The sequence below is a fragment of the Roseivirga sp. YIW32 genome (assembly GCF_057219245.1).
Map to the genome: position 1 here is coordinate 1,379,284 of NZ_JBXVVG010000001.1, position 57,671 is coordinate 1,436,954.

55 protein-coding genes (2 of these 55 only partly in view) are annotated in these 57,671 nt (G+C 43.5%); 34 read left to right on the forward strand and 21 right to left on the reverse strand.

Features of this window, described 5'->3' with window-relative positions:
- Nucleotides 1–1,455, forward strand: partial view of a phosphoenolpyruvate carboxykinase (ATP) gene (gene pckA, locus AC2D6U_RS06625; RefSeq protein WP_484720166.1) — the 3' portion only. The gene continues 165 nt to the left of window position 1, outside the view; the window shows 1,455 of its 1,620 coding nt (coding positions 166–1,620); the start codon falls outside the window, past its left edge; its stop codon occupies nucleotides 1,453–1,455.
- Between the two features lie 115 nt (nucleotides 1,456–1,570).
- Here pckA and AC2D6U_RS06630 read toward each other — a convergent pair whose 3' ends face one another.
- A complete protein-coding gene (locus AC2D6U_RS06630) occupies nucleotides 1,571–2,182 on the reverse strand; it encodes a hypothetical protein (protein WP_484720167.1) in 612 nt (203 codons plus the stop codon).
- Nucleotides 2,183–2,395: 213 nt separating this feature from the next.
- Here AC2D6U_RS06630 and AC2D6U_RS06635 point away from each other — a divergent pair, with 213 nt between their 5' ends.
- Nucleotides 2,396–3,928: a beta-N-acetylhexosaminidase gene (locus tag AC2D6U_RS06635; protein WP_484720168.1), complete on the forward strand. Its 1,533-nt coding sequence runs from the start codon at nucleotides 2,396–2,398 to the stop codon at nucleotides 3,926–3,928.
- A gap of 71 nt (nucleotides 3,929–3,999) precedes the next feature.
- Here AC2D6U_RS06635 and AC2D6U_RS06640 read toward each other — a convergent pair whose 3' ends face one another.
- The 5 genes from AC2D6U_RS06640 to AC2D6U_RS06660 form a co-directional block, all read right to left on the reverse strand.
- Nucleotides 4,000–4,452: a DUF1569 domain-containing protein gene (locus tag AC2D6U_RS06640; protein WP_484720169.1), complete on the reverse strand. Its 453-nt coding sequence runs from the start codon at nucleotides 4,450–4,452 to the stop codon at nucleotides 4,000–4,002.
- A 289-nt stretch (nucleotides 4,453–4,741) separates the two neighbouring features.
- Complete coding sequence (locus tag AC2D6U_RS06645) at nucleotides 4,742–6,049, reverse strand: NupC/NupG family nucleoside CNT transporter (RefSeq protein ID WP_484720170.1); 1,308 nt, start codon at nucleotides 6,047–6,049, stop codon at nucleotides 4,742–4,744.
- Nucleotides 6,050–6,095: 46 nt separating this feature from the next.
- A complete protein-coding gene (locus AC2D6U_RS06650; RefSeq protein WP_484720171.1) occupies nucleotides 6,096–6,683 on the reverse strand; it encodes a bifunctional nuclease family protein in 588 nt (195 codons plus the stop codon).
- A gap of 17 nt (nucleotides 6,684–6,700) precedes the next feature.
- On the reverse strand, nucleotides 6,701–7,648 hold the full coding sequence (locus AC2D6U_RS06655; RefSeq protein ID WP_484720172.1) for an electron transfer flavoprotein subunit alpha/FixB family protein: 948 nt from the start codon (nucleotides 7,646–7,648) through the stop codon (nucleotides 6,701–6,703).
- A gap of 20 nt (nucleotides 7,649–7,668) precedes the next feature.
- Nucleotides 7,669–8,406, reverse strand: a complete 738-nt coding sequence (locus tag AC2D6U_RS06660) for an electron transfer flavoprotein subunit beta/FixA family protein (RefSeq protein WP_484720173.1) — start codon at nucleotides 8,404–8,406, stop codon at nucleotides 7,669–7,671.
- A gap of 153 nt (nucleotides 8,407–8,559) precedes the next feature.
- Here AC2D6U_RS06660 and AC2D6U_RS06665 point away from each other — a divergent pair, with 153 nt between their 5' ends.
- The 9 genes from AC2D6U_RS06665 (at nucleotide 8,560) to AC2D6U_RS06705 (ending at nucleotide 19,000) form a co-directional block, all read left to right on the forward strand.
- Nucleotides 8,560–8,880, forward strand: a complete 321-nt coding sequence (locus tag AC2D6U_RS06665) for a tetratricopeptide repeat protein (RefSeq protein WP_484720174.1) — start codon at nucleotides 8,560–8,562, stop codon at nucleotides 8,878–8,880.
- A gap of 995 nt (nucleotides 8,881–9,875) precedes the next feature.
- Nucleotides 9,876–11,375 (forward strand): hypothetical protein, encoded by a 1,500-nt coding sequence (locus AC2D6U_RS06670; protein ID WP_484720175.1) that lies wholly within the window; start codon nucleotides 9,876–9,878, stop codon nucleotides 11,373–11,375.
- Entirely contained in the window at nucleotides 11,341–11,865 is a 525-nt protein-coding gene (locus AC2D6U_RS06675; RefSeq protein WP_484720176.1) for a hypothetical protein, read from the forward strand. The genes AC2D6U_RS06670 and AC2D6U_RS06675 overlap by 35 nt, the downstream gene beginning before the upstream one ends.
- A gap of 627 nt (nucleotides 11,866–12,492) precedes the next feature.
- Nucleotides 12,493–13,074, forward strand: a complete 582-nt coding sequence (locus tag AC2D6U_RS06680) for a hypothetical protein (RefSeq protein ID WP_484720177.1) — start codon at nucleotides 12,493–12,495, stop codon at nucleotides 13,072–13,074.
- Nucleotides 13,075–13,448: 374 nt separating this feature from the next.
- Nucleotides 13,449–14,972 carry a hypothetical protein gene (locus AC2D6U_RS06685; protein ID WP_484720178.1) on the forward strand — a complete coding sequence of 508 codons (1,524 nt, stop codon included), beginning with the start codon at nucleotides 13,449–13,451 and terminating at the stop codon, nucleotides 14,970–14,972.
- Nucleotides 14,956–15,411 carry a hypothetical protein gene (locus AC2D6U_RS06690; protein ID WP_484720179.1) on the forward strand — a complete coding sequence of 152 codons (456 nt, stop codon included), beginning with the start codon at nucleotides 14,956–14,958 and terminating at the stop codon, nucleotides 15,409–15,411. Before AC2D6U_RS06685 ends, AC2D6U_RS06690 begins: the two co-directional genes overlap by 17 nt.
- 835 nt (nucleotides 15,412–16,246) lie before the next feature.
- Nucleotides 16,247–17,437, forward strand: coding sequence for a DUF6973 domain-containing protein (locus tag AC2D6U_RS06695; RefSeq protein ID WP_484720180.1), 1,191 nt, complete (start codon nucleotides 16,247–16,249; stop codon nucleotides 17,435–17,437).
- Nucleotides 17,421–17,774, forward strand: a complete 354-nt coding sequence (locus tag AC2D6U_RS06700; RefSeq protein WP_484720181.1) for a hypothetical protein — start codon at nucleotides 17,421–17,423, stop codon at nucleotides 17,772–17,774. The genes AC2D6U_RS06695 and AC2D6U_RS06700 overlap by 17 nt, the downstream gene beginning before the upstream one ends.
- A gap of 365 nt (nucleotides 17,775–18,139) precedes the next feature.
- Entirely contained in the window at nucleotides 18,140–19,000 is an 861-nt protein-coding gene (locus AC2D6U_RS06705; RefSeq protein WP_484720182.1) for a type 2 periplasmic-binding domain-containing protein, read from the forward strand.
- 113 nt (nucleotides 19,001–19,113) lie between these two features.
- On the opposite strand, the gene AC2D6U_RS06710 is transcribed toward AC2D6U_RS06705, so the two are convergent.
- Nucleotides 19,114–20,853 (reverse strand): M14 family metallopeptidase, encoded by a 1,740-nt coding sequence (locus AC2D6U_RS06710; RefSeq protein ID WP_484720183.1) that lies wholly within the window; start codon nucleotides 20,851–20,853, stop codon nucleotides 19,114–19,116.
- A gap of 8 nt (nucleotides 20,854–20,861) precedes the next feature.
- Nucleotides 20,862–22,484, reverse strand: coding sequence for a M14 family metallopeptidase (locus tag AC2D6U_RS06715; protein WP_484720184.1), 1,623 nt, complete (start codon nucleotides 22,482–22,484; stop codon nucleotides 20,862–20,864).
- Between the two features lie 191 nt (nucleotides 22,485–22,675).
- Between AC2D6U_RS06715 and AC2D6U_RS06720 the strand changes: the two genes are divergently transcribed.
- Entirely contained in the window at nucleotides 22,676–22,870 is a 195-nt protein-coding gene (locus AC2D6U_RS06720; protein WP_484720185.1) for a hypothetical protein, read from the forward strand.
- Here AC2D6U_RS06720 and AC2D6U_RS06725 read toward each other — a convergent pair.
- Together AC2D6U_RS06725 and dnaB are read right to left on the reverse strand one after the other, a co-directional pair.
- A complete protein-coding gene (locus tag AC2D6U_RS06725) occupies nucleotides 22,854–23,852 on the reverse strand; it encodes a quinone oxidoreductase family protein (RefSeq protein WP_484720186.1) in 999 nt (332 codons plus the stop codon). The two genes, AC2D6U_RS06720 and AC2D6U_RS06725, sit on opposite strands and share 17 nt — an antisense overlap.
- Before the next feature lie 106 nt (nucleotides 23,853–23,958).
- Nucleotides 23,959–25,521: a replicative DNA helicase gene (gene dnaB, locus AC2D6U_RS06730; RefSeq protein WP_484720187.1), complete on the reverse strand. Its 1,563-nt coding sequence runs from the start codon at nucleotides 25,519–25,521 to the stop codon at nucleotides 23,959–23,961.
- 441 nt (nucleotides 25,522–25,962) lie between these two features.
- On the opposite strand from dnaB, the gene AC2D6U_RS06735 reads away from it, so the two are divergent.
- The 7 genes from AC2D6U_RS06735 (at nucleotide 25,963) to AC2D6U_RS06765 (ending at nucleotide 35,392) form a co-directional block, all read left to right on the forward strand.
- Complete coding sequence (locus AC2D6U_RS06735) at nucleotides 25,963–26,772, forward strand: exonuclease domain-containing protein (RefSeq protein WP_484720188.1); 810 nt, start codon at nucleotides 25,963–25,965, stop codon at nucleotides 26,770–26,772.
- A gap of 150 nt (nucleotides 26,773–26,922) precedes the next feature.
- Nucleotides 26,923–27,303 carry a hypothetical protein gene (locus tag AC2D6U_RS06740; RefSeq protein ID WP_484720189.1) on the forward strand — a complete coding sequence of 127 codons (381 nt, stop codon included), beginning with the start codon at nucleotides 26,923–26,925 and terminating at the stop codon, nucleotides 27,301–27,303.
- A 55-nt stretch (nucleotides 27,304–27,358) separates the two neighbouring features.
- On the forward strand, nucleotides 27,359–31,627 hold the full coding sequence (locus tag AC2D6U_RS06745; protein ID WP_484720190.1) for a CusA/CzcA family heavy metal efflux RND transporter: 4,269 nt from the start codon (nucleotides 27,359–27,361) through the stop codon (nucleotides 31,625–31,627).
- A gap of 9 nt (nucleotides 31,628–31,636) precedes the next feature.
- On the forward strand, nucleotides 31,637–32,710 hold the full coding sequence (locus tag AC2D6U_RS06750) for an efflux RND transporter periplasmic adaptor subunit (protein ID WP_484720191.1): 1,074 nt from the start codon (nucleotides 31,637–31,639) through the stop codon (nucleotides 32,708–32,710).
- Between the two features lie 131 nt (nucleotides 32,711–32,841).
- Entirely contained in the window at nucleotides 32,842–33,660 is an 819-nt protein-coding gene (locus AC2D6U_RS06755) for an enoyl-ACP reductase FabI (protein ID WP_484720192.1), read from the forward strand.
- 105 nt (nucleotides 33,661–33,765) lie between these two features.
- Nucleotides 33,766–34,578: a 4-(cytidine 5'-diphospho)-2-C-methyl-D-erythritol kinase gene (gene ispE / locus AC2D6U_RS06760; RefSeq protein WP_484720193.1), complete on the forward strand. Its 813-nt coding sequence runs from the start codon at nucleotides 33,766–33,768 to the stop codon at nucleotides 34,576–34,578.
- Nucleotides 34,579–34,609: 31 nt separating this feature from the next.
- Nucleotides 34,610–35,392 (forward strand): M23 family metallopeptidase, encoded by a 783-nt coding sequence (locus AC2D6U_RS06765; RefSeq protein ID WP_484720194.1) that lies wholly within the window; start codon nucleotides 34,610–34,612, stop codon nucleotides 35,390–35,392.
- Here the strand turns inward: AC2D6U_RS06765 and AC2D6U_RS06770 are convergent.
- From AC2D6U_RS06770 to tgt, 3 genes are read right to left on the reverse strand one after another with little or no spacing between them, the layout of a single operon-like run.
- On the reverse strand, nucleotides 35,378–36,301 hold the full coding sequence (locus AC2D6U_RS06770; RefSeq protein WP_484720195.1) for a DMT family transporter: 924 nt from the start codon (nucleotides 36,299–36,301) through the stop codon (nucleotides 35,378–35,380). The genes AC2D6U_RS06765 and AC2D6U_RS06770 overlap by 15 nt on opposite strands.
- Nucleotides 36,301–37,383: an LptF/LptG family permease gene (locus tag AC2D6U_RS06775; protein WP_484720196.1), complete on the reverse strand. Its 1,083-nt coding sequence runs from the start codon at nucleotides 37,381–37,383 to the stop codon at nucleotides 36,301–36,303. The genes AC2D6U_RS06770 and AC2D6U_RS06775 overlap by 1 nt, the downstream gene beginning before the upstream one ends.
- Nucleotides 37,380–38,513 (reverse strand): tRNA guanosine(34) transglycosylase Tgt, encoded by a 1,134-nt coding sequence (gene tgt / locus AC2D6U_RS06780; protein ID WP_484720197.1) that lies wholly within the window; start codon nucleotides 38,511–38,513, stop codon nucleotides 37,380–37,382. Before tgt ends, AC2D6U_RS06775 begins: the two co-directional genes overlap by 4 nt.
- A 79-nt stretch (nucleotides 38,514–38,592) precedes the next feature.
- On the opposite strand from tgt, the gene AC2D6U_RS06785 reads away from it, so the two are divergent.
- Genes AC2D6U_RS06785 through rsmG form a run of 4 tightly spaced genes read left to right on the forward strand, consistent with a single transcriptional unit; the run spans nucleotide 38,593 to nucleotide 40,937 of the window.
- A complete protein-coding gene (locus tag AC2D6U_RS06785) occupies nucleotides 38,593–39,180 on the forward strand; it encodes a glycosyltransferase (RefSeq protein ID WP_484720198.1) in 588 nt (195 codons plus the stop codon).
- Nucleotides 39,181–39,210: 30 nt separating this feature from the next.
- On the forward strand, nucleotides 39,211–39,699 hold the full coding sequence (locus AC2D6U_RS06790) for a hypothetical protein (RefSeq protein WP_484720199.1): 489 nt from the start codon (nucleotides 39,211–39,213) through the stop codon (nucleotides 39,697–39,699).
- Nucleotides 39,663–40,271, forward strand: coding sequence for an RNA polymerase sigma factor (locus AC2D6U_RS06795; RefSeq protein WP_484720200.1), 609 nt, complete (start codon nucleotides 39,663–39,665; stop codon nucleotides 40,269–40,271). The genes AC2D6U_RS06790 and AC2D6U_RS06795 overlap by 37 nt, the downstream gene beginning before the upstream one ends.
- 36 nt (nucleotides 40,272–40,307) lie before the next feature.
- Nucleotides 40,308–40,937 carry a 16S rRNA (guanine(527)-N(7))-methyltransferase RsmG gene (gene rsmG, locus AC2D6U_RS06800; protein WP_484720201.1) on the forward strand — a complete coding sequence of 210 codons (630 nt, stop codon included), beginning with the start codon at nucleotides 40,308–40,310 and terminating at the stop codon, nucleotides 40,935–40,937.
- A 1-nt stretch (nucleotide 40,938) separates the two neighbouring features.
- Here rsmG and AC2D6U_RS06805 read toward each other — a convergent pair whose 3' ends face one another.
- Both AC2D6U_RS06805 and AC2D6U_RS06810 read right to left on the reverse strand, forming a co-directional pair.
- On the reverse strand, nucleotides 40,939–41,313 hold the full coding sequence (locus AC2D6U_RS06805) for a hypothetical protein (protein ID WP_484720202.1): 375 nt from the start codon (nucleotides 41,311–41,313) through the stop codon (nucleotides 40,939–40,941).
- A 78-nt stretch (nucleotides 41,314–41,391) separates the two neighbouring features.
- On the reverse strand, nucleotides 41,392–42,627 hold the full coding sequence (locus tag AC2D6U_RS06810; RefSeq protein ID WP_484720203.1) for an ABC transporter permease: 1,236 nt from the start codon (nucleotides 42,625–42,627) through the stop codon (nucleotides 41,392–41,394).
- Between the two features lie 113 nt (nucleotides 42,628–42,740).
- Here AC2D6U_RS06810 and AC2D6U_RS06815 point away from each other — a divergent pair, with 113 nt between their 5' ends.
- Nucleotides 42,741–44,006, forward strand: a complete 1,266-nt coding sequence (locus AC2D6U_RS06815) for an asparagine synthetase B (protein WP_484720204.1) — start codon at nucleotides 42,741–42,743, stop codon at nucleotides 44,004–44,006.
- On the opposite strand, the gene AC2D6U_RS06820 is transcribed toward AC2D6U_RS06815, so the two are convergent.
- On the reverse strand, nucleotides 44,003–44,605 hold the full coding sequence (locus tag AC2D6U_RS06820) for a MiaE family protein (RefSeq protein ID WP_484720205.1): 603 nt from the start codon (nucleotides 44,603–44,605) through the stop codon (nucleotides 44,003–44,005). The two genes, AC2D6U_RS06815 and AC2D6U_RS06820, sit on opposite strands and share 4 nt — an antisense overlap.
- Before the next feature lie 85 nt (nucleotides 44,606–44,690).
- On the opposite strand from AC2D6U_RS06820, the gene AC2D6U_RS06825 reads away from it, so the two are divergent.
- Nucleotides 44,691–45,638 (forward strand): DUF3078 domain-containing protein, encoded by a 948-nt coding sequence (locus AC2D6U_RS06825; protein ID WP_484720206.1) that lies wholly within the window; start codon nucleotides 44,691–44,693, stop codon nucleotides 45,636–45,638.
- 2 nt (nucleotides 45,639–45,640) lie between these two features.
- Here the strand turns inward: AC2D6U_RS06825 and AC2D6U_RS06830 are convergent, their stop codons facing one another.
- Both AC2D6U_RS06830 and lpxK read right to left on the reverse strand, forming a co-directional pair.
- Nucleotides 45,641–47,566, reverse strand: a complete 1,926-nt coding sequence (locus tag AC2D6U_RS06830) for a putative porin (RefSeq protein WP_484720207.1) — start codon at nucleotides 47,564–47,566, stop codon at nucleotides 45,641–45,643.
- A gap of 37 nt (nucleotides 47,567–47,603) precedes the next feature.
- Nucleotides 47,604–48,623: a tetraacyldisaccharide 4'-kinase gene (lpxK, locus tag AC2D6U_RS06835; protein ID WP_484720208.1), complete on the reverse strand. Its 1,020-nt coding sequence runs from the start codon at nucleotides 48,621–48,623 to the stop codon at nucleotides 47,604–47,606.
- 42 nt (nucleotides 48,624–48,665) lie between these two features.
- Here lpxK and AC2D6U_RS06840 point away from each other — a divergent pair, with 42 nt between their 5' ends.
- Nucleotides 48,666–49,763 carry a Nif3-like dinuclear metal center hexameric protein gene (locus tag AC2D6U_RS06840; RefSeq protein WP_484720209.1) on the forward strand — a complete coding sequence of 366 codons (1,098 nt, stop codon included), beginning with the start codon at nucleotides 48,666–48,668 and terminating at the stop codon, nucleotides 49,761–49,763.
- A 10-nt stretch (nucleotides 49,764–49,773) separates the two neighbouring features.
- Nucleotides 49,774–50,565 carry a zinc ribbon domain-containing protein gene (locus AC2D6U_RS06845; RefSeq protein WP_484720210.1) on the forward strand — a complete coding sequence of 264 codons (792 nt, stop codon included), beginning with the start codon at nucleotides 49,774–49,776 and terminating at the stop codon, nucleotides 50,563–50,565.
- A 46-nt stretch (nucleotides 50,566–50,611) separates the two neighbouring features.
- Here AC2D6U_RS06845 and AC2D6U_RS06850 read toward each other — a convergent pair whose 3' ends face one another.
- Complete coding sequence (locus tag AC2D6U_RS06850) at nucleotides 50,612–50,737, reverse strand: hypothetical protein (RefSeq protein WP_484720211.1); 126 nt, start codon at nucleotides 50,735–50,737, stop codon at nucleotides 50,612–50,614.
- Here AC2D6U_RS06850 and AC2D6U_RS06855 point away from each other — a divergent pair.
- From AC2D6U_RS06855 to AC2D6U_RS06865, 3 genes are all read left to right on the forward strand, one after another.
- Nucleotides 50,732–51,415, forward strand: a complete 684-nt coding sequence (locus AC2D6U_RS06855) for a hypothetical protein (protein ID WP_484720212.1) — start codon at nucleotides 50,732–50,734, stop codon at nucleotides 51,413–51,415. The two genes, AC2D6U_RS06850 and AC2D6U_RS06855, sit on opposite strands and share 6 nt — an antisense overlap.
- An 18-nt stretch (nucleotides 51,416–51,433) precedes the next feature.
- Nucleotides 51,434–51,655 (forward strand): hypothetical protein, encoded by a 222-nt coding sequence (locus tag AC2D6U_RS06860; RefSeq protein WP_484720213.1) that lies wholly within the window; start codon nucleotides 51,434–51,436, stop codon nucleotides 51,653–51,655.
- A 90-nt stretch (nucleotides 51,656–51,745) separates the two neighbouring features.
- Nucleotides 51,746–52,006, forward strand: a complete 261-nt coding sequence (locus AC2D6U_RS06865; RefSeq protein WP_484720214.1) for a hypothetical protein — start codon at nucleotides 51,746–51,748, stop codon at nucleotides 52,004–52,006.
- Here the strand turns inward: AC2D6U_RS06865 and AC2D6U_RS06870 are convergent.
- Nucleotides 51,969–52,592, reverse strand: coding sequence for a histidine phosphatase family protein (locus tag AC2D6U_RS06870; protein WP_484720215.1), 624 nt, complete (start codon nucleotides 52,590–52,592; stop codon nucleotides 51,969–51,971). The two genes, AC2D6U_RS06865 and AC2D6U_RS06870, sit on opposite strands and share 38 nt — an antisense overlap.
- 58 nt (nucleotides 52,593–52,650) lie before the next feature.
- Between AC2D6U_RS06870 and AC2D6U_RS06875 the strand changes: the two genes are divergently transcribed.
- From AC2D6U_RS06875 to menD, 3 genes are read left to right on the forward strand one after another with little or no spacing between them, the layout of a single operon-like run.
- Nucleotides 52,651–53,073, forward strand: coding sequence for a hotdog fold thioesterase (locus AC2D6U_RS06875; protein WP_484720216.1), 423 nt, complete (start codon nucleotides 52,651–52,653; stop codon nucleotides 53,071–53,073).
- Entirely contained in the window at nucleotides 53,070–54,284 is a 1,215-nt protein-coding gene (locus AC2D6U_RS06880) for a chorismate-binding protein (protein ID WP_484720217.1), read from the forward strand. Before AC2D6U_RS06875 ends, AC2D6U_RS06880 begins: the two co-directional genes overlap by 4 nt.
- Nucleotides 54,281–55,948, forward strand: a complete 1,668-nt coding sequence (menD, locus tag AC2D6U_RS06885; RefSeq protein WP_484720218.1) for a 2-succinyl-5-enolpyruvyl-6-hydroxy-3-cyclohexene-1-carboxylic-acid synthase — start codon at nucleotides 54,281–54,283, stop codon at nucleotides 55,946–55,948. Before AC2D6U_RS06880 ends, menD begins: the two co-directional genes overlap by 4 nt.
- Here menD and AC2D6U_RS06890 read toward each other — a convergent pair.
- Complete coding sequence (locus AC2D6U_RS06890; RefSeq protein WP_484720219.1) at nucleotides 55,945–57,060, reverse strand: carboxypeptidase-like regulatory domain-containing protein; 1,116 nt, start codon at nucleotides 57,058–57,060, stop codon at nucleotides 55,945–55,947. The two genes, menD and AC2D6U_RS06890, sit on opposite strands and share 4 nt — an antisense overlap.
- A 20-nt stretch (nucleotides 57,061–57,080) precedes the next feature.
- Between AC2D6U_RS06890 and AC2D6U_RS06895 the strand changes: the two genes are divergently transcribed.
- A protein-coding gene (locus AC2D6U_RS06895) for an AMP-binding protein (RefSeq protein ID WP_484720220.1) crosses the window boundary here: on the forward strand, nucleotides 57,081–57,671 show its 5' portion. It continues 489 nt past the right edge of the window; only the first 591 of its 1,080 coding nucleotides appear in the window; it begins with the start codon at nucleotides 57,081–57,083; its stop codon lies off the right edge, out of view.

Genomic DNA, 57,671 nt, shown 5'->3' on the forward strand with positions numbered 1-57,671 from the left:
GGTAAATTCACGGGTCGATCTCCACAAGACCGTTTCATCGTCGATGATGACCTGACCAAAGACCAGGTCTGGTGGGGCAACATCAACAAACCCTTTTCTCCAGAAAAATTCGATCAGATCTACAACAAAATGCTAGGCTATCTTGAGGAGCGCAAGGTTTATGTAAGAGATGCCTACGCTGGAGCGGACAAAACACATAGACTAAAACTAAGGGTAGTCAATACCTATGCCTGGCATAACCTCTTCTGCTACAACATGTTCATCGAACCAGAGGAGTACAAATTGGACAGTTTTGAGCCCAATTTCACCATTCTTTGCTGCCCAGAGTTTGAGGCAGACACTGAAACAGACGGTACGCGACAAGAGAATTTTGCGATTGTGAACTTCACGAAGCGAATGATCTTGATCGGTGGAACGCAGTATTCTGGTGAAATGAAAAAAGGAATATTCTCTGTCTTGAATTTCCTACTTCCTACGCAAGATGGTGTGCTTCCGATGCACTGTTCGGCCAATATGGGTAAAAAAGATGCTGATACAGCGATTTACTTTGGTCTTTCAGGCACTGGTAAAACGACGCTTTCTGCCGACCCTGACAGGTATTTGATTGGTGATGACGAACACGGCTGGACTGCAAAGAACGTCTTTAACTTTGAAGGCGGTTGTTACGCGAAAGCCATTGACCTGACGGAAGAAAAAGAGCCGGATATTTTCAGAGCCATCAAATACGGCGCAATCGTTGAGAATACGCGCTTCTTCCCAGGCACCCGTTCAGTGAATTATGAAGACACTAGCGTTACGGAGAACACACGAGTCTCATATCCGCTTGACCACATTGACAACATTGCAAACCCTTCGATCGGTGGTATTCCAAAGAACATCTTCTTCTTAACCTGTGATGCCTTTGGTGTTATGCCTCCAATTTTGAGACTGAACAAAGGACAAGCTATGTATCACTTCATTTCAGGCTATACCTCAAAAGTAGCGGGAACTGAAGCAGGTATTACAGACCCTGTCCCTGTGTTCTCCGCATGTTTCGGTGCACCATTCATGCCCTTGCATCCAACCGTCTATGCAGAAATGCTCGGTAAGAAAATGACTGAACATAACGTGAACGTATGGTTGGTAAATACCGGCTGGACCGGTGGACCTTATGGTGTTGGTTCTCGTATCAAATTGAAATATACGCGCGCCATGATCACAGCTGCCCTTTCAGGTGTGTTGGATAATGTTGGCTATAGAAAACACTCCATCTTCGGAGCAGAGATACCAATGAATTGCCCAGGAGTTCCTTCTGAGATCTTGAGTGCTAGAGAAACATGGAAGAACGATCAAGGCTTCTATGAGCAGTCAAACAAATTGGCAAGAATGTTCAATGAGAACTTTGAGAAGTTTGAATCCTATGCCAATGAAGAGATCATGGCAGGTGCCCCTAAACCAAGGGAAGACTATAAATAGTACATGCTTCGTACATATGACAAATACAAAAGCCCTGTCCGTCTGACAGGGCTTTTTCATTAGGAATTGCCAACCTAATTCGACACTGATTTATCTTTGCGCCTCAGATGCAGCGCTACGCTGTCTCCTCGAGACTTTGAATCATTTCTAATCTATTCTGCATGGTCTGCAGCTCTCTCTTTAGCTTCATTTGCTTTTCAACGGATTGATATCGCTGAGCTCTATATTCATCCATGATCTTAGAATAGGCACTCTTTACACGCTTGACAACAGCACAAACATGCTTCACTCGGTAGTACAGTACGCCAAGAGAAAAGACCAAGAGAGCGATAAAAGACCAGACTACTGCATTGTAGGATTTTTTATTCACTGCCAGTCCTAAAAAGCTCATCCTGGCGTTCTTCTCTTCACTTTCCTGCAGTTGCACTTGCGTTTGGTCAAACTGCGCCTTCAACGACTCAAAATCTGCACGGAGAGTCCCTAAGTTCTCTTCGAGGTTTTTGATCGCTCCTTGATAGCGCTGCAGGGAATCGAGCATACCTGACTTGAATTTGAGCAGGTCGTTCGTTCTGATGACCTTATAGCCTTCATAGGTCTCCGAACTACTCATGATCTGTCCCAATTGGTCAGCGAGTGTTTCTTGCGGTTCGTCCTGCGCAAGTAGTAAACTAGTGGTGGTTAGTAGTAGGAAGAGGCATGTAACAAGTCGTCGTCTCATTGTTTTCATGATTCAGTTTTAGGGTCAAAAGTGAAACTAACTTAAGGAATAACTTAATGAGTTGATAGACACTGTTCTACAAAGCATTTTCTTGTAGATATTCTTCATTTTAACGAGGTGAAAGGGAAAGGATGATCGGAGAAATGAGGGCAATGGTCCTGTGAATAATAAAAAACCGTTCTCTTTTTTTGGTATACTTACAGCTCAATAGAGCGTCTATCCATGAAACATACCTCACTTCTCGTCTTGTGCTTATTTTTGGCATTTGCTTGCAGCCCTAAGCGAACCATCGATTTCCCTAAAACTGACCTTAGCTCGACAGCCATTATCCCAAGGCCTCTGGAAATGACTTCCTCAGGAAGTGGGTTTGCCTTGGATGCCTTTACGGCATTTACCGTTGTAGCCAATGATGAAGGTTTTCAATCTGCAGCCGATTATCTTATCGAGAAGATCGAAGCCAAAACTGCCTTTCAAGTTGGTTCAGGTGAAAACGTATTTAATCACCTCGTGATTCAGCAAATCCCTCCTACTCAAAATCCAGAAGCGTACGAGCTCCACATCAGCTCAGACTCTCTTTTATTAAAAGCCGGAACAGGTGTTGGTGCCTTTCGGGGCATTCAAACCATCCGGCAGCTCATTCCGGAGGAATCAAATGACACCCTTACCTCCAATCCTGTCTGGGTCATTCCAACAGGAAAGATCATCGATGCTCCTCAATTTGAGTATCGTGGCACCATGCTCGATGTTGCACGCCATTTCTTCAGCGTAGAAGATGTCAAACAGTACCTGGATGTTTTGGCCTACTACAAGATCAACAAGTTTCATATGCACCTCTCCGACGACCAAGGTTGGCGAATTGAGATCAAGTCATGGCCTCGATTAACGGAGGTGGGCAGCACAACAGGTGTTGGAGGTGGTCCCGGAGGTTTCTATACCCAAGAGGACTATAAAGAAATCGTGGCTTATGCGGCGGAGCGACACATCACCGTAATTCCGGAGATCGATATGCCAGGACATACCAATGCGGCCTCTCTCGCCTACCCTTTCTTAAATGGAAATGGCAAGAAAGTCAAGATCGAAACCAGCATGGCGGTAGGCTTCAGCACCTTCGATACACGAAAAGATACTGTATATGCCTTCATCGATGATGTAGTTCGAGAGATCAGCGCCATGACTCCTGGTCCTTACTTTCATATCGGGGGAGATGAAAGCTTGGTCACTAAGAAAGAAGACTATCAATACTTTGTTGAACGCGTGGAGAAAATCGTGCAAAAACATGGCAAACGCATGATCGGTTGGGATGAGATCGCCACAACCGAAATGAGCTCCTCTTCTGTTGCACAATGGTGGAACAATAAAAAGAATGCACAAGCGGGGATAGATCAGGGCATGAAGCTCATTGTTTCGCTTGCCCAGAAAGCTTACATGGACATGAAGTACAACGAGAACTCTCAGTTCGGACTGCGCTGGGCCGGGTATATACCGGTAGACACTGCTTACAATTGGTTTCCTGAAGAGAGCTTTGACAAAACACACATTTTAGGGGTTGAAGCTCCCCTTTGGGCAGAAACCATCCGAACACTCGATGAGCTCGAATACCTTGCTTTCCCTCGCATCATTGGTTATGCCGAGCTGGGTTGGTCAGTCAAAGAGAACCGCAACTGGGAAGACTATAGCAGAAGACTCGCATATCATGGTCAATTTCTACGTGCGCAAGGAGTCAATTATTATGCAAGTCCGCTGATCGATTGGTGAGAGGCGTAGTACGTCTTGAGTAATGTGTCTTGAGTAGTGAGTATGGCAAATTGTGTTTAGGCCTGATGTGATCAAACCCCAAACTGCTGGAGGTGATGATCGAGGTGTTTATAGAACATATTGTTCCACTCCTGTTTCGTCATTTTTCCAAACGAAAGGTTTTTTCTACCATCAAAATGGGCAGCACCTAGTTCCTCTGTTTTCTTGATATAGGCGACCAATCGCTCTTTTTCTTTTTGGAAATCCCTTTCATCCACAATGAGGAACTGTGGGGCCGTTTTCAAATTCTTTTTATACGGTTTCTCACTCACCACCATGTTCTTCACAAAGAGCTTCAGAATGATCTTCATGATTCCTTTAGGTGCCGGATGCTGATCAGTATAAGCCATTTCATAGGTCACATTGCAATGTGCCAGCATCTGAGAGACATTCATCTTTCCCCATAAGGGTTGCGTCTCAGGACTCAGTTTTTCAATACGGGCAACGGTTTCTGCGGTGGTTTGGGGATCAAAAATATCTTTCATGGCTTCACTTAAAGGAAAGTAAGATCAGCAACTCTTTAAATAAAAAAAACAAATCCAGTCAAAAAGGGAGTGTTTCAGGCTTCGTTTTGATTAGTTAGGGCTCAAACTAATGATGAAAAGTCTTATCCTGCCTTTGTCGGCAGACAGGCGAGAGGCTATGGCTGCTTCTTTACTAAATTCTTAAATGGGTCTTAGCGAGACGCTAAGACCAGATACATACGCCAAGACCAGACGTGAGCCAGATAGCGCCACTATTAACGATTAACCAATCACCATTAACCACATAACCCTACCCAAACAGTGCTCCTGCAATGGTAGCGGTCATCATGGTTGCCAAGGTTGCGGCCACCAAAGCCCTAAACCCTAATTTGGAGAGGTCTCCTTGTCGACTTGGTGCCATTCCGCCGATACCACCGATCTGAATGGCGATAGAAGAAAAATTAGCAAACCCACAAAGGGCATAAGTAGAAATGATGATGGCCTTTTCGCTCAACACACCGGCTTCTTTCATCTCGGCCAAACTCAAATAGGCGACGAATTCATTGATCACTGTTTTTTGTCCTATTAAGCTACCCACTTGCAGTGTTTCTTGCCACTCTACTCCCATGGCGAATGCGAATAGACGAAACAGCTGTCCTAAGATGTACTGCAGACTAAAGCCATCGAACACACCATCTGTAGAGCTTACCACAAAGGCATTGATGCCGAACCATTCCCCAATACCGTCTACTAAGATCCAATTGAGGGCGTAGATCACCGCAATGAAAGCCAATAGCATGGCAGCAATGTTGGCGGCTAATTTGACCCCTTCGCTTGCCCCACGCGATAGTGCATCGATCACATTGACGCCCAATTCATCCTTTGCCACTACCAATTTCTTTTCGACCTCCTCCTTTTCCGGCAGGAAGATCTTAGCCATCAAAATGGCAGCCGGCGCATTCATGATAGAGGCACTCAGCAAATACGTCGCAAACTTGGCCTGTTCTTCCTCATTGCCACCGCCCAAAAAAGCCACATACGCACCCAAGACTGATCCTGCGATGGTTGCCATTCCGCCCGTCATTAGACAAAGCAATTCTGACTTGGTCATTTTGGAGATAAATGGCCGCACCAATAAGGGCGCTTCGGTTTGTCCGAGGAAAACATTGCCTGCAGCCGACATGGACTCCGCTCCTGATAAGCGCATGGTCTTGGCCATGATCCAGGCAAAAACAAAGACGATCTTTTGAAGAATACCAAGATAGTAGAGTCCCGCTGTTATGGCCGAGAAGAAGATAACAGTCGGTAAGGCTTGAAAAACGAAGAGAAAACCCAGGCTATGCTTGGTTCCTTCCACTGCATCACTGTTCTTGGCTAGATCACCGTAAAGAAAGGCAGCCCCGTCGAGCGCAAAACCTAAAAAAGAAACGAAACCCTTGCTTAAAGCCTCAAAGCCATATTGCACAAAGGGAACATATCCAATCAACAAGGCGATGATGATCTGCAAGAGAAGTCCCACGCCGACCAAACGCCATGAAATCTTCTTCCGGTTGCCGGAAAACAAATAAGCAATTCCTATAAGAATTGCCAAGCCTATTATTGCTCTTAAGATGTCCATCTATGCAAAAAGAAACCCTAGTTCGACACTGGGGCTGTCCAATTCCTTAACTACGTTTATTGAGCTCATCTCTGATCTTGGCTGCCTTTTCGTAATCTTCAGCAGCCAGTGCTTCGTTGAGCATTTCGTTTAATTTGTCTACTGAGAAATCCTGAAGTCGTTCACCCTCCTTTTCTACCGGCACGGGTTCGATCGTCTCTTCTTCTAAGATCTCTTCATCATCGGTTAAGATGATCCCCGCCTCAGCAAGCACTTTCTCATAGGTATAGAATGGTACTTCAAAGCGAATCCCGATGGCGATTGCATCTGAAGGTCGAGCATCGATCTCCACCGTTTTGATCCCATCCGTACAGACGATCTTAGCAAAAAAGACGCCTTCCTTCAAGTCAGAAATCAAGATCTCAGTGACCTCATAATTGAACCCATGAGCAAAGGACTTGAACAAGTCATGTGTCATAGGCCTGTTGGGTGCGATCTTTTCAATTTCCAACGCAATGGCTTGAGCCTCAAACATGCCTATGATGATAGGCAATCGGCGCTCCCCTTCTACTTCGCCCAAAACCAAGGCAAAAGAGCCTGTGCTTTGCGACTGACTTGATGAAAGCCCTAAGATTTCGATCTTTATTTTATCCAATGCGTAGTATTTCTTGACTAGGCGTTCTTCAACGCTTCTGTTAATTTTGGTACAACCTCGAAAGCATCACCCACAATACCGTAATCAGCGGCTTTGAAGAATGGTGCTTCCTCGTCTTTATTGATCACCACAATATACTTAGAAGAATTGACTCCTGCCAAGTGCTGAATAGCACCTGAAATACCCACTGCGATGTACAGCGATGGACTCACTTTCACTCCCGTTTGCCCTACGTGCTCATGGTGAGGTCTCCAGTCCATATCCGATACCGGCTTAGAACAACCTGTCGCCGCACCAAGGGTTTTGGCCAGGTCTTCGATCATGCCCCAGTTTTCAGGACCTTTCAATCCTCTTCCACCAGAAACCACAAGGTCTGCTTCCGGCAATAAGATATCACCCTCTGCCTTCTCTGTTGCCGTAATGGTTGCTCCAAACAAGGCTTCGTCTAGGGATACATCAAAAGCCTCAACAGCCGCTGCACCTCCACCGGTTTTGACCTCTACCGCGTTCTTTTTGATCGCCAAGATCTTTTTATCCGTAGTGATGGACACATTCGCAAAGGCTTTTCCTGTATAAATGCTTCGTTTCACTACAAATCCATTGCTTGTATCGGGCAAATCGGCCACATTAGACACCAAACCGGCACCTGTTTTTGCCGCAACCCTTCCCACTACAGCATCGGCCAAGGAAGACTTCGCGGTTACCACGATAGTAGCCCCGGTGCTTTCCATAGCTGCTGCTAATACTTCAGCATAAGGCTGGATCAAACCAGCATTTAGGCGTTCATCGGCAACATGCAATACTTTTTTAGCTCCATTATCACCTGCGGTCGCTAACTCATCGGCAGCTACCTGGCCTAAAGCAATCGCCGTCACGTCACCCAAAGCAGCACCATAAGTGATCGCTTCTCTTGAAGATTTTTTGATCTTACCCTCTTCTGTCTCTATAAATACTAATACTGACATTTTCTTTCTGTTTTGAGTGATTAAAGGACCTTTGCTTCGTTTTTCAATAGATCGACCAATTCTTGCACGTTATCTGCATCGATCATTTTCACCGCACCTTTTGCCGGTGGCAATTCATATGCGGAAAGCTGCGTTTGCACCTTATCATCGACCGGATCTTTCACGGTCAAAGGCTTTGTTCTTGCTGACATGATTCCCCGCATATTTGGGATCTTCCATTCCGCAATAGGCTCTTGACAGCCCGCAACGAAAGGCAATTTCACCTCTAGCTTCTCTTTTCCTCCTTCGATCTCACGCGATAGTTTGGCCGTATCGCCATCCACGTCTAAGGTCATCACTGGCGAAAAAGAAGGCATGCCTAACATTTCACCAACCATTCCGTGCACCATGCCTCCGTTAAAGTCGATCGACTCTCTACCCATTAAGATCAGGTCATAAGCACCTTCTTTCGCCACTGCAGCGATCTGATTCGCCACAAAGAAAGAATCTGATGGAAATGCGTTGACACGAATGGCTTCGTCAGCACCGATGGCCAATGCTTTTCTGATGGTGGGGTCAGCATCTGCTTCGCCTACATTCAAAACGGTGATCTTGCCTCCATGCTGCTCCTTCAACTCCACTGCTCTCGCCAATGCATAGTCATCGTATGGGCCAATGATGAATTGGACGCCATTTTTATCGAATTCTGTATTGTTATTGGTGAAAGCAATGCGTGAAGTAGTATCTGGAACGTGGGTGATACATACTAAAATATTCATAACCTGCTTTTCGATTTGTTTAAGACTATCTTTTCAACCTTTTGCATGAAGGCATGTTCAGAGAAAGCACACTTTCTTACAAAAAACAAGGGCTATGCCCTAAATTTGCCCGAAGATAGTCACAAACAGGTGAAATAAAAACGATTGCAATCGATGAATGACGCAAGAATTGAGTTATTGAAAAGCTATATCGAAGAGGAGCCCAATGACCCCTTCAATTATTACGCCTTAGCCTGCGAATACCTTGAGGAACAAGCTGAGGAAGCCTTGGCCCTATTCAAAAAACTACTCAGTGACTTCCCTGATTACCTGGCTACCTATTACCAAGCCGCCCAATTACTTCAAGAGTTTGAAGAAGACGAGAGAGCCTTGGAAGTTTACGAGCAAGGCATAAGGCTGGCAATAGAGCAAAACAATACCAAAACCCTGAATGAACTCAAGACCGCCAAGCAGAATCTGGAGTTTGAAATGTGAGGTGCGATTTGGGGAGTATTCGATTATATGACGTGAAAGTAGACGCAATCTCTACCCCAAACCTAAAGGGTGAAATATCTAAAATCCTTGTCATCCCTTTAGGGACTGAGGGTTAATGAACTCAAGACCGCCAAGCAGAATCTGGAGTTTGAAATGTGATTTAGTTATCGGTGATTGGTTAATGGTTATTCGTCTTTGGTATTTCTTACTTCTCGTCATTGCGAAGAGCGACTGTAGGAAGCGATGAAGCAATCTTTAGGTTAGTTATCGGTGATCGGTTAATGGTTATTCGTCTCTGGTATTTCTTACTTCTCGTCATTGCGAAGCGCGACGGCAGGAAGCGATGAAGCAATCTTTGGGAAAGTTATCGGTGATCGATTAATAGTTATTCGTGCTTCGTGCATCGTATTTAGTGCCTACTAACTCTTATTTCATACTTCCTACCTCCCTCGCGTCATTGCGAAGAGCGACCGCAGGAAGCGATGAAGCAATCTTTGGGAAAGTTATCGGCTTATTGATTAATGATTATTCGTCTCTAGTATTTCTTACCTCTCGTCATTGCGAAGCGCGACCGTAGGAAGCGACGAAGCAATCTCTGGGTTAGTTATCGGTGATCGGTTAATGGTTATTCGTCTCTGGTATTTCTTACATCTCGTCATTACGAAGAGCGACCGCAGGAAGCGATGAAGCAATCTTTGGGAAAGTTATCGGCTTATTGATTAATGGTTATTCGTCTCTAGTATTTCTTACCTCTCGTCATTGCGAAGCGCGACCGCAGGAAGCGATGAAGCAATCTTTGGGTTAGTGATCGGCTAATCGTTATCAGTTCATCAGAAATCAGCCATTAGACAAATAAAAACCCTTAATGCAACCTATTGATTTTCAATTGATTCAAAAATTTCTTTAAAAAAAAGGGACCTCATTGGGTGACTTTACCCCCCCCTAAAATCACTAAATAGTATAAGAATTTCTTAATCTCATTTAGTAACCACAATATGCACTCACTAAAAAACAAACTATTCGCTTGTTTGGCATGCACAATAATTCTCTTTTCCTGCTCGCAAGATGTCGATCAGCTTCCCAACATCATTACACCTAAAAATACGCAGGCCTCTATTGATCAATTTCCTGGTTTGGGAGGTTTTATAACAGCTTATGTCGGTACCAAACGTGACCAAATTGAGCAATACGCTGAATTAAACAGCGGTGGTGTTCATCCGCTCATCGAAAGAATAGACTTTGACCGAGTGATGGCTCGTTTAGACGAAAGCGGGCAGACCTACATGGCCATGGCTATCAGAAATGATGACCCTTTGGTGATTCAGAATTTAGTGGTTGGCAAGGGAATTGATGGAGCATATCAAAGACCGATGATCTTTACCTATACCATGACAGAAGCTTTCTATCAAACTTACTTAAATACCGGCTCTTTGGAAGGTTTTGAGGGTACAGTCCATCGGGTATATCTAGACCCTGATCAGATACGCCAAAATGAAAATGTGGCCAATATGGCCCTAAGTAGTACTACCACAACTAATTGTCCGGATCAATCAAGCCTTGGCGGTAAAGATGAAGACCCCAACACGGCTCCCGATACAAATCCTGATACAGGTGGCGGTGGCACTTCTGGTGCCGGTTGTACTTATGAGATGCAAACCGTGATTGAAGAAGTAGAAGAATATGTAACTTATTACGAAGAAATAGATGGTCGAATGGTGCTCACAGGGGAAATTATTTATAGCACCAAAGAAGTAGATAAAATGGTGATGACCTGCGATGATGACTGGGCAAGCCTGAGCACGGCAGAAACAAATTGTGATAACCCAAATGATGGGGAGGTGCCTATTCTAGAGGAAGAAGATGAAGAGCTTGCCAACCCGTGTAGAATTGAAGATTTATTAACTAGTAATCCAGAAGTTAAAGCCGCATTTGATTCACTCGCTACTAAAACAGGACTCAACAAAGAAGTTGGTTATACTATTTCAAAAAAACCTAATGGAGACTATCTTATCAATTATATCGAAGGCGAAGAAAATATACATGGAATCGATAACATCACTCCACCTACCAATCTAACTGGCATAATACATACACATTTTGATGGTGGCCTCAATGTCCCTTCTGATTTTGATATTAAATCGATATACGAAGCATTACCTTTCATTGAAAACCTCAAAACATATTTCGTAGGTACAATTACCTCTGATCAAACCACTTACTTATTAATGGTTAAAAACAAATCACAATTCAAGTATTTTGGTGAAAAATACTTATCTAACCCTTCTTCTGGAAATTACTTTTTATTTACATCACAATTTGATAAGAATATATCAACTAATGCTAGTGCTCAAGAAAATGAAAGGGCATTTGTAGAATTATTAGATACTTATAATTCTGGTTTAAGATTACTTAGAGGAAGTGTTGAGGATTTTTCTAATTGGACTGTATTATCAAAAAACTATGACGGCAGCATTAAAGAAAAAGATTGCAATTAGCATTATATCGCTCAGTCTCGTGCTTTTTTCTTTTAACTCTTGTCAACCTAGAGTATATGATGTTGTCCTAGATTCAGATTCTATACCTCAAATTCTCGAGGAACGGAGGGTTTATATAAAAGATACATTCGCACAAAAATATATTGGAAATTGGTCAAATGAGGACATTAAACTTCAGCTAACATACTATGAAAAAGTAAGAGAGCAGAAAATATATTACGAACAGTATATTGGTTCAATTACTTTCGATCAAAACAAAGTACTAGATCTTCGATTAAAATCAACTTCAAAAAGCACAGCTAATGTAATATTCCCTCAGGTAGATGGTTTAATGGGAAAAGTTGAATATTACCATGAAACTGATCAATTAGAGATAGAATTCAAGTGGAAAGAAGTCCTTTCATTTAAAAAGTCAATTGGAGAAAAAACTATTGATAGAAAAAACTTAAACTCACTGCCAAAATCGATCATTCTTAAAAGAGTAAAATAAGTCAAGTAAAACACAACAGATTCAAACCGCTCCACTCGCGCGTGTTTGTAGCGCGTACCTTTGTTATTAGATGCTTTATTTAATTTAATCCCTTTAAAATGAGGTTCACACCGTTAGAAGACAAGCATAGTACCCAGACTCTAAGCATTTACCGCACGCGTTGCAAACGCACGCAAGTTCTAAGCTGATGATGAAACACCGTTTCAAATCCAAAGCGATGCGATTTTATAGACTAGCTATCTTTATATTAATCTTTATATTTTTTGTAGCCCTTTATATCCTAAAGCTCAGTCCTAGGGCAAAAAAAGCTCAATTGAATGTTGTGAATTCGAAAGAACTCAGTTTGGGAATGGATAGTCTTGAAGTTCTAAAAATTATGGGGCAACCTGATAAAAGGTTTATTGAAAATGGACGAAGGGCATTTTTCTATAGACCACCAGATTTTTCATCAGACGGCATTTACCTATATTTTGAATCTGGGCAACTAGATAGAATTACATACTACGAATAGCATGAAAGTGAACCATTCTCCGTTAAAAGATAATTTTTGTGTTGAGACTCCGTTAGCGCGCGTTTGAAACGCGTTCCTTTGTTATTAGATGCTTTATTTAATTAAATGCCTTAAAAATGAGCCACACTCTGCTAAAGGATACTATTAGTGCTGCAAATTCTGCAGGCATTTTCCGCACGCGTTGCAAACGCGCGCTAGTTCTGCGGGGAATATTTGTAATTAGTCTTTTACTTAACACGTATATTTGTGAAAGTCAAGTAGATCAAAAAACCGAGTTGAGAAGCTACCTATTAGAATTTTTAGACAGTCAAAAACTAAAACTAACTGGCGAAAAACTTGATATTAATGAACGCATAAAAAATTTAGATTTATACAGTGATAAACCAATACTAATTCTTTGTATGAACTTTTATGTTCGGCCAGTTAAAGATTTGAATAGAAAGTTAGCTATTTCAAAAGATGATGTACAACCAATCACCATAGATGAATCGTCGTTTGAAGATACTTGGTCAAAAAACTTCGTAAGCAGGTCTAAAAGTTTATTCAAGAAAATAGTTCAAATGTCTAACGTTTACACGCTTGGTGATGACATGTTTATTATTGGCTTTGAATCACAGAAAGAAGTTTGGCTCGATATTATTTATAGAAATGATAACGGGAACTTAGAGAGCTGCATTTTTGCCAAGAGCTATAAATAAACTAGACTACTAGCGCGCGTTTGAAACGCGTGCCTTTTTTATTAGATCCTTTTTTTCAATGAGCCTCACTTGGTTAGAAGAGAAACATGTGCTAAAAATCTTGAAAGTCTTTACCGCACGCGTTACAAACGCGCGCTAGCTTTGGGCGCGACTGCAGAAAGCGATGAAGCAATCTTTGGGATAGTGATCGGCTAATCGTTATCAGTTCATCAGAAATCAGCCATTAGACAAATAAAAACCCTTAATGCAACCTATTGATTTTCAATTGATTCAAAAATTTCTTTAAAAAAAAGGGACCTCATTGGGTGACTTTACCCCCCCCTAAAATCACTAAATAGTATAAGAATTTCTTAATCTCATTTAGTAACCACAATATGCACTCACTAAAAAACAAACTATTCGCTTGTTTGGCATGCACAATAATTCTCTTTTCTTGCTCGCAAGATGTCGATCAGCTTCCCAACATCATTACACCTAAAAATACGCAGGCCTCTATTGATCAATTTCCTGGTTTGGGAGATTTTATAACAGGTTACTTTGGTTCCAAATCTGACCAAATTGAGCAATACGCTGAATTAAACAGCGGTGGTGATCATCCGCTCATCGAAAGAATAGACTTTGACCGAGTGATGGCTCGTTTAGACGAAAGCGGACAGACGTACATGGCCATGGCCATCAGAAATGATGACCCTTTGGTGATTCAGAATTTAGTGGTTGGCAAGGGAATTGATGGAGCATATCAAAGACCGATGATCTTTACCTATACCATGACAGAAGCTTTCTATCAAACTTACTTAAATACCGGCTCTTTGGAAGGATTTGAGGGTACAGTCCATCGGGTATATCTAGACCCTGATCAGATACGCCAAAATGAAAATGTGGCCAATATGGCCTTAAGTAGTACAACCACAACTAATTGTCCGGATCAATCAAGCCTTGGCGGTAAAGATGAAGACCCCAACACGGCTCCCGATACAAATCCTGATACAGGTGGCGGTGGCACTTCTGGTGCCGGTTGTACTTATGAGATGCAAACCGTGATTGAAGAAGTAGAAGAATATGTAACGACCAATGAAGAAGTAGACGGGCAAATGTGGTTGACCACAACAATTGTTTATAGCACCAAAGAAGTAGATAAAATGGTGATGACCTGCGATGATGACTGGGCAAGCCTTAGCACGGCAGATACAAATTGTGATAACCCTGATGATGGGGAGGTGCCGATTGTAGATCAGGTACTTCTTGATTCATCATTCGTTTCAAACTCAAAGTTAATGTGCATTTGGAATAAACTCACAGGAACTGCCGGCTTTCAAAATAAATTAAAAGCTTTTGATGGTGACATGTCTCTTTGGAATATTCAATTCTCCGCACAAGGTTTTTTAGATCCAGCAAATGGTTTCAAACCATCATCAAATGCAATAACTCGGGACAACTATAATCCTAATGATAATTTAACTCAAGTCATTATAAATACAAATTCAGACAAAATGGAAAGGCCAATATTAGATATTGCTCGAACACTTCTGCATGAAGCAATTCATCCTGAAATTTATAGACAAGTTAAATCTGCAGGTGGACTAGACGCATTAACAGAAAACAACTTTCCTGGCCTTTTCGACTATTATTCAAGATATGGAAAAGGAAAATTTCAACATCAATTGATGGCAAAGCATTATATTGATTTTATAGCCGAAAACTTAGGAGCATTCGATAATTACTCACAAAATGAAGAAGTTTACACAGCAATGGCTTGGCAAGGATTAAGAGGCTACTCTGTGGGTGAAGAAAATATATTTTATGTTGCATTTGACGAATTATCTGATGAAGTAAAAATTGAGTATGATCAATTAGTTAATGAATACTTAAGAAATAATAAGAATGACAGCTGCAACTAATTTTATATTGAATTTTTTGATTCTATGTACTCTAGTACAGACGGAGGATTTATACCTTATGCATGACCAGTATTATCGCAACAATCCAAAAGGATTAAGATATCAAGATTCTAATATCCCCAATCTATTTATTATAGATTGGGTTAATGCCGTAGAAGTAGATTCTATGAAGGAGTACTACAATGAACCCATGTATCTAGAATTCATAGAAATTGATACTATTTCAGATATTAAGTATGATATGAGAAGTACAGATTGGTTGATTGAGTTTTATCGAAACTTTTACAATTCTTTTAAAAAGGAAAAATATTGGATTGCTGATAGCGGACGACCAAATCCGTTCAATTTGAATCTGATGTATGACAATGTTTATGTAATAAGAATCTTGGAAGACAGGTATGAAAGAGTTAAAGTTCGTCAAATCGAACAACTCGAATAAGCAGTATTCCAATCGAGAGTATTTGTCCCTCCGCTCGCGCGCGTTTGGAACGCGTGCCTTTGTTATTAGATGCTTTATTAATTTAATCCCTTTAAAATGAGGCTCGCACCGTTAGAAGACAAGCATATTACCCAGACTATGGTCAGTATTTACTGCACGCGTTGCAAAGGCGCGCTAGCTTTGGGCGCGACTGCAGGAAGCGACGAAGCAATCTTTGGGTTAGTTATCAGTGATCGGTTAATGGTTATTCGTGCTTCGTGCCTTCTCCTTCGTACCTCCTTTCCCTTTGATCACACAGTTCTTTAATCGCCACCGGCATTGCGAAGCGCGACGGCAGGAAGCGATGAAGCAATCTTTGGGATAGTTATCGGTGATCGATTAATAGTTATTCGTGCTTCGTGCATCGTATTTAGTGCCTACTAACTCTTATTTCATACTTCCTACCTCCCTCGCGTCATTGCGAAGAGCGACCGCAGGAAGCGATGAAGCAATCTTTGGGTTAGTGATCGGCTAATCGTTATCAGTTCATCAGAAATCAGAAATAAGCCATTAGACAAATAAAAACCCTTAATGCAACCTATTGATTTTCAATTGAATCTAAATTTTCTTAGAAAAAAAGGCAGCCCATTGGTTGACTTTTCTCCACAAAATCACTAAATAGTATAAGTAATTCTTAAGAGAATTTAATAAAACTAATATGCACTCACTAAAAAACAAACTATTCGCTTGTTTGCCATGAACAATAATTCTCTTTTCTTGCTCGCAAGATGTCGATCAGCTTCCCAACATCATTACACCTAAAAATACGCAGGCCTCTATTGATCAATTTCCTGGTTTGGGAGATTTTATAACAGGTTACGTTGGTTCCAAATCTGACCAAATTGAGCAATACGCTGAATTAAACAGCGGTGGTGTTCATCCGCTCATCGAAAGAATAGACTTTGACCGAGTGATGGCTCGTTTAGACGAAAGCGGGCAGACATACATGGCCATAGCCATCAGAAATGATGACCCTTTGGTGATTCAGAATTTAGTGGTTGGCAAGGGAATTGATGGAGCATATCAAAGACCGATGATCTTTACCTATACCATGACAGAAGCTTTCTATCAAACTTACTTAAATACCGGCTCTTTGGAAGGATGTGAGGGTACAGTCCATCGGGTATATCTAGACCCTGATCAGATACGCCAAAATGAAAATGTGGCCAATATGGCCTTAAGTAGTACAACCACAACCAACTGCCCTGACCAATCTAGGGTAGGTGGTAGAGACCAAGACCCCAGCACAGCGCCCGATACAAATCCTGATACAGGTGGCGGTGGGCCTTCTGGAGCCGGTTGTACTTATGAGATGCAAACGGTAACAGAAGTAGTATATGAATTTCAATGTTGGCAAACAATGGAAAATGGCCTGCTCACGACTAACTGTGAAAGTGTACCGGTAGAAAAAGAGGTTGATAAAATGGTGATGACCTGTGACGATGACTGGGCAAGCCTTAGCACGGCAGATACAAATTGTGATAACCCAAATGATGGGGAGGTGCCTATATTACAATCTTATGATGAATGGAAAAATCTAAATGAATGCGAAAAGCTAATTATACCTGCCTTGGCAATCTCAGCTATATTAGTTAGGGAGAATAAGAATTTAGCTAGTTACGTAACACAGCAACTCTACGGTCCATATTCTTCACGAGTTGGGTATAATGACTGTGCCGATGCATTTAGACATGCTTACTTCAATGCATTGAATACTTTGGATATCGGGGAGCTAAAAGCAGAAGTTTTCGGTAATGCTCATGAATGTGGAAGCGAAGAAAAAGAACCTAGAGCAATGGAAATGGATTTACACAACAACAGGATTGGAAGAGAAATTGCACTTAACAATACCAATGCAACCGATCAGGAATTGATTGGCTTAGTACTTCAAAAAATGAAGCTAGGTGAATTAAGATATCTTAATACTGGATTTGGACTAGAAACAGCTTTTTCTCAACTTATACCAACCTATGAAAGCTGCAAGTAAAACTCCTCTTTTAATCCTTAGTCTATTTTACTTTGTATTCGGTTGTGATAAATCAAATAGTGTATACACCTTAGACATAGCCGAATTCAATAGTCCTATAGTGCATCAATTTGAATTATTGCCGCAAGGCAATAAATCCGTGCACTCTATACAGCTATGCATGGTAGGAGATATAGAAGGAAACCTTCTGATTAATCAGCAAATTACCTTATCAGGTTCTGTTGATACTTGTTTCAGTCATGACTGGTATTCGCCGATTTATGATTTTGAATTAACCCCTCTTGATAGTGCTTTTGGTTTCTTGGAAATAAAAACGAGATTCTTATACACCTATTGAAGAATTAATACCCCGCTCGCGCGCGATAGCAACGCGTGCCTTTGTTATTAGATGCTTTATTTAATTTAATCCCTTTACAATGAGGCTACTACCGTTAGAAGACAAGCATAGTACTCAGACTCTAAGCATTTACCGCACGCGTTGCAAACGCGCTAGCTTTGAAGTCTTAGCGAGACGCTAAGACTAGTGAAGGGACTGAGGGTTATTGGCTAGCAGTTCATCAGGAAATCAGAAACACACCAATCTGGTCTTAGCGAGACGCTAAGACTAGAAAAGGACTAGAAAAGCAGACAGGCGAGACGCTAAGACCAGAAGAGTTAATCCCTTTTCTTGAACCCTAGCCCTTAACACCTTATTTTCACCATATGAGTTTAACCCACCTCCGCATTGGCGGTGTTCCAGAACATTTCAACCTTCCCATCCACCTGATCAATGAAGACGGTACACTGGCCAAAAACGGCATCTCCATCGAATGGACAGACTTCGGAGGGGGTACAGGCCAAATGTGCAAAGCCCTTCGCGAAAATGAAGTAGACATCTGCTTGCTGCTCACCGAGGGCATCATCACCGATATCATCAAAGGCAATCCGAGCAAGATCATCAGTGAGTACGTGATCACTCCTTTTACTTGGGGTATACATACAGGGCTTGATAACCCCTTACAAAAAAAGGACTTCATCTTTGATAAGCAGCATGCCATTAGCCGGTTTGGGTCAGGATCTCATTTGATCTCCATTGTGAATGCCAACAGTAAGCAACACAGCCTAGGAGCTGAGCAATTCACTGTGATCAATGACATCAATGGGGCTATCCAATCGTTGAATGCACTAGAGACGGATGTGTTTTATTGGGAAAAGTACACCACGAAGCCCTATGTCGACGCTGGCATTATCCGACGCATTGACGAATACCTGACACCCTGGCCTTGCTTTGTGATCGCTGCTTCAGACAATATTCTGGCAAAAGCACCTGAAAAAGTAGACCTATTGCTCGATCTGATCCAAGAAAGCTGTCAGGCGTTCATGAAGGATAATGAGGTCATCCCGCTAGTTGCCCAACGCTATGCACAGCAGGTAAAAGACATCGAACGCTGGTACCACAGTACGGAATGGGCCACCAATAGCTGGGTGAGTGATAAGATGATCAAATCGGTGATCTACCACCTCAAATCTGCCGAGATCCTTGAACAAGATCAGTCCATTCCGGAATTGATCTGGAAAAAATAATGCTGGATTCTGACTAGCTGAGCTTTCGACAGCCGGTCTAAAGACGTTGCTTTAGAAACCAAAAAAGCCATCCCAATGCAATCAGGATGGCTTTTTAGTAAATTTTAAGTTGACTACTTCGTAATCAATCCACCTTTCGCACTATCGACAGTGATCTTCGGTGTTCCTCTGCCACTGACGATCCAGCGAACCTTCACCACTGACATGCCCGGTATATTGGCCAGCTCCAGTTTTTCTGGGTTCACTTTTTGTTCTCTGGTGACATTTCGATCTTCATCGTCTACGATCATCCCTGCTACAACCTCAACCCCATCAATTGAAATGTAATCGGGTCTTTCGATCTTAAACTTCAAGTCCTGCGAAGCATGCGTTGGCATCAGACGATCATTTTTGATGATGGCCGTGATCTCTCTCATCCCTCCTCCTAGATCTTTCTCTTTTACATCTGCGAGGCTCAAGCGAGGCATGTGATAGGCATGATAAAGTGTAAAGGCCATGTTTCGATGAAGCTCCTCTTCCAGCATAAAACCAGGGGTTGCTCTACCAAAGTTCTTTTTGAAGCCACCGATCTCAATCTCACCATAGGTCGGGTGATTATACGTTTCATACGGCTTAAATGCATCTCCAAACAAGAGGTCAGTATCCACTCGATAAGAGAGTTCCTGACCGCGCTCGTTATTTTTGAAATAAGCAAAGCTAGTGAAGATCTCGTTTGAGAACGTATAGATTCCTCGGCTACCATAGAACCAGTCCAATTCGCCACCAAATACAGAGTACAAATCTTTGTACACCGTTAGGTAACGATAACCAGGCATGATCTCCTCTCCTTTTCTTCCAATCGCATCATAAATGCGTAGGTCGGCACGGTTATAGGTTGAAATATCCTCCTCGGCACCCGGTCCGCGTAAGATCATCCCTCCTGAATTGTGGTAACTCTGTCCGCCGGCAATGTTCGGATGTGCCAAAACGAAGTCTGCCACATTACGGTTTTCAGGGACACTGAAAGGGTACTTGTAGGCACCGCCTTGAATGTAATCCGGCTGCCATTTCCAGGCCCAATCTCTGTTCGGATCGTAAAACCCAATTCTGTCTTCGTTCACACGACCATCTCCGTCGTTATCAATCCCCTCAGAACCTAAGTACTCGTATCGTTCCACACTCGGATCTACCTTATCATCCGGGCCGATTTGAATCATTTTGCGTGGATCCATCGGGTCAAGAATAAAGTCTCCATTAGGATTTTTTCTTCTCATTTGTGTGATCGAACCGTCTCCATCCAAATCGTCCGGTTGATCTTCATCGACCAAGCCATCACGGTCATCATCCAATGGGATCATGCCAGAGCGAGGCGAGCTTCCGGTGTTAGGCTCTTTCATATAATTATAGCGAGCATCCGGATTCAATGAAGGCAGGATATAGAACACCCGCTCATCGAGCATCTCGGTGATGTAATCGATATGCCCAAATTGCTCGGTCAAATACCAGGCCGTGTAAATGGAGATCTCCGCTCCCTGGATCTCATTGGAGTGAATGTTTCCATCGATGTAAAAACCAGGCTTACGGTCGGCATCACCTTTTTGGTAATTGGTGATCTGCAACATCCACATGTCGCGCCCCTCATAGGATTTCCCTATAGACACACGCTTCACCAAGTTCGGATGCGCATCTGCGATCTTCTTGGTTATGGCCGCTAAGCCCTCTGGTGTATAATAGCGATTAAAAGAAATTTGCACTTTTGGGTTCTCAGGAGAACCGACTGCTCTAAAGACTTCGTCTGCAGATTGTGCCAATGCCGGCATTGTAAAACCTATCAAAAGGAAACCAGCGAATACATGTTTGATATACTTTTTCATCAGTTTGCTTACTTAAGGTTTACACTAATTTCATCATTCCCGGCATGAGCTGCTCCTGCCGCAATGGACAAGCTACCCTTGCCTTTGATCAACCAGGTCATGGTTTGAGATTCATCTCCTTGAAGGCTGCTGATCAATTCGATCTTTCTACCTGACACGATCTCCTGACCGTTGCCGAGCTTCAATTCCACTTTAATGCGGCGCAACCACTTCGACCTTGTTCCCATTTGCGAGTGAGTCGGTAAAGTACCCGGATTATATAGGTCGACTGTTACCCGTGTAAGACCTTTTCCTACCTCTTCTGTTTGCAGATTCACCAACTGGATGTCAGACTGCAAAGAGGCCAATTCAACAATGAAGGCATTGTGCTTTTCCGCCACCTCATCGATCATTGAAATTGGTGGGTTCATCATTTTGAATGGTGCAATACCGCCTACTTCTACTTTCTTGCCTGGGAAATCAGGGTGTTGGATCTCCTTCCATTCGACAAAATAATCAGAGAGCCCTTCTTGCTCAGCCCATCTTAGGAAGTTGACTTCGCGATTCTTATCCTTATTGGCTTCTTGTCCTTCAGACTCTTTCACCATCGGCGCCCACCATCCTGGAGTGCCAAAGCTCAAACGACCAAAATGGAAATATGCCCATTGGAAGAAATCTCCACCTTGTGCACCAGACTCCGGTGCATCTTTTAAACCAACTGAGGCGTTATACGTATCGGAAGCCAGTTTGTTCAATCCGGCATCTTCGTTGAGTATGCTTGTCACCACTCGCTTTGAAGCACCCGCTCTATTGTATTTCCAAGGAGAAGACAAGTTGTTGCCAGGACCAAAAGTGAAAATACCATAGATATTGAATTTTGTATAGAGCAGATCAAGCAATGCCCTATTCTCCAACTCAGAAACCGGATGTTCTCCAGCTCCGGGGGTGAAATAAGGGAATTCATAGGTCAAACTCTTATTGAAGTGAATACCGCCTTCTCCGTCTTCATTGAAAGCACCATCCATGTCATTGTCTTTTCCTTCGGTGAAATAATGATAAGCTCCTTTTTCACCTTTTGATTTATCAGCAGGAATCATCACACGGTCGTCAGCTGGATGGGTAACCCAGTCGCCTGTCACATCCGCCACACGCATCATGGTGATCATCCCGTTGCCGTCCAGGTCTTCAAAAGGATCTTCATTGAGACGCCCGTCGCGGTCGTCGTCTGTCGCTTTGGCATTGCCACTGCGCTCATATTTTAAACCAGCAAAATATTGCTCGTACGCATCTGGGCTCATGTTCGGAAATACATAGAAAGTAGTGGATTCCAACGCATCCGCATGGTTATTCACCAGCGATTCTGCGAATCGAATCGTCATTTCTACACCCAGCAGGTGACTACCTTCAACACCACCAACAACCGCCATTGCTGGTTTATTTTCAAGGTCACCAGTTCCGATGCTCAGCATCCATACGTCTTTTCCTCCTGCTGTTTTAGTCAGCGACTCGAGCGTCACCGAACTGTTACTATTCGCAAGTGATTGTAGTCTCTGGGCTTGTTGCTGCAAGGTTGGATAGTCTTGTGCCAAGGAATTGAATCCTAACAAACACAAGGCGCTCAACATCAGCCAGCCTTTTCTCATTTGTTTCATAGAATACTCGTTAAATTCAAGAACAATTAACTCAAAGCGCATGAGCTTATGAAACGGCCCTTTTCTAACGGTAGGTTTTGGTGGTGAATGGCGAGGTACTTCCATTTTAGTTAACAACCTCTGACCCCTTGGTATGCACCGCACGCCATGAACCGGAATAGAATGAAAATGAAATTGCTTAACCTTATCATATGAAAGTCACGAAGAAAACCATTTTACTCACCGCTATCCTGTGGGCAGCCGCCATGCTTATCGGTTCTTACTTTTTCCGTGGTTCCACGAATTGGTCGGTCATGTTCATCTTTTTCATCGGTGGTTTTACCATTGTCAATAGCTGGCTAGAACGCCAACGCAGAAAGCAAAATGGCATCAATTCGCGATGCTGATCACCACCTTACCAAAAACACCTGACCTCATGCAGTCAAATGCATCTCGTGCATTTGTCAAAGAGTGAACAGAGTCAATGATGGGTTCAATTTGGTGTTTTTCGACCCAATCAATCATTTGGCTAAACTCTTGGTCGTTGCCCATGGTAGATCCTTGGACCGTCAGCTGATTCCAAAACATCCGAAACAAGTCTAATTTGGTGGGCATGCCATTGGTTGCACCGTAAAACACGATCTTTCCGGCCGGTCGCATCATTTTGATGAAGGCATTCAACTGATCGCCCCCGGCACTGTCGATCACAAGATCAAAACCACCCGTCTCTTTCATGGCCTTTTGCTGCCAATCTTCGCTTTTGTAGTTGTATCCCGCGACCGCACCGAGTTTGATACAGGTTTCGATTTTAATTTCTTCTCCAGAAGTAACATACACCTCAGCACCGGAAGCCAGCGCAAATTGAAAGGCAAATTGGGCCACTCCGCCACCTACTCCCGAGATCAATACTTTTTGACCACTCGATAGCTTGCCATGAAAAAACAAGGCCCGATAAGCCGTCAATCCACCTAATGGCAAAGCCGCAGCTTGCTCCCAAGTCAAATGCGCCGGCTTTTCATGCAGTCGGTCTTGATTTACTAAAACGTATTCAGCAAGCGTACCGTCAGAAGGCATTCCCAAGATGCTGTAGGTGCTGCCTTGCACCGCCGGGTTTTCTCCCCATCCAATGTTTGGATTGATGATGACCTCTTTGTCCTTCCATGACGTAGCTACCCCTTCACCGACAGCCACAACGGTTCCCGCGCCATCAGAACCTAAAGTGGTACCCGGCACAATACCGGGGTACTTGCCTTCACGAATCCATTGGTCGCGTCTATTCAATGCCGCAGCCTGTAATTTGATCAATACCTCGCCCTGTTTAGGCTCAGGGATCTCCTTTTCGACTAGTTGAATGGGTTCGATTTGATCAGATATGATGATGGCTTTCACTGTTCAGTTATTTTGATTGTAAGTTTCGCGCTTAATGGCATGATCTCAACATCAATTCAGAAATTATTGACCGCTCTTCTCTGTGCTCAATAGACAAGACCCAATACTAGAATGGCGCTTCATCACCACTCGGTGGTAGCTTCGGTTCGCTTCCATTGGCTTTGGATTGGAAGGTCATCGTGCCACCTCCTTGTTCAAAGTTTGAACCGGCAGAAGGTGGCAACGAGCTTCCGTAGGCGTTTCCGCCTGAATGAAAATCTAAGTCGGTGAACTTAGTGTATTTACCAATAAACTTCAGCTGAACGGTATCCAGTGATCCATTTCGATGCTTGGATATGATCACTTCGCCAACACCTTGCATGGGAATTCCTGCTTCGTCTTGGGTAATACCGTAGTATTCCGGACGATAGAGGAACATCACCATGTCTGCATCTTGCTCAATAGAACCAGACTCTCGGAGGTCGCTAAGTTGGGGACGCTTGTCTCCTCCTCTGGTTTCTACTGCCCTACTCAATTGAGAAAGGGCGATCACGGGAACACTCAATTCTTTGGCGAGGTTTTTCAAGGAGCGAGAGATGGAAGCGATTTCCTGTTCACGGTTACCGGATCCTCCTCCACTCTTGGAAGAATCGCCAGACATCAACTGAAGGTAATCGATCACGATCAGCTGAATGTCATGCTGTTGTTTCAATCGCCTACATTTCGCTCTCAATTCGAGAATAGAAAGTGCAGGCGTGTCATCTATAAATATGGGGGCTTTGGTCAAGTTTGCGGTCTTGTGGACCAGCTGAGCCCATTCGTGCTCAGCTAAATTTCCTTTTTTGATCTTTTCACTTTCCAACTCAGCTTCGCCACTGATCAATCGATTCACCAGCTGAATGGATGACATTTCTAATGAGAAGATCGCACAAGCTTTGTTATGGTCGACTGCTGCATTGCGAATGGCAGAAAGCACAAAGGCCGTTTTTCCCATGGCAGGTCGCGCAGCGATGATCACCAGATCGGATTTTTGCCAACCCGAAGTTACTCGATCAAGGTTGGTAAAGCCAGAAGGCACACCGGTCAAACCATCTTCATGCTCTTTTCTGGCCTGGATCTCTTCCATGGCTTGCGTCATCACATTCTTCATGCTGTCGTATTCTTTTCTGATGTTACTTTCAGAAACATCGAAAAGAGCCTGTTCCATGCGATCGAGCAATTGAAAAACATCTGTGGTATCTTCGAACGCATCCTTCTGAATCTCTGAAGCAATGCGAATCAACTCTCGTTTGATCGATTGTTCAACAATGATTCGGGCATGGTATTCAATGTTCGCAGCGGAACTGACCTTATTGGTCAGCTGAGTGATGTAATACGGGCCACCCACCATCTCGATCTTACCTTCCGTCCTGAGCTTATTCGTAACCGTTAGAATATCGATCGGCTCTGTTTCCTGAAAAAGATCGTAAATGGCCTGATAAATGGCCTTATGTGATTCTTTGTAAAAAGATTCCGGCTTCAGAATATCGATGACATTGGTTAGCGCATCTTTCTCAAGCATCAGCGCACCAAGTACTGCCTCTTCCAGGTCTGTTGCCTGAGGAGGAAGCTTGCCCAACTGACCAAAATCTCCTTGAAGAGTCTTGGCTTTATAGCCAAGTCGCAGTGCCGCCGATTTACCTTTTTCCATTCTTCAAACTTAGAGGGAAATGCCATTCATTACAACGAGATCTTCATATACTTATGCAGATTTTTCCCCCATCATATCCACTAACTTTTACACATTTTGTTGACCAAAGAAGACAAGAACACTTAACCTCTTTAAAACCAGTTTTTTGCCACTTTATTTCCTTTTCAGGAATCCACATTTTAGCCACAAAGAATAAATCTCTTACTACACGAGAATTCAGTAGAAAAAAATCACTTTTCAAAAACAGCTTAAAATTGACTTAAACGCACTTTTTTCCTTCAAAATTTGCTAATCACCTGAATTTCAACCCCTTCGAATAATGTGGATAGTGATGTGAATTACTTTTTGTTTTTATTCATCAAGCTGCCATAATTAATGCAGAGACTAGCCGCTTTTCATTAAAAACCTTTACTTGCGCTAAAACTATTCTGACTAAGGAACATGGAACTGAATCTGAAAAACCCATTGGTCTTTTTTGACCTTGAAACTACCGGCATCAACATCAGCAAAGATCGTATTGTCGAACTGGCGATGCTGAAGGTAAAGCCTAACGGAGAAACGGAAAAAAAAGTAGCCTTAGTCAACCCCACCATTCCCATTCCTGAAGAAGCTGCAATGATCCATGGCATTCGCGATGAAGATGTCAAAGACAAACCTACCTTCAAAGAAATGGCTAAAAACCTGGTCAAGTTCTTGGAAGGATGCGATTTGGGAGGGTTTAATATTGTTCGCTTTGATGTGCCCTTATTGGTAGAAGAATTTCTTCGTGCTGATGTGGATTTTGACGTAAGTCAACGCAAACTGATCGACGCACAAAAGATCTTCTTCTTAATGGAGCAACGCACCCTAACCGCTGCCTATAAATTCTACTGCGGGAAAGAGCTCGAAGGAGCGCATGGTGCAGAAGCCGACAATGACGCTACTTACGAGGTTTTTAAAGCACAAATCGAACGTTATGCGGGTCAAAATGTGACCGATGCCAGTGGCAGACAACTGGGTAAGATCGAAAATGACATGGCCGCCATTCACCAACTCACCGCAAGTAATATGGTGGATCTGGCAGGACGCATCGTGTTAAACGACAAAGGAATTGAGGTATTCAATTTTGGCAAGCACAAAGGGCAACCGGTAACCGAAGTATTGGAGAAGGAACGCGGCTATTATGATTGGATGATGAATGGAGATTTCCCTCTGGACACCAAGAAAAAATTAACCCAAATCAAGCTGAAGAATTTCCAAATGGGCCGCTAAAGGACCCAAAGTATTTGTAATGAATACAATAACGAAGAGTGGCAAACGAAGTCCAAGCAATTAAAGCGCGGCCTAACCGCTTGAAGGATTCGAACTAATTTGTAACCTTAGGAACATTAGTTCTCAGTAGATCTTCGTATTTTGTGTGAAATGAAAGTAGTCAAGCATTTTTTTCTTGCTTTAGCGGTTGTTATCGTAGTGCTGCACAGCATTACACCGCATAGCCACATTAGCTTGGCGACCCCTACTATTTCGTCCAACAGCTGCCAACAAATCAAAGCAGAATCGACATTCATCAGTTTACTTCAAGGCATATTTGAACAAGACCTTGGTATTGAACACCTAGAGCATTTCGCCCATCAAACGGCGCATGATCTCTCTTTTGATTTATGGCTCAGTGATGAAGCCATTGAAATACCGGTGCGTACTGATGAAATGGAACGATCAGCATTGCCTGATCTTTACGCTAACTCTTACACAGGCACACTTCATTTTTATTCCCAAACCCTCAGGGGTCCTCCTAGCGCCTAACTCATTTTTCGTCGCTAATTCTATCTTTTTTTAATTTTTAATCAACGCACTTAACATGTTTGAGAGCATCATACGCTTTTCTGTACAACAGAAATTTATCGTTAGCTTATTCGTACTGAGCATTATCATTGGAGGCCTTTATTCACTGAAGCAGCTCCCTATCGATGCTGTACCGGATATTACCAACAATCAAGTCCAAGTAGTGACTAGCTCCCCTACATTGGCTCCACAAGAAGTAGAACAACTGATCACCTTCCCCATTGAGGTCAGTGTGGCTAACATTCCGAGGGTGCAGGAGATTCGTTCCATTTCACGCTATGGATTATCGGTTATCACCATTGTATTCGATGATGCCATGCCGCAATTAGACGCAAGACAGTTCGTCCAAGAGCAGATCAATCTTGCTGCAGAGGAAATACCCTCGGGGCTAGGTTCTCCAGAATTAATGCCAATTACAACTGGTCTTGGTGAAATTTATCAGTATACCCTTGAAGTTGAACCCGGCTATGAGGACAAATTCTCTGCGATGGAGCTCCGAACCATCCAAGACTGGATCGTCAAACGGCAAATGGCCGGTATTCCTGGCATCATTGAGATCAGTAGTTTCGGTGGTTATCTCAAACAGTACGAAGTGGCCATAGATCCCATGGTGCTTCGAACCTTTGACCTGACACTTGCCGATGTCTTCGAGGCCTTGGCAAAAAACAACCAGAATAGTGGTGGTAGCTACATTGAAAAGAACACGAATGCCTATTACATCCGAGCCGAAGGGCGCATAAGTTCTTTAGAAGATCTCGAAAACATCGTGGTGAAACTGCAAGGAACCTCTCCTGTGTTGATCAGAGACATTGCGACTGTGCAATGGGGCAGCCCAAAACGTTACGGAGCCCTTACCCATGATGGTAAAGGGGAAGCTGTAGGTGGTATTGCCTTGATGCTCAAAGGTGCGAATTCGTCCGAAGCCATTGCCAATGTGCAAGAACGGGTAGAACGCGTGCAAGCCTCACTCCCCGAAGGAGTTAAGATCGTACCCTATCTAGATCGCTCTGACTTGGTAGGCCGCGCAATTGACACGGTGAGCAACAACTTATTAGAAGGTGGCCTCATCGTGATTTTCGTGCTCATTCTTTTCCTAGGGAATTGGAGAGCAGGATTCATCGTGGCCTCTGTGATTCCGCTGGCCATGCTGTTTGCCTTCATCTTGATGAATCTCTTTGGCGTTTCGGCCAACCTAATGTCACTCGGAGCGATCGATTTCGGTATTGTTGTCGATGGGGCCGTCATCATTGTAGAAAACGCACTGCATGTATTGTTTACCGGTTATGTGGGGCATAAGCTGAGCCAGCAAAAAATGAATGAGGTCATCACCAAATCTTCCGCTCAGATCTATCAATCGGCTGCTTTTGGCGTACTCATCATCTTGGTGGTCTTTTTACCTGTTATTAGCTTGACAGGTATAGAAGGTAAGATGTTCAAGCCCATGGCGTTGACCGTGAGTTTTGCACTATTAGGTGCTTTAATCCTTTCCCTTACCTATGTTCCGATGATCACCAGTTTGATCATGAAAAAAGAGATCAAGGCGCATAAAACACTTTCTGATCGATTGGTTAACTTTTTACGAAATCGCTATGAGCCAATTCTCCGCCAATCCTTAAAATGGCCAAAGCTCATCATCTCTGTTGTTACTGCGACCTTTATTGGCACAGTGCTTTTACTCAATTCTCTTGGCGCTGAATTTATTCCAACGCTCGAAGAAGGTGACTTGGCCATGCAAATGGCTATTCCTCCGGGCAGCTCCTTACAGCAGAGTATTAAAACTGCCCAAAAAGCCGAACAGCGGCTGATAGAGCAATTTCCAGAAGTGAAACATGTGGTATCTAAGATCGGTACGTCTGAAGTCCCTACCGATCCAATGGCCATTGAAGATGCAGATATCATGATCATTCTAAAAGATAAATCCGAATGGACCTCCACAAACGACCGGGAAGAATTAGTGGCGATGATGAAGGAATCACTGGCGGATATTCCGGGGGCTGCCTTCGAATTTACTCAACCCATACAACTCCGTTTCAATGAACTCACCACTGGAGCCAAAACGGATATTGCGATAAAGATCTTTGGAGAAGATGTGGACGAGCTGGCACGCTTGGGTAATGAAACGGCTGATCTGGTAGAAAATATTCAAGGAGCAGCAGATGTAAAAGTTGAGCAAACCCAAGGGCTCACGCAGTATGTGGTGAGGCCGATCAAGGCCAAGCTTGCGCAATATCAAGTCAGTATAGACGACATCAATCAAGTGATCAGAACGGCTTATGCGGGGGAAAAAGCCGGTGTAGTCTTTGAAAATGAGAAAAAGTTCGACTTGGTGGTCAGACTTGACTCTAGCTATCGCCAATCGTTGAATCTTAACCGCTTATTTGTGAATAACATCAACGGAGAACTGATTCCTTTGGAAGAGCTGGTCAGCTTTAGCTCAGAGGAAGGTCCAATGCAGATCACTCGAGAGAATGCTCAACGAAGAATCAGCATTGGCGTGAACGTAAGGAATCGGGACATCGCCAGCTTAGTCGAGGAAATACAAACAACTCTCAATTCAAAACTCAACTTACCTGCTGGTTATTACATTACCTATGGAGGACAATTCGAAAATCTTGAAGCGGCTAAAGAGCGCTTAAGCATCGCAGTGCCGATTGCATTGCTCATGATCTTTATGCTCCTCTATTTTGCCTTTTCGTCCCTAAAATATGCAGTGCTGATCTTTTCAGCAGTGCCCATGTCAGCCATTGGTGGCATCATCGCATTGTGGTTGAGAGGAATGCCCTTTAGCATCTCAGCTGGTGTGGGTTTCATTGCCTTATTTGGTGTTGCCGTATTGAATGGCATCGTGCTGATCAGCTACTTCAATCAATTGAAAGCTTCGGGCGAAACGAGCATAGACCACATTGTCATTAAGGGAGCATTGGCCAGACTTAGGCCTGTACTAATGACCGCCTCAGTCGCTGCATTTGGATTTCTCCCCATGGCATTATCAAGCACCGCTGGTGCGGAAGTTCAAAAGCCACTGGCCACTGTAGTGATCGGAGGCTTGATCTCCGCTACCCTGCTTACGCTTTTCGTTTTACCCAATTTGTATGTCATGTTCAACCGAAAATTCTTTAGAAATGCCCTTGGCATTGTCTTGTTCCTAGCGATGAGTACCCTCTCCTCACAAGGACAAACCCTCAGCCTGGAACAGGCCTTAGATGCGGCTAAAACGCATCATGCGGCATATAAAAACATTGAATTAGAAATTACACAGAGCCAAAACAGTGAAAAAGGCACCTTTAAGCTAGGAAACACATCGTTTAACTACATCAGTGGTGAAATCAACGATGCCGTGCAAGATTGGCAATGGCAGCTCGATCAGGACTTGGGTAATCTCTTCTTCATGAGTGCCGCTCGGAAAAAAGCTGAAGCCAGCACCAATCAATTACTCATTGAACAGCAGATCAAAATGAAAATGCTCGATATGAAGGTGACTCAAACGTGGTTTGCCTGGTATTTTCAGTTTCAAAAACAAGAGCAGTACGATACCTGGCTTAAAGCCCTAAAAGACATCGAACAAGCGTTGCGGCAAGCGAATGCATTGGGTGAGTTGTCACTTAGGGATCAAGTCAGCTTTCGTAACTTCCTGATCAAAGTCAGACAGGAAGCACTACGAAACGACCTCATCCAAAAAGAGGTGGTTAATGAATTATCGACCTGGACTGGAATCTCCAATATTGGAAGACCTCCAGAAATCAACTTTCAAAGGCAGCTATTCGACCAAAACGACTCACTTTCATCCGTTTTCTTTCAACGTAATGAAGCGGAGTTGCAAAAACTCTCGTTGGGCATTAAAGAAGCAAATTCAAGACGTTTACCGGAGTTCAATTTGGGATATTTCAACCAACAGATCGTAGGCGTCAAAGGGTTGAACGGATTCAGAGCAGGTATCAGCGTTCCTTTGTTTTCAGCACAAGAAAAGCAGTTAGCCAAAAATGCCCTGATCGAAAGAGACATTCAATTGAACCAACAACAACAAGTCATCACCAATTATCGCTGGCGATTGAATAAACTGAATGAGCAGAAAAACACCTTGCTACGTTATTTGGAGATCCTACCAAAAGATGCCGACTTTAATCAGCAATGGGAAGCTCTTTTGGAGCTACTCAATTCAGGCGAGATCAATGCCTTTGAATGGACCTCGCTGCTCAATGATCACATTGAAAACTATGCAGAGTTCATGCGCATAAAGCAACTGCTTATCGACACACAACTTCAAATCAATTTCTTAACGAATTAATTTTTTACCATGAATAGATTCAAATTTTACTCAACTCTTACTGCCATGTTCCTTCTGGGCGCCTGTCAGCAACAAAGTGATCAACCTGAACAAACTGCCGGACAAAGCGCCGTTGTAACGCCCGAAGAAGTAAAGGTGGGCAAGCTCAATGTAGACGCCTTGAATCAGGAGATCTATTGTACAGGGGTGATTGATGTCCCTCCTATGGAACGAAAAGTAATGCATAGCTATTTGGCTGCTCAAGTGACCTTCATCAATGTCATTCAAGGTGAAGAAGTGAAAAAAGGACAAGTGATCGCCAAATTAAGCCATCCGGATCTCATCCGCTTACAGCAAGAACTGTTGCGCGCAAAGGCAGACATGGATTTTCAACAAACCGAATTGGATCGTAAAAACCAGCTTCTGGATAATAGAGCGACTTCCATACGTGAACTGAATGAGATCAAAGTCAAACGAGACCTGGCCGAAATTGCTTACACCAGCAGCAAAGAACACTTGAGTCTATTGGGCATAGCGGCCGATCAGGTTTTAGCAAATGGACCGGTTAAAGAAGTTACACTGACTGCTCCTTTTGATGCGAAAATTAGCAAGCTATGGATCACAAATGGCCAATATGTGACAGAGAACCAGCCCCTGGTCGAGCTGTTGAATAAAAACCACAAACACCTAGAGCTCGATATCTTTTCCAAGCATGCCGACAGAGTTAAAATTGGCCAGAAAATAAGTTTCAACGTGCCCGGTAGTTCCATTGAATATTCAGGAGAGGTTTACTTGATCAATCCTGACATTGTTAATAACCGGCTGAGGATACACGGCCACCTTGATGATGAATCCATCAATATTAAAGTGGGTACTTTCATAGAGGCAAAGATCGTGATCACCGATGATGCCGTTGCGCAAATTGCCATAGAGGAACTGATTCAAGAGGGAGAGCACTTTTATTTGCATCGCCCTGTAGGTTCAGGCTTTGAACGCGTAGAAGTGCAAAAAGGCAGAAGTAATGAACGTTTTGCTGAACTCGTAGGCATTGATACCACGAGCAATTGGGTCATTGCAGGCAATTACTATTTGCAAGAGTTCTAATTTTACGGCTTAAAATGAACCCCGGTTCATCGACAGGGGTGAGCATTTATGGAAAAGTCATCTTGTGAAGGCCCTGACCTTCCGACTTCCGACTTTAAATCCTATTTTTACGCGACCAAAGAATAACCGCTATGTCACATAACTTACTGAAAGGAAAAAGAGGAATCATATTCGGAGCCCTTAATGATCGCTCCATCGCTTGGAAAGTAGCGCAGGTTGCTCATGCCGAAGGGGCATCGTTCACCTTAACCAATGCGCCCATTGCCTTAAGAATGGGGGAAATCAACAAATTAGCAGAAGAATGTGGTGGAGCAGAGGTAATTCCTGCCGATGCCACCTCAATGGAAGACCTAGAGAACCTATTGACCAAATCGATGGAGGTTTTGGGTGGTAAGATCGATTTCATCCTTCATTCGATCGGTATGAGTCCGAATGTTCGAAAAGGAAGGGCTTATGGTGATTTGAATTATGACTGGATGGTGAAAAGCCTTGATGTTTCGGCGATGTCTTTCCACCGCTTGATGCAAACTGCAGAAAAATTAGATGCGATGAATGAGTGGGGCTCTATCATGGGACTATCCTACATTGCAGCTCAGCGTACTTTCCCTGATTATTCAGACATGGCACAAGCCAAAGCACTTCTGGAGTCCATAGCAAGAAGTTATGGCGAGCGTTTTGGGCGATTGAAAAAGGTGCGTGTGAATACCATCTCACAATCACCGACCATGACCACAGCCGGAGAAGGTGTTGGGGGTTTTGATGTGTTCTTCGATTACGCAGATAAGATGTCCCCTCTAGGGAATGCATCAGCCGAAGATTGTGCAAACTACACGGTCATGTTCTTCTCGGATTTCACCAAAATGGTGACCATGCAGAACTTATATCATGACGGTGGATTCTCTTCATCTGGGATCACCGATGCTTTGATCGAACAATTGAAAAAAGAGTAAAGAGCAAATCGCCCTGAACTGGGTTCAGGGCATGCTTTTTTAATCCGACAGATTCTGAAATAAACTCAGAATGCAGCAGCCTTTATCCACTAGCGCTTACGATCAATGATCTGCTTCCCAAACGCCAAAATAAACCTCGGACTTCAGATCACTGAAAAACTGCCCAATGGCTATCATGCCATCAACTCTTGCTTCTATCCTATTCCCGTTCATGACGTGCTAGAATTTGTTGAAGCCAAGAAGACCTCGTTTAGTTCCTCAGGAATTGCCATTCCTGGAGACTCCAAACAGAATTTGGTCTTGAAAGCCTACCAATTGCTAAAAAAAGACTTTCAACTGCCACCAATCGAGATCCATCTGTTGAAACAAATCCCAATTGGGGCGGGACTTGGTGGTGGCTCTGCAGATGGGGCTTTTATGCTCAGCGCATTGAATGAGTACTTTCAACTCTATTTGGATGATTCGTTTCTCGTCACGTACGCCGAACAACTCGGAAGTGATTGTCCCTTTTTTATCGCCAATACTCCTGCGATAGCGACCGGCACAGGAACAGATTTAGAACCCATTGCACTTGACCTTAGTAGTTATTGGATGGTCTTGATCAATCCAGGAATTCATATCTCAACAAAAGAGGCATACGCTGGGGTAACGCCCAAAACTTCGGGAGTTGACTTGGAGTCCTTGGTTAGTTCAAAAGACCTCGATGCTTGGAAGGAACAATTAACCAATGACTTCGAAGAAAGCATCTTTCAAATCGCTCCAGAAATTGCCGAGATCAAATCAATGCTCTACAAGGAAGGTGCTCGATATGCAAGCATGACCGGTTCTGGATCAAGTGTTTTTGGAATTTTTGATGAAAAGCCACAACAACTGGACACACAATTGAGTAAGTATTGGCACCGTGTATTTCCGATATAGCCTCGTACTAGTCACTTGCCTCCTCTTCTATGTGAGCAAGGTTCATGCACAGGAAGACAGTAAGGCGCCTTCCTTGATTTTTGTGCAACAGGAAAATGAGCTAAAACTCCTGGGCTCCAACGATCAGTACTACCCACTAACGATTCGCATTGAATTCGTATTGAAAGGGTTAAAGTTGACCGAAAAGCTCCCCGACTTCTTTGTACTACCTGCTCAGTCGGATAGTGTGGCATTGACCACCTTTGCCATTCCAGAAGGCAGAACTTGGAGTTATAAGTACAGCTATAGTTATTACATGGGCGATGCTAATGCACAACATAATGAAGAATATATTTACGTCCTGCCCTTCCCAGAAGGCAGCACCTACTTACTTTCTCAAGGCTATATGGGTGCCTCTTCACATCAAAACGAATATGCGCTCGACTTTACCATGCCGGAAGGCACCGAAGTATCTGCCGCACGAACGGGTCTAGTAGTGGATGTAAAGGAAGATTCAAATCAAGGCTGCCCGAGCGCAGAGTGCAATGACTTGGCGAACTACGTCCGAATATTGCATGAAGATGGGACCCTCGCAGACTATTTTCATTTAAAGCAAAACGGTGCACTGGTCCAAATTGGTCAACAAGTTGAGTCAGGAACCGTCATTGGCTTAGCGGGTGATACAGGCTGGGCTTCTGGCAGTCACTTGCATTTTATGGTCTACAAGGGAAGTCCAACTGGTAGAATTTCTATTCCAACACGCTTCAAAGTAAAGGAAAACGACCCAAAAGGTAGCGCACTAAACGAAGGGCAACGCTATTTATCCATTCATTAACGCCTTTTTTCTTTCCGCTCGTTTGCGTCTTCTTCGCTTGTAGAACGGGTAGCTCAATACCGCACCTAATATGACAAGAGTTCCATAATAAAAACCATTGCTCATCTGTTCCTTCTCACCATAAATGGCTAAAGCGAGCAGTATACCGTAGACAGGCTCCAAATTAATCGTCAAATTGACCATGAAGGCGGAAATTCGCTTCATCAATTCAACACTCACACTGAATGCATATACCGTACACACAATGGCCAAAATGGCGAGAAGACACCAGTCTCGTAAATTTGGTATGGCATAAAGAAGACCTTCCTGTAATACCCAAGGTTTGTAGATGGGAATGACCAAGGCCATACCCAAGGTAGCTCCGATCATCTCGTATAGTGTGATCTCGTATTGATTGTGGCGCTCTACGAACTTGGAATTCAAAACGGAGAACAATGCAGCCAAGGAAGCTGAAAAAATGGCAACCGATAAGCCCAGAGCATGCGTGAACTCAAATCGAAAGATCAAATACAAGCCGAAAATCACAATCAATCCGAGAATTACTTCCACGGGAGCAATTTTTCGCTTCTTGACCAAGGGCTCAATGAGGCTAGCCCAAAATGTCGCTGTAGCCATACCGGCTAATGTAACCGAAACAGTGGATAAGCGTGCAGCTTCAAAAAACAGAAACCAGTGACTACCTATGATCACACCGGTGAGTAACAAGGGCCAGACTTCTGACCAGCGCACATCAAAGGCCTTTTTTCTAATGCGCATAAAGGCAAAAAGAATGATAGCCGCAATTCCCGTACGGTACATAGAGACATCGATGGCAGGGATGGTCATCTCATTGCCCAGAATGGCAGTAAAACCCCAGAGAAAAACGATCCAATGTAGCTTTACATAGTCTTTGATGGTGGCTTCCTGCATTATTTTGGTACTAGGCGGTAGAGAATGAAGCCGATGATGGTAAAGAGTATATTCGGTAACCAAATGGCAAAGATCGGATTTGACGAACCCGTCTCTGCGTTACTTTTCGCAGCAATAAAAAGCAGGATGTAGATGAAGGCGATCAGGAAGCCCAAAGCGATCTGAAACCCAACACCACCACGTGTTTTGCGAGAGGATAAAATGACCCCGATAAACGTGAGGATAATGGCAGCGAAAGGCGACATATAGCGGACTAAATTCTCTATCTCGTAGATTGGAATATTGTCGGCCCCTTTCATCCTAAGTTCTGCGATGTAGTCCTTTAGTTCTGGAATGGTTAGGGTTTGTTCGTAGGAATTCATATTCCCAAAATCATCAGGTTCCATGTTTAGTGTCAACACCGTGTCGTCGACATTTTTGTAGGTATAGAGTTCCTTGGTTCCTTCAAATCTCCTCAAATTCCAATCCTTTGCTACCCAGGCGGTTTTTAAGGTGTCCCAACGAATTTCACGGGCAGCAAACTTAAATTCCACCTCCTTGTCTTTGATCTCTTCTAAGGTGAATCCATAGGCAACATCTCTTCGAGAATCATAACTCCTCAAATAGACATAGCTCGTCGGACTCACTTTAAAATGCACATTGCGGTCGGAAAAATTGAATTCCTTGTCAAAGTAGGCAAGCTCAAAAGCGACCCTGAACTTGTTAGCATCCGGAATGATCCAACCGGTGAAAACAAAACTGACCATAGCAATGATCACCGAACCGAGCATAAAGGGCCGGAGCAATCTAGGGTAACTGACGCCACCACTCAAAATGGCAATGATCTCGGTATGTTGCGCTAGCTTAGAGGTAACAAATACAGCGGCGATAAAAACCGTGATCGGACTGAGTAAATTGGCGATATAAGGAGCATAAGAAAGGAAATACTGCAGTATTTCAGTCGCTGGCACGTCATTCTTAATGAAACTTTCATTGCGCTCTGAGAAGGTGATGATGAGGATGATGGACACCAAAATACCGACTACAAATAGAAAAGTAGTCAGGAACTTTTTGAGTATGTATCGGTCTAAAATCCGCATCATAGCCTCGTGGTGACCTTCTTCACCATCATGCGTTTCCAATCTGCAAAAGTACCCTCTAAAATATGTGCTCTCGCTTCCTTCACCAACCAAAGGTAGAAGCTTAGGTTGTGAATACTAGCGATCTGAGCACCAAGAATTTCTTTGCTATGGATCAGGTGCCTCAGGTAAGCCTTAGAATAAAATGAACTGACATAACCTCCCAGATTTGGATCGATCGGAGAGAAATCTTCTTTCCACTTTTCATTCCGCATGTTCAAAATACCCTCTGAGGTAAATAACATACCATTCCTTGCATTCCTAGTCGGCATCACACAATCGAACATGTCAATACCCAAGGCGATACATTCCAGAATATTCTCCGGCGTTCCGACGCCCATGAGATAACGAGGTTTGTCCTTAGGGAGTATGGCACAAACCTCTTCTGTATGCTGATACATCATCTCAGCAGGTTCGCCGACGGACAGCCCGCCGATCGCATTGCCCTCTCTTTCAAAAGAGGCAATGGTTTCTGCTGATCTCTTTCGTAAGTCGGAATATGTTGAACCTTGTACAATAGGAAAAAGGCTTTGTGAATAGCCGTATTTACCCTCTGTCTCATCGAAGCGATCGCAGCATCGCTTAAGCCAGCGATGCGTCATTTCCATTGACTTTCTGGCATACTCATAATCGCAAGGATAGGGTGTGCACTCATCAAAGGCCATGATGATGTCAGCACCGATGGTGCGTTGGATGTCCATGACATTTTCAGGGGTGAATACATGCTTGGAACCGTCAATATGGGACTTGAAGGTAACCCCTTCCTCATTGATCTTCCGACCAGTTCCTGAAAGCGAGTAGACTTGATACCCTCCGGAATCGGTCAATATGGGTTTGTTCCAGCCGTTAAACCCATGCAAACCTCCTGCCTTTTCAATAATGTCCAATCCAGGCCTTAGGTACAGATGGTAAGTATTGCCCAAGATGATCTGTGCCTTGATATCTTCTTCAAGTTCACGCTGATGAACAGCCTTGACCGTAGCCGCTGTGCCCACCGGCATAAAAATGGGGGTCTGGATGGTCCCATGAGCCGTTTCGATCTGCCCGGCACGAGCTTGGCTACCTTTATCTTCTGCCTGTAGTTTGAACTGCATAGTGAACTTTCTGGGCACAAAAATAGCAGGAAAGGCGAATTCTTCTTTCTTTCGAAATCAAGCTTTCAACATGGACCAAGTGCTTTTAACATTTTTTATCCTAATTGTTGTTGTGCACATCGCACTGGTGCTTTGGTTATATTGGGCAGTAAACGCCAAAAGATCAGCTGTTCATTATGCCACATCTGTTTCAGTGATCATTGCAGCTCGAAATGAAGGTGAGCACCTGCCCAACTTGTTGGAAAGACTCAAAACACAACAGCACCCTGACTTTGAAGTGATTGTGATCGATGACCGATCGTCCGATGACACCCCCAACCTATTGGCACAGTTCAAAGATACCCCTTGGTTAAAAACCATTAGGGTCGACGAGCTACCCGAAAACTGGAATGGCAAAAAGTATGCGTTAAAGCAAGGAATCCAGAGAGCGACAAAGGACGTCTTGCTTTTTACCGACGCCGATTGTTTACCTCAAAGCGATCTTTGGGTCAGTCGAATGACAGAAAAAATTGGCCAAAAGACCGAAGTCGTTCTGGGTTTCGGCGGTTATTCCAGTCGCACAGGTTTGATGAACCGATTGATTCAATTTGACACAACCCTTACTGCCATTCAATACCTTGGTTTTGCTACCCGAAAACTTCCCTATATGGCCGTAGGGCGCAATTAGGCAGTAAAAAAAGATAGATACCCTATCGGCTTGCTGGAAAGGATTGCCGCATTGCCTGGAGGAGATGACGGCCTGATTGCTCAGGCCATTTGTACAAAAGAAAATACTCTTGTCTCTCTTTCCCCTGAAAGCCGAGTAGAGAGCTATCCCGAAAAAGACTGGTCTTCCTACATCAAACAAAAGATCAGGCACCTGGCTATTGGGGCCAATTATTCTTTCAAAGCCCAAACGATTTCGTCCATTTTACCGTTACTTCAGGGAAGTAGCTTGGCCTTATTTTTGGCCACGATTATTACCGGACAAGGGCAGGCAGCGATATTGATACTTGGTATTCAAAGCTTGTCATTTTATGTTATCTTTAGGCGTTTAGGTCAAAAACTGGAAACAATACTTTCTCATTGGTCATTTCCATGGGTACAGCAGTGTTATCCACTTTGGCTTGCATTCATAGGGATAAGGTCATTAGCAGCAAAACAGATTGAATGGAAAGCAGAAAACAGTTTTCTGAAAAAGCATTAGAGGATTTTAGGTTAATAGATCTCGCCGTTTCAGGCGAAGATGAGCAGGCCTATGCAGATCTTTTAAAACGTTACAGAAAGCCGGTTTACCACATGGTCTTGAAAATGATTCGCAATGTCGATGATGCAGAGGACCTGACCATTGAAGCGTTTGCCAAAGCCTTTAAAAATCTCCATAAATTCAAAAAGGACTTTACCTTCAGTACCTGGCTGTTCCGTATTGCCACCAACAATACAATTGACTTCATCCGTAAGAAAAGGTTAGACACCATGAGCATTCACTCCTCGTACAAAGACGACAATGGAGATGCGGTGACGATTGATGTAGAGGACAAAAACCTCAACCCGCAGGAAGAGGCCATCAAAGAACAAAAGATCGAATTAGTACGGATGTTTGTCACCAAATTACCTGCTAAATACCAGCGTCTCGTGAAACTGAGGTATTTTGACGAATTGAGCTACGATGAGATCGCCAAAGAACTAGATGCCCCCCTAGGTACAGTTAAGGCACAACTTCATCGTGCACGGGAACTCATGTACGATCTAGTCAAAAATAAGAAAGACCATATCTAAGCATTACGGCACGTAAATATTCTGTTCCTTTGTAGCATGTCTTTGGTGAATCACTACTTTCCCCAGCTCAGTGAAAAGCAACAAGAGCAATTTGCAGCGCTACCCTCCTTGTACAAGGAATGGAACGAAAAGGTCAATGTCGTCTCCAGAAAAGATATTGATAACCTCGAAGAAAAACACGTTTTGCACTCCTTAGGTATTGCCAAAGTTCGCCAGTTTCTTCCTGGAAGCGAGCTGCTCGATGTGGGTACTGGAGGAGGTTTTCCCGGCATTCCCTTGGCCATCATGTTCCCGGAATCAACCTTTCATTTGATTGATTCCATTGGAAAAAAGATCAAAGTGGTTAACGAGGTAGCTGAGGGACTTGGCCTTACCAATGTGAAGGCAGAGCAGATCCGAGCCGAGCAAGTCAAAGGCAAATACGACTTCATCATCAGCAGAGCAGTCACCAGGCTGGGTAGATTCTATCCTTGGGTTAGAAAAAACATCAAAGCACAGAGTAGGCATTCATCCATGCCAAACGGCTTGCTTTATTTGAAGGGAGGCGATCTCTCAGAAGAGCTCAAGGAATCAAAGCTTAAGAATATTCAGACCTTCGATCTACCCCGCTACTTCGAAGAGGAGTTCTTTGAGACCAAAAAGGTCATTTACGTTCCTGCTCAATGAGTTAAACCTCATCCGACGGTTTCGCGGTAAAGACTAAAATGGCGTAAATGCCGAGCAACGTACCCAAAGGGATATTGATCAGACTGATCACCCCGAAGACCAATCCTGGAATATTTGCCCATTTCTTTCTTTGTGCTAATCCGAAGCCTACGATCAAACGAGGGACGAGGAAGAGAATGGCAATTGCCCAAATAAAGCCTGAAATCAATTCAAAAACCCATGCGGCATCCTGAACTCCTGGATCTTCTTGGGCCGCGAAGTCGAGAATGATGGTCATGAAATAGTCGTAAAAAAAGATACCCAAAAGGCCAAGCGCACTAAAAATGATGTAAATAATGCCGATGACCTTTTTGTGTTGTGGTTCGCTGAAATCCATAATGAAAAAGTTTATTGAAGATAAAAAAAGCCACGGACATGCGTGGCTTTTTCATCATTGGTGAATACCGTTAATCCATTACTCGAACCTTAAGGACTCGATAGGATCCATCTTAGATGCATTATTGGCAGGAATATAGCCGGATACTAGTCCAACTACTACACAAATGACCAGCCCGACAGTGATCCATACCCAAGGGATGACAAAAGTTCCACCCAAGAAATTGGCCAGCACATTCCCAATTCCAATACCTAAGAAAGCCCCGGCAATGCCACCGATCTGACAGATCACAATGGCCTCGATCAAAAACTGTTGCCTAATTCTTTTGGGGGTAGCTCCCAGTGCCTTTCGAATTCCAATTTCTCTTGTGCGTTCTGTCACACTCACCATCATGATGTTCATTAAACCAATGGCTGCTCCCAACAAGGTCACTGCCCCAATGGCAAAGCCACCAAGACGCATACCATTGGTGATATTATCGAGCGCTTCGGTGACCGAATCGCTTCGCTCGATCTCGAAGGTATCTTCCTCTCCTATTTTGTCATTCCTGATCTTTCGCATCAAACCCGTGGCCTCTCCCATGGCGTAATCAATGTCTTCAGGATTTTCGATCATGGTCGTGATGTTAAAACGCATGAAACCCCGTCTATCCAAGCGCTTTGCATTTAACAATGGAATGATGATGTTACGATCCTCTTCTGTTTGCCCGCCAAAGCCTCCTTTTTCCTCAAGTACGCCAATGACGCGGTAATTATTACCGTAAATCTTTATGGTGGTGTTTATCGGTTCTTCATTCTCATCGTACAGCGCTTTGACGATCTCTGTTCCTAAAATGCAGACATAGTTACCGTATTGGGTTTCTAATGAGGAGAAGTTCCTGCCCTTTTCAATATTGATTCCCTTAATGGCAAAGTAATTCTCATCCCCACCGGTTATGGATGTATTGGGGTTTGTTTTTTTCTGACCATACTTAATCTCAGCCGAACCTGTTACGTTGGTATAAACCGTGGTCGTAGATGGGTACTCGAACATCTCCTTAAAGCGCATCGCTTGGTCAAATTTGATCGGCTCATAGGATTTTTCTTTAACGCCACCCCTGTTTCTTCTTCCCGATGACCTAGAATTGACATCAAAACTATTGGCGCCGAGGTTGGAAAGACTAGAGTCGATTTCACTTCGAATGCCATCAACAGCGGTCAGCATCCCGACAAGTGAAGCGATGCCAATGGCGATGATCAGCCCCGTAAGGAAGGTTCTTAAGACATTTGATTTAATGGACTTTAGTCCTTCTCGTACATTTTCTGCAAAATTCATTGATCAATGAGCGGTTTTTGACGTTATAAAGGTAATCTTCCATTTACCAAAAGTTGACAACTTATCCTTAAATTGACCGATTCCAACGTTAAACGGTCCAAAGACAAGTCGAAATGAGGAAAACGATCTTATTGCTACTCTTATTTACCTGTTTCATCCCTGGTTTTGCCAATAGACTATTGGTTCCTATGGATGAAACACAAACAAATCACCTCAAGGCATATGGTATTGCCTATTGGGTTTTAGATAAAGACGAAACAATTCAATGGATGTTAAATTACAAAGGCGGAAGTTTTTTATTGCCCGGTTTAACAGGTATTGAAAATGAGTTGATCATTCGTGGTGTCTCTTACCAAGTCATCTCCGACGCACAGGCCGCACAGTTGGAACAGCAATTATCTTCTCCCTCGTCGAATATGGATGTCATGCGACTTGAAAAAGCTCCAAAAATCGCTGTATACACCCCTAAAAGCAAAATGCCTTGGGACGATGCCGTTACACTTGCACTAACCTATGCGGAGATTCCTTACGATGTAGTCTACGATGACGAGTTGATGGCAGACGAACTCACGGCCTACGATTGGCTGCACCTTCACCATGAAGATTTTACAGGGCAGTACGGTAAATTCTATGCGAGCTTCAAAAACTATAGCTGGTACATTCAGCAGCAACGCGATTATGAGGCATCGGCAAGAAAACATGGCTTTGCCAAGGTGTCGCAATTGCGTCTGGCGGTGGCACATAAGATCCGTGACTTTGTGGTAGGCGGAGGGTTCTTGTTTGCCATGTGTTCCGCAACGGATTCGTTCGACATTGCCTTAGCCGCGGATGGCGTCGATTTTATTGAGGCAATGTTTGATGGTGACCCGGCAGATCCTACAGCAGAAAGTAAATTCGATTTCAGTAAAACTTTTGCTTTCGAAAACTTCAAATTAAGAAAAGACCCGCTGGAGTATGAGTTCTCCGATATTGACAATACCGAATCCCGAAGGCAAAGAGCCCTAAACGAAGGAAATGATTACTTCAAACTATTTCAGTTTTCTGCAAAATGGGATCCCGTCCCAACCATGCTAACCCAAAATCATACGAATTTGATCAAAGGGTTCTATGGCCAGACCACCTCTTATAAGAGTAGACTGATCAAGCCCGATGTGGTAGTGATGGGTGAAACGCTTGCGGCAGACGAAGCGAAATACATTCATGGCGTATTTGGTAAAGGCTTTTGGACTTTCTACGGTGGCCACGATCCGGAAGACTACCAACACCGTGTTGGAGAGGAGCCTACTGACCTGAACCTTTACCCAAACTCTCCGGGTTATCGCCTCATCCTAAACAACATTCTCTTCCCTGCCGCTAAGAAGAAAAAGCGTAAAACTTAATGCATGCGATCAGGACGCGCTTCTAAGGTAGACATGATCTCTGCCTCTGCAGCGAGAAACTCTTTCCAGCGCTGCTTCACTTTTTTTTCTGGTAGGTAGGACTTGGCCAGTTGAAGAAAGTTCTTGTAGTGCCCCGCTTCGGAGACCATCAATTCGTAATAGAATTTACTCAGTTCCTCATCAGCAATATGCTCATGAAGCGTTTTGAATCGTTCGCAGCTGCGTGCTTCAATCAATGCATTCATCAAAAGCTTTTCAACCAGTTGCTCTTCGCGACTACCCCCCTTTTTTAAAATTCCTTGTAATCGAAGAACGTATTCGTCCTTTCGTTGCTTCCCTAGCTTCATGCCTCTCTTTTTGAGCTGTTCGATCACACGCTCAAAATGGCTCCATTCTTCTGCAACAACCGGCGTCATTACATCCACTAACTCATCTTTGTCAGGAAATTGGACAATTAGCGAGATGCAGGAGGTGGCGGCTTTTTGTTCACAATAGGCATGGTCAACCAGAATATCTTCAATATTCATTTCAGCGACATTTGCCCATCTTGGATCTGTAGGTAATTGAAGCCCTAACGTAGTATTCGTGGTTTGTTCCATTTGACAAAGTTATGGACTGTTTCGACATCTTCAATCAAGACCTTACAAATCAATCCGCCATTAGAATGTTTGTAACTATCCATGAATGTTCTCATTTTTGGACGAAATTTTTTATTCTATCTATCAACCAAAAAATATAAAGAAACTAATACTAAGCTTCATCTTCCTTTTCGGTGCAACAATTGCCTTCGCGCAGAATGCCGATTCAGTGGTGGTGAAAAAAGAAGGATCATTAGGTGTTAACTTTGCCAATGTTGGTCTTTCCAACTGGGCTGCCGGGGGTGAAAATTCCATTTCGCTCGGAACAGTGTATTACACAAAATACACGCGAACAAAAGGTGCTGTAAAATGGGTGCATCAAGTAGATTTCGCCTTAGGCGGTGCCAAAGTAGGTGAACAGAGTTTTAGAAAAACAGATGATAACATCATTTTAACCTCTTCTTATTCGCACAAATTCAAACCCAAATGGGCGTATAGTGCCGTCGCTGTCTTTAGAACTCAACTTCTAGAAGGCCAAACTTTTGCAGCTGACCCCAACAACCCAGGTGGTGAGATCGCAACGAAAATCTCAAACTTCCTAGCGCCTGGTTATTTGAACTTGAATCTAGGTTTTACCTATGATCCTAATGATCGGTTTACCGCACAATTCGCTCCAGCGGCAGGAAAAGTCACTCTAGTGATGGATGATGCCTTGGCGGCGAATGGAGATTTTGGAGTGACTCCGGGAGAGAATGTTCGTTATGAATTTGGTGCTAGCATCGTATTGACAACTTCATTGCCAATCGCCGAGAATATCTCTTTTAAAGGCGCTGCTACGTTTTTCTCTAACTACGAGACCTTTGGGAATGTAGATACCAACATTGACATGCTATTGACAGCAAAGGTCAACGATTGGTTCAATGCATCAGCGGCTCTGCAGCTCATTTATGATGACGATATCTTGATCGCTCAGGGCGACGGTACATTCTCGAGAGAAATTCAGTTGAAACATGTGATCAACATGGGACTTAACTTCTCCTTATTCCAGAAGTAATTCTAATCAAAAAACTGCCAGATCACACCCATATCGAAGGTTCTTCGCATACCTGGATATAAGGGTGTGATCAGGTAACCATCACTTCCCAAAGGAGCTCCTTGATTGATATGAGCGATTTTGGCAAAGAAGCGAAAGCTTTTGACCTTGAAATTAAAGAAGAGGTCTGCATGGACGAAACCATCCAGTTTGTCTGTCGTTTGCAAATGATACTGCTGATAAACAGGATTATAGGCTGGTGCGAAATACGCACTCCTGTAGTGGACATCAATGCCCGTCTGAATCATCATTTTGCCAGAAAATAACGAGTTCCTATAGGCCAATTGAAAGGTATTGAGCCAAGCAGGTGCCGGGTACTTTTCGGCCGATCCACCCGATACAATGGTATGAAGCAAGGAGTTCTTCAAGGTGACCCGAGGGCCAATCTGCCAACGTAGATTAATGCCCGGATTGAGTAAGACAATCTCACTTCCTGCCTGTTCTGGCTCTTTAAATTCGTTTAAGTAAATGTAATTGGAGATGACATTGAAACGTGTAAAAGGTTGAAACAACACATCCCCAAGTTTTAAGCGTAACTCTCCATAAAAATTATCGCTGGTCTGATTCACGAAATCGTTCCGCCATTCTTGTTGTTGACTTACATATCGTTGTTCAAAAAATGTTGGCCTTCGGCTCACACGTTTGTATTCGGCAACAAAAAAGGCACTTGTAAAATTACCGACCACGGCATAGTTCCCTTGCAAACCAAGCTCTGCAGAAGCCCTTAGAAAGATCTTTGGGGTGATCTGTTGTCTCAACGTACCGCCAACATAGTTTTCCACTTCATTGATCCGCTCTCCTGTTCTGGCAATTTCATTACGCAACCACCTGTTCTTATAATTTAGGGTGTAAGAGAACCGCTTTGTTCTTCCTTTGAAGCCTACTTCATTCTCCACCACTCGAAAGGTCGTTCTTTCATTGATGGTGTCATTTACCAAGCCCGATAAACCGGGACTATACAGCAGCGAATCCGAACCGGTCAGGTCATAAACATCATAATACCGAACCAATTGCTCCTGATAGGTGCCCACATGATACAATTGAAAAATTGAATCCAGCTCAAACTGCTGGTAAATATGAAGTCCTCCCCTTTTTTCCAGACTTGTGGCATCATCCAGGATGACGTTTTCGTCCCGATAATCCCAAATATCTGTCGTGTCGTTCGGGTTGATCGAGGGATCAAGAATACCGCCTTGCTCGTCGATCTCGTGACGGAATTGGGTGAAATTGAAAAGAAGGAGGTACTGCGGTATTTTTTTGGGACGTAGGAATCCGAACATGTTCCAATCTGTGCTTTTCACATGGAAATCTCCTCTTTGTAAATAGGCCAGTTGCTTGTCTGCTCGAATGTTATTGTAAGCAAATCCAAAATTGAAATTGATGCTATCGTTCAATGAAAAGAGCACATTGGTTCGCGCCCTCCCACCGGATCCAAAATCCGCACTGATCGAAGTGAATGGAGACCGTGTATCGAAATACTTGATCTGCTCAGGTGTTGTATAGAAACGATCGAAGCTCCTGTAACCTGCCGTTGCTCCGGAATTTACTTCAGGATCCCAGATTAGATTTTGTACCGCCGTGCCGAGGTTCCCTAAGTTCTGAATCAAAAAATCGAATTCGGCCAGGTCATTGAAACGATGGGTGTTTTCCGGTAAGGTATCAGGCGAAATGAAGACAATGTCATTGTATTTGAAATTCTCTTCGTAAGTATAACGTGTGCTGTTTGGGCCATAGCCCTTCTTTTCTTCAGGATTGAGCAAACTCTTTGCATTACGCAAGGCGGCAATGGAGTCTCTATTGACATCCTGACTTTGAATCCTTACGTTTTGAGCTTCAGCCAATTGGTAAACCAACAGCATCCCGATCAACCAAAATACACGTTTTTGCACCGCCAAAAATACTAATTCGAAACACTTTTTCAGGCTATCACACAAGTTTCATTACCTGCTGAATCAATAGTTCCCTGTTATCCATTTGTAACGCGATCGGCATATAGAAGAGCCTATGTTGCTCAAATAGGTCATGTTCTTTGAAAGCCAAAAGTCGTACCATATCCTTTTCTGTAGTTACGATAGGCAGGGTATTTTTTGAAAGTTTAACATGTAGGCTATCCAATTCCTCGTGCGTAAAGGCATGATGGTCCGGAAAGACGAGCTGGTCTTGGACTGAGAACTGTTGCCCGACGTAGTCCAAAAAAGGACTTGGGTTCGCGATTCCGCATAAAGTGATAACTTCATCCACCTCGCCTTCTACTTGATCAAAAGCTGGGAGCAGGTGACCATAAGTAATCGTCGAAAAAAGCAACACGGCATCCCCAGCTAATTTTTTGATTCTTCTTTCATAGCCTGACTTATTTTCGGGATCTAAATCTGGAGATTTTGTTACCACTACCATGTCAGCTCTTTTTGCCTCGAAACGTGATTCTCGTAAGTTCCCTGTCGGTAAGGTCCAGTCACCGAAAAACGGTTGTGCATAGGAGGTCAATAGGATATTAAGGTCTCTTTTGACCCAGCGGTGCTGATAAGCATCATCGAGCAAGATAAGGTCTGGTGTTTGCTTGTGTTGAAGTAGTGCGTCAACTCCTTGCCTTCGCTTTTCTGCTACCACAATCAGCACCCGGTCACCGAATTTTCTAAATAGTTGAAAAGGCTCATCTCCGATAGAGTCCGCAGTTGACTGATCGTCAGCAAACAAAACACCGGTAGTCTTTCGACCATAGCCTCTGCTTAAAACCGCAATGTTTTTCTCCTTCGGGAGTAACTCAATTAGGTATTCAACAAATGGCGTCTTCCCGGTTCCTCCTGTGCTCAAATTCCCTACTGCAATGATCGGAACGGGATATTGTGTTTGTTCAAAAAAACCGATATCGAACATGAAATTACGGATGGCCATGGTCAGCGCATAGAGCTGAGCGAAGGGAAAGAGCATCCATCTTAGTATTTTCATGCGAATTGCTGTTACTTTTAAGCAGGAAAGAATAAGTCAAATATGCCAAAAATCAGTGATATCCTACATACCCTCGAATCATGGGCACCAAAAAGCTACCAAGAATCGTACGATAATTCTGGCCTACTTACCGGAAACTCGAATGATGAACTAAAGGGTATTCTTGTTACGCTAGACTGTACCGAAGAAATTATTGAAGAAGCCTTAAAAAAAGGTGCAAATCTTGTCGTTGCCCATCATCCGATCATTTTTAGCGGGCTTAAAAAGTTGACCGGATCAAATTATGTGGAGAGAACCATTATCAAAGCGATCAAGCATGACATTGCCATCTATGCCCTACACACCAACCTTGACAATGTTCATCATGGAGTAAATGCCATGATCGCAAAGAAAATTGGGCTTCAACATCTGAAAATTCTCGTTCCCAAAACTGAGATTCTCCAAAAGCTCGAGTTTTTTGTTCCCATCGAACATACGCAAACTGTTTTGACGGCTATCCACGAAGCCGGTGCAGGAACTATCGGTAATTACACCAATTGTTCCTTCAAAGTGAATGGTATCGGAACCTTTCAACCCACCGAGCTAGCCAACCCAACCATTGGCAAAAAAGGGGTTCAAGAACAGGTCAACGAAGACCGCGTAGAAGTTCTATTCCCGAGCCATCTTCAGCAGGGCATTCTAGCAGCCATGAAATCGGCACATCCTTATGAAGAAGTGCCCTATTCCATTACCAGACTTCAAAACTCCCATCAAGAAGTCGGAAGCGGCATGATCGGTGAGCTGCCTTCCCCTCTTTCGGTGCAAGACTTTCTTCAACACCTAAAGGCTTCGATGCAGCTGAATACCATCAAATACACCGCTTTCCAGCGTGAAACCATTCAGAAGGTTGCTGTTTGTGGAGGTTCAGGAAGCTTTCTACTCAAAGCAGCTATGGCGCAAAAAGCTGATGTCTTTGTAACCTCCGATTTTAAGTACCATGAGTACTTTGATGGCGAAGGAAAAACGATGATCGCTGATATTGGTCATTATGAAAGTGAAGTATTTACAAAAGACTTAATTGGTACGTTTCTCAGCGAAAAATTTACTAATATTGCAACCTATTTGTCAGAGGTGAATACGAATCCCGTAAAATACTTCTAAAACTTACTCAATGGAAAATACAGTTGCACAAAAAGTAGACGCGCTTAAATCTTTACAATCTATTGATTCTCAATTGGATGAGATCAAAAAAGTACGAGGCGCATTACCCGATGAAGTTGCAGATCTTGAAGATGAGATTGCAGGTATTCAAACAAGAATAGAAAAGTTCGAAAGCGAACTAGCTGAATTAGAAGGCAACATATCTGATCATAAAACACAAATCAAAAACTCTGAAGCCTTGATCAAAAAGTATCAAGAGCAGCAGATGAATGTGAGAAACAACAGAGAGTATGATGCCATCACAAAGGAGATGGAACTTCAAAACTTAGAAATTCAGATCTCTGAAAAAAGAATCAAAGAGGCCGGTGCCAAGATCGAAACGAAGAAAGTAGAGATTGAAAACACCAAAGAAGTGCTTTCAGAAAGAGGTAAAGACCTTGACAACAAGAAAAGCGAACTTGAGGTCTTGACCAAGGAAAGCGAAGCCGATGAGAAGAAATTATTGGCGGAGAGAGAAAAAGCGACCAAGAAAATCGAAGAAAGACTCTTAACCTCCTACCAGCGATTGAGAGACAATGCACGCAATGGCTTAGCCGTTGTTCCTGTGAGTAGAGGTGCTTGTGGTGGTTGCTTCAATGTTGTTCCTCCGCAACGTCAGGCTGATATCCGAGAGAATAAGAAACTGATCGTTTGTGAGCACTGCGGTAGAATATTAGCTGAGGTAACTGACGAGATCGTTGCCGAGGAGAAAAAACCAAGAAGAAGCAGAAAAGCGACAACCACTAAAAAAGCAAAGGCTTAAGGTTGGTCAATCGATATGATATTAAGGAAAGGATAGGTCTGCTGATCTATCCTTTTTTATTTGCCTTCTTTCTACTCAGGTCAATGCTCAATCCGCCTATACTGCTTTGCTCGACCTTTCCTTTGATCAAAGCCGAGCCATCTCTGATTCCAAGTCGAAGAAAGGCTTGCATGACCTTTACGTTGAGCATTTGACTGACTGCGCTCAGCTGATCTTAGCAGGAAATGAAGCCTTTTATGAGACATTTACCACTCGCTTTGAGGAAAGAATCAGAGCTATCGAATCGTTCCCTGATGAGGCTACCAAAGGCTTTTATGCTGCTGAGATCCTACTTCAATGGGCTTTTGTTGCCACCAAATACCAAGACCAATGGACTGCCTTTTGGAGCTTGCGAAAGGCCAAGTTTGGAATAGAGGAGAATCGAGCGCAATACCCTGGCTTCCATTTGAATTCTCGCACGCTTGGATTACTCCAGGTGGTGCTTGACCTCGTTCCTGAAAATAGGCAATGGATGTTAAACCTCTTCGGAATGCGTGGCGACTTTCAGGCAGGTTATCAGCAGCTAAAAAGCACATTAACGCTTGAGAAACCGTGGGCCTTGGAAAGTCAACTGATCTTGGCGATGATCGACGCTTATGTGTTGGAGCTAACTCCCGACACCAACGGCTTACCGGATTACGGCCTATTTGCTTATGTGAAAGGACTGGTTGCATTGAAGCAGCACAAGGCAAGAGAAGCCTTGGATAATTTTAAATTATTGAACGATCAGTTGGAGATCAAACGCTATCTACTGGCCGAATCCTACTTCTTACTAGGTTCATACGATACGGCTTTCAATTCCTACGGGTAGTATCTACAGCGCCAAAACATGAGTAACCGAAAAGACGCCTTACTCAAATCAGGCCTTTGTCTGTGGTTTCAGAATTCAGACAATGCACAAGCGACAGCTCTTTTTGAACAAGCACGCAATGAAGGGGGGAATATGACCGAAATTGATCGAAATGCTGCTCAATTGCTGAGCCATATCGACGAGGAGAATCCAACAATTCTACAATTAAGGTATTCCTTAGATGGCGGTGCTTTTGAATAAGCAAGTCAACTCATCAATACCCTGGAAATCAAGAAATTAACACCATCAGAGAGCATTGAATTCCGCTACCGAAAAGGACGCTACTTCCAATTGACCAATGATTTTGAAAAAGCCAACACAGCATTTCTCGCACTGATCAACACAAAAGAGTTAAACAAAGATTCCTATATCCGCGCAAATAGCTACTTGCAAATGGGCCATTTAGCCGAATTGACCAATGACAAGAAAAGCGCATTGACGTATTACGAGCTCGCTTTGAAAACGAAAGGTCATTCTTATGAAGATAGCATAGCCTTAAAAGCCAGAATTGCCCTTAACCGGCTGAATGGGTTAAATGATCAGTCGCATTGAACCTATTAAGCTTAAAAAAAGAACCTGCGTACTCCAACTCATACAAACACAAATTCTGATGTTCAAAAAGGTCCATTGCGCTTAGCGGATAGTTTAGCATAAGTGTCAGCAATATCCTCAATGCTCTTCCGTGCATACAGACCAACACCTCCTTCTCTTCCTCCCTTGCCATGATCTTTTGAAGGCCCCTACTTAATCGCATTGCCACTTGTTCAGGACTTTCTCCCCCATCTATGGCAAAATCTGTCTGACCATTTCGCCATTTATTGATCATTTCGAAGTAATAACGATCATTCGCTGCATTGAAGGCCTGCCCTTCTCTATTGCCCCAAGAAATTTCGTTGAGTTCTTCCAAGGCCTCAAAAGCCATTCCTGAAGCAATGAACTGCTCCATGGATTGAGAGGTTCTCTTTAAGCCTGAGACATATAACTTGTCAAAGGGATGGTTTTTGTACGCTTGATAAAAGGCTTCCGCTTGCTTTCGACCCAGCGCATTTAGATCGGCATCAATACCACTACCCTGCACAACTCCCCTTTTATTAAAGTCTGTTTCTCCATGCCTGGTCAGGTATATTTTTTTGGTCATGCTTTTCTCGTATTTTTGCTCAGTCCGCGGCAAAACTAAGATTTAAATCATAAAATCAATGTTTCCTAAAGAAGCAACTATAGAAAGATTGAATGCCTTAAGCCAAAACACATTGGTTGAACATTTAGGTATAGAACTAACGGAGATCAAGGGCAATTCCCTGACTGGAAAAATGCCTGTCGATCATCGAACACAGCAGCCACTTGGTTTGTTACATGGCGGAGCTTCCGTGGTGCTAGCTGAGACATTGGGTAGCATCGCCGCAACGATGACCTTGGATTTAGACAAGCAGTATGCTGTCGGGCTTGAAGTGAATGCCAATCACATCAAATCGGTTCGAGAGGGTTATGTGACGGGCACTGCCCTTCCAATTCATATTGGGGGTAAAACGCAGGTTTGGGAGATCAAAATTAGTGACGAGGATAATAGACTGGTGTGCATCAGCCGAATTACCATGGCCATAATGGATAAAAAGCATTGACAGTAAAGGCAAACACCATAACGGAGACAATGAACTTATCGAGTTTCACGAAACTCGAAGTGTTTAACGCGTGCATTACCTCAGCCTATGAACTGGGCTTACCTATGGCGATGTGGCGTTCCCCTAACCAACACGAAATCAATTTCATCTGCTCCTTTAAAGACGTTCAACGACTCGATCGAGTAGAGCTTAAGGAGCTTCCTTCTGGATTTATATTTTCAAAATTCAACACCGAGGAATCAAAATTTTTCATTCAAAGTGACATCAACATCTCCTTTGATTACGAAGAGACTTTAAGTGCCGGACTTAGTACACCCCAAGGACAAGCCTTTTCCAAATTATTGCAACAACGCCTTTCCTCCGGCGCTCATGAAACGCCTTACTTCACCAATAATCATGTCGTTTATCCAAGCCATACCGATTATCGACAAGTTGTCGACAAGGCAATTCAGGCGATCAAAGATGGCGAATTCGAAAAAGTAGTACCTGCACGATCCAAAGCCGTGGCGTTAACGGAAGCCTTTGATGCCGCAGAATTGTTCTTGACCTTGTGTAAGGACTATGCCAACGCCTTTGTCTCCTTTGTTTCTCTTCCAAAAGAGGGAACATGGGTAGGTGCAAGCCCTGAGGTATTGATTTCAACAGAGGGAAATTGGTTTACAACTGTATCGCTTGCTGGTACAAGAAAAAGAAACGCAGACGAACCCATTAGCGAAACGAGTTGGAATCAAAAAGAAATTGAGGAGCAGGCAATGGTCAGTCGTTACATCATCAATTGCTTTAAAAAGATCAGGTTACGGGATTATGAAGAAAGGGGACCAAAGACAACTATTGCTGGCGATTTACTCCATCTCAAGACAGTTTTCAGAGTGAATATGGAAGAAACCAATTTTCCCGAATTGCCTTCCGTAATGCTGGAATTACTCCACCCGACCGCTGCCATAGCCGGTATGCCAAAAACACCTGCTTTAGAATTCTTAAACCATAACGAGGATTTGGATAGAGGATTTTACTCGGGCTATTTGGGTCCGGTCAATATGGAAAATAAAACAGAAATCTTTGTCAACCTGCGCTGCATGCAATTACTCAGTGATACTGCTATCCTCTATGCTGGTGCCGGAGTAACTGAAGATTCTGTACCTGAAAAAGAGTACCTTGAAACTGAAATGAAGTGCAACACTTTGCTCAATAAGATTAACAGGAACTCTTGATACTGCCACACATCATTGATATTGTTTCTATTTGCGTTGGACATGGAATACGCAATGCAGTGATCTCACCCGGTTCTCGATCAGCCGCAATTAGTTTAGCCTTTGAAGCCCATCCTGAAATCACCACGCATATCATCCCGGATGAAAGAGCTGCTGCTTTTATCGCCATGGGCATTGCGCAGCAGAAAAAGTTGCCGACTGTCCTCATCTGCACTTCAGGATCTGCCGGTTTGAACTATGCACCAGCTGTTGCCGAAGCATATTATCAAGAAATTCCATTGATCATTCTGACTGCTGACCGACCACCAGAATGGATCGATCAATACGACGGTCAAACAATTAACCAACAAGGCATTTATAGCAAGCATGTGTTGGCCACTTTTGAGTTACCTGTTGATGGTTCCACTCATCCAGATGCAAGGTGGCACTGCAATAGAATCGTTAATGAGGCCATTCTCAAATCTAATGGTGCTCTGGCAGGTCCGGTTCACATCAATGTCCCGATAAGAGAACCTTTTTATCCTTTGCCAGGCGAAGAGATCTCCTTTGAACCCACGAGGCTCATTCAACGCCCCATAATAGAAAGTAAGCTCCGCAAGGAAGAAGTTGAGCTTTACGCCACGCGTTGGAATCAAGCGAAAACTAAATGGCTCGTCGTTGGTCAACAGCCCAAAGATGAAAAACTGGGTGCTGTTCTGGAACAACTTGGCAAAGATGTCCTCATTCTCAACGAGGTAACTGGTAATCAACATGGATTCAGTGGAGTGATTCAAAACCATGAGTCCATCCTGCGCAATGATCAAGAAGGAAAGATCGCCTCTCCCGAACTACTGGTGACTATAGGCAATTCGTTGATCTCGAAAAACCTAAAAACTTTTCTAAGAGCTAATCCTCCACAAGAGCATTGGCACATCAAAGAAGGTGATCGCCTAAACGATACCCTGCAACAGCTTAGTAAGTTAATTCCTCTTAAGGCCAGTACCTTTTTTCAACAATTGGTTCCTCTGATTGGACATTCGAATACTTCATCACATCCATTGCGTGCGCTGGATTCTGAATTTGAAGGTAAGAAAAGCAAGTTCTTGGCCGAGGCTCCCTTTGGTGAATTCAAAGCCCTTTTCCATTGCTTCAAGGCCCTGCCCGACCGAGGTCAGTTGCACTTGGCCAACAGCATGAGCGTGCGTTACGCCAATTTGATTGGCGACCTTAAGAAAGACTGCTCCGTTTTTTGCAATCGAGGAACAAGCGGCATCGATGGATCTACAAGCACAGCGGTGGGTGCTACATTGGCCAGTAATGAACTGAATGTACTCGTCACAGGCGACTTGGCTTTCTTTTACGATCGGAATGCATTTTGGCACAATGAAGACCTCAGCCAATTGCGCATCATTTTACTGAATAATGACGGTGGTGGAATCTTTGATATGATTCCAGGACCAAAGGCACAAAAAGCGCATGAACAATTGTTTTTGACTCCACACGGCTTAAACGCTCAATCACTGGCTGCTGAATTCCATTTGGACTATGCTGCCGTTCGCAATGAAGATGAATTGAAAGCCGCACTTAGCGATTTTTATGCACCAGCAAATGGGGCAAAGATCATGGAAATATTCAGTGATATTCCATTAAATACAGCAGTAATGGAAGACTTTAGAAGGCTCTAAGGTTCCTTGAGTTCATAATTCGTTGGCAGCATATCGGCGACCTTTTCAAAACCCCAATACCCATTGGATTGGAATGAAATTGGATTGATAATGTATCCATTCTGTTCAAAACGAATCGGATCACTCAAATCAAATAGTTTGATCCAGCTTCGCTGAGGCAGTCTGCTTGAATTGCCAGATGCATTCATTCCTTGACTACCTGTAAAGGCCTGCGACTCTAATTCTTTGGTATAGGTGATGTAAATAAAGTCTGTGAAAGACAACACTTTTGAAATCGACGTTTTGCCATCTGTAAGCGAATCATACAGGTCGACTTTCCTTGCCGTTACCGCTCTGCCAAGTCCTTCGACATCCCGAGCTGTCATTACCTCATAGCCTGCTTCATCCAGCTGATCGTCATAGAGTGCCTTGAAAAAATGCTCTCTTGATCCCAAATAAGCCTTTTGGCGTGCTTTGATGAAGCGTTTCTTATTGTTGTTGCTCTCTTTGGTATCTTTGAATTGAGTAAAGCCAAAGTAGCGAATCAAATTACTCTTGTAATCGATCATAAAGTCTTCAAGGTAATAATCGATGGTATAGCCAAGGGCCTTATTCTCGATCTTAATGGGCTCGGAAGAAAATGCCTGCAATACCCTTGTCTCTTTGTTGTAGAAGAAATTGAGTTGTTCCTCGTTAAGAATTTTACAGCTAGCAGCATTCTCGGTTGTCCCTAGAAACTCCCGCTTGAATGTTGCCAAGTTCTGGCGCCACTCCTTGTCTATTTTATCCGTCACTTCTACACTACCCAAATTGATGCTCTCGGGCTGTAATACGATCTCAAATGCTTGTGCTTCGGGTTGAAGCAATTGTACAGGCCTTACAAAAGTATCGAAACCCACAAACCGCACCACTAATTCGTAACTGCCCGGTTCAAAAACTTTTAATTCAAAAAAACCATCCTTATCTGTGGTGGTGCCATAGGTTGTCCCTGTAAGAAAAACGGTGGCTAGAGGAAGCGTTTCACCGGTGCTTCCATCCTTGACCACACCTGAGATCAGGTAACGTGCGCTTTGCGCTCCTAAGGAATTAATGAATAAAAAGGCGGAAATAGTGAGTAACAGCTTTAATTTCATGTCAAAATTGAATTGAGTCCATGGCATTCATGATCACTTTCCTAGGCAAAAATTATACCAGCAAGGAGTTTAGTGAATTACCTTTTGACGAACTACCCAATTGGGCACAATCTGCTCATGAGTTCATTGGACAATGGCAATCTGGACAGCAGGAGTATCAACAATACACGTCAGGGTCAGCGGGAAACCCTAAAGAGGTTCTGATCAGTCGAAAAAGAATGGAAGCAAGTGCGGCATATACCATCGAAGCCCTACAGATTCCAACAGGAGCACAAGCACTGCACTGCATCAACTCTGCCTATATTGGAGGTAAGATGATGTGGGTACGTGCCTTTTTAGGCCAATGGCACGTGCACCTGATCCAGCCGGAAGGACTACTCCGCGCTCAGCATTTATGGCCCCATTATCACTTCAGTGCAATGGTCCCCTTACAAGTCGACAACACGATTTCCAAATCACGAGAATTATTCGATCGCTTTGACCAAATCATTATTGGTGGTGCTGCCGTTTCAGCTCAATTGATTGAAAAATTAAAGCCACTGAACTGTACATTTTACAGCACTTTTGGCATGACGGAAACCGTATCACACATCGCGCTCAGGAAACTGAAC

Coding starts and splice junctions, on each gene's coding strand:
- AC2D6U_RS06630 (WP_484720167.1), bottom strand. CDS start 2,182: ATGAAAACAATGAGACGACGACTTGTTACATGCCTCTTCCTACTACTA.
- AC2D6U_RS06635 (WP_484720168.1), top strand. CDS start 2,396: ATGAAACATACCTCACTTCTCGTCTTGTGCTTATTTTTGGCATTTGCT.
- AC2D6U_RS06640 (WP_484720169.1), bottom strand. CDS start 4,452: ATGAAAGATATTTTTGATCCCCAAACCACCGCAGAAACCGTTGCCCGT.
- AC2D6U_RS06645 (WP_484720170.1), bottom strand. CDS start 6,049: ATGGACATCTTAAGAGCAATAATAGGCTTGGCAATTCTTATAGGAATT.
- AC2D6U_RS06655 (WP_484720172.1), bottom strand. CDS start 7,648: ATGTCAGTATTAGTATTTATAGAGACAGAAGAGGGTAAGATCAAAAAA.
- AC2D6U_RS06660 (WP_484720173.1), bottom strand. CDS start 8,406: ATGAATATTTTAGTATGTATCACCCACGTTCCAGATACTACTTCACGC.
- AC2D6U_RS06665 (WP_484720174.1), top strand. CDS start 8,560: ATGAATGACGCAAGAATTGAGTTATTGAAAAGCTATATCGAAGAGGAG.
- AC2D6U_RS06670 (WP_484720175.1), top strand. CDS start 9,876: ATGCACTCACTAAAAAACAAACTATTCGCTTGTTTGGCATGCACAATA.
- AC2D6U_RS06675 (WP_484720176.1), top strand. CDS start 11,341: ATGACGGCAGCATTAAAGAAAAAGATTGCAATTAGCATTATATCGCTC.
- AC2D6U_RS06680 (WP_484720177.1), top strand. CDS start 12,493: ATGAGCCACACTCTGCTAAAGGATACTATTAGTGCTGCAAATTCTGCA.
- AC2D6U_RS06685 (WP_484720178.1), top strand. CDS start 13,449: ATGCACTCACTAAAAAACAAACTATTCGCTTGTTTGGCATGCACAATA.
- AC2D6U_RS06690 (WP_484720179.1), top strand. CDS start 14,956: ATGACAGCTGCAACTAATTTTATATTGAATTTTTTGATTCTATGTACT.
- AC2D6U_RS06700 (WP_484720181.1), top strand. CDS start 17,421: ATGAAAGCTGCAAGTAAAACTCCTCTTTTAATCCTTAGTCTATTTTAC.
- AC2D6U_RS06705 (WP_484720182.1), top strand. CDS start 18,140: ATGAGTTTAACCCACCTCCGCATTGGCGGTGTTCCAGAACATTTCAAC.
- AC2D6U_RS06710 (WP_484720183.1), bottom strand. CDS start 20,853: ATGAAAAAGTATATCAAACATGTATTCGCTGGTTTCCTTTTGATAGGT.
- AC2D6U_RS06715 (WP_484720184.1), bottom strand. CDS start 22,484: ATGAAACAAATGAGAAAAGGCTGGCTGATGTTGAGCGCCTTGTGTTTG.
- AC2D6U_RS06720 (WP_484720185.1), top strand. CDS start 22,676: ATGAAAGTCACGAAGAAAACCATTTTACTCACCGCTATCCTGTGGGCA.
- dnaB (WP_484720187.1), bottom strand. CDS start 25,521: ATGGAAAAAGGTAAATCGGCGGCACTGCGACTTGGCTATAAAGCCAAG.
- AC2D6U_RS06735 (WP_484720188.1), top strand. CDS start 25,963: ATGGAACTGAATCTGAAAAACCCATTGGTCTTTTTTGACCTTGAAACT.
- AC2D6U_RS06740 (WP_484720189.1), top strand. CDS start 26,923: ATGAAAGTAGTCAAGCATTTTTTTCTTGCTTTAGCGGTTGTTATCGTA.
- AC2D6U_RS06745 (WP_484720190.1), top strand. CDS start 27,359: ATGTTTGAGAGCATCATACGCTTTTCTGTACAACAGAAATTTATCGTT.
- AC2D6U_RS06750 (WP_484720191.1), top strand. CDS start 31,637: ATGAATAGATTCAAATTTTACTCAACTCTTACTGCCATGTTCCTTCTG.
- AC2D6U_RS06755 (WP_484720192.1), top strand. CDS start 32,842: ATGTCACATAACTTACTGAAAGGAAAAAGAGGAATCATATTCGGAGCC.
- ispE (WP_484720193.1), top strand. CDS start 33,766: ATGATCTGCTTCCCAAACGCCAAAATAAACCTCGGACTTCAGATCACT.
- AC2D6U_RS06770 (WP_484720195.1), bottom strand. CDS start 36,301: ATGCAGGAAGCCACCATCAAAGACTATGTAAAGCTACATTGGATCGTT.
- AC2D6U_RS06775 (WP_484720196.1), bottom strand. CDS start 37,383: ATGATGCGGATTTTAGACCGATACATACTCAAAAAGTTCCTGACTACT.
- tgt (WP_484720197.1), bottom strand. CDS start 38,513: ATGCAGTTCAAACTACAGGCAGAAGATAAAGGTAGCCAAGCTCGTGCC.
- AC2D6U_RS06795 (WP_484720200.1), top strand. CDS start 39,663: ATGGAAAGCAGAAAACAGTTTTCTGAAAAAGCATTAGAGGATTTTAGG.
- rsmG (WP_484720201.1), top strand. CDS start 40,308: ATGTCTTTGGTGAATCACTACTTTCCCCAGCTCAGTGAAAAGCAACAA.
- AC2D6U_RS06805 (WP_484720202.1), bottom strand. CDS start 41,313: ATGGATTTCAGCGAACCACAACACAAAAAGGTCATCGGCATTATTTAC.
- AC2D6U_RS06810 (WP_484720203.1), bottom strand. CDS start 42,627: ATGAATTTTGCAGAAAATGTACGAGAAGGACTAAAGTCCATTAAATCA.
- AC2D6U_RS06815 (WP_484720204.1), top strand. CDS start 42,741: ATGAGGAAAACGATCTTATTGCTACTCTTATTTACCTGTTTCATCCCT.
- AC2D6U_RS06820 (WP_484720205.1), bottom strand. CDS start 44,605: ATGGAACAAACCACGAATACTACGTTAGGGCTTCAATTACCTACAGAT.
- AC2D6U_RS06825 (WP_484720206.1), top strand. CDS start 44,691: ATGTTCTCATTTTTGGACGAAATTTTTTATTCTATCTATCAACCAAAA.
- lpxK (WP_484720208.1), bottom strand. CDS start 48,623: ATGAAAATACTAAGATGGATGCTCTTTCCCTTCGCTCAGCTCTATGCG.
- AC2D6U_RS06840 (WP_484720209.1), top strand. CDS start 48,666: ATGCCAAAAATCAGTGATATCCTACATACCCTCGAATCATGGGCACCA.
- AC2D6U_RS06845 (WP_484720210.1), top strand. CDS start 49,774: ATGGAAAATACAGTTGCACAAAAAGTAGACGCGCTTAAATCTTTACAA.
- AC2D6U_RS06850 (WP_484720211.1), bottom strand. CDS start 50,737: ATGCAAGCCTTTCTTCGACTTGGAATCAGAGATGGCTCGGCTTTGATC.
- AC2D6U_RS06860 (WP_484720213.1), top strand. CDS start 51,434: ATGAGTAACCGAAAAGACGCCTTACTCAAATCAGGCCTTTGTCTGTGG.
- AC2D6U_RS06870 (WP_484720215.1), bottom strand. CDS start 52,592: ATGACCAAAAAAATATACCTGACCAGGCATGGAGAAACAGACTTTAAT.
- AC2D6U_RS06875 (WP_484720216.1), top strand. CDS start 52,651: ATGTTTCCTAAAGAAGCAACTATAGAAAGATTGAATGCCTTAAGCCAA.
- AC2D6U_RS06890 (WP_484720219.1), bottom strand. CDS start 57,060: ATGAAATTAAAGCTGTTACTCACTATTTCCGCCTTTTTATTCATTAAT.